Here is a 55,444-nt window from a genome sequence, read left to right on the forward strand (position 1 = left end):
GCTGGAGCCGCTGAAGTAAGGCTGCATGGTGGGCAAGGCGCGAAGCGCCGTGCCCACCTTCTTATCTTGCGCTAGATCATGGTGGGCTCCCCCGGGGCCCTTAAAGCTCATGATCGATTTGCAGGGGATGCATCATGAGCAATGACTACGAAGATTCGCTGTCGATGGACGCACTCAACGATCGCATCGCGATTCTCGAGGACAATATCCGCCAGCTCATCGAGCAGGCCGCGGCCGCCTCGGGTGAGCAGAGCGAGTCGCGGATCGCGGACCGCATCAACCAGCAGAATGAGGAGCTCGACCGTCTCCTCAAGGTGCGCGAATCCCGTCAGAAGAAATAGCGGCCCTTTCGCCGCCGATGCATACGGCCATACGCCGGCCGCCCTTGCGCACGCGCCGCCGCTGCCGTTAGCTGGACCGAAATCGCGGGGCTCATCTGAGCCCGCGCAATCGGGAGCGAACGATGGGGCCGCTGAAGGGCATCAAGGTCGTCGACATGACCACCGTGCTGATGGGTCCCTATGCGACCCAGATGCTCGGCGACTACGGCGCAGACGTCATCAAGGTGGAGTCTCTGGACGGCGACGTCACGCGCCTGATCGGCCCGATGAGGCACGCCGGCATGGGCCCGGTGTTCCTGAACACCAACCGCAGCAAACGCTCGATCTGCCTCGACCTGAAGAAGCCCGCCGGCCGCGAGGCCGTGCTGCGCTTGCTGAAAGACGCCGACGTTCTCGTCTACAACGTCCGCCCGCAGGCTATGGCGCGGCTTCAACTCGGCTATGACGTTGTTGCCAAGATCAATCCGCGTCTGGTCTATGCCGGCGTGTTCGGCTTCGGCCAGGACGGGCCGTATGCTGCAAAACCCGCCTATGACGATCTGATCCAGGGTGCCACCGCGCTGCCGGCCTTGATGGCGCAGACCGGTGACGGTGTGCCGCGCTATGTGCCGAACGCACTGGTCGATCGCATTGTAGGCTTGACTGCCGTGGGCGCGATCTGCGCCAGCCTCGTGCACCGCGACCGCTCCGGACGCGGACAGCGCGTCGACATCCCGATGTTCGAGACCATGGCCGGCTTTGTCATGGGCGACCACATGGGCGGGCTCACCTACGAGCCCCCGCTCGACAAGGGCGGTTACGCCCGCCACCTCTCGCGCGACCGCCGGCCCTATAAGACATCAGACGGCTATCTCAGCGTCATCGTCTACAACGACAAGCAGTGGGAGAACTTCTTCAAGGCGACGGGACGCGACGATCTGCGCGCCGACGCGATGTTCGCGACATTCGCCGGCCGCGCCGCCAATATCGACGTCGTCTATGCCGAACTCGCGCGCATCTTCGAGACGCGCAGCACCGCGGAATGGATCGACCTGCTGACCAGAGCGGACGTACCTGTGATGCCGATGCACGACCTCGCGTCGATGCTGCACGACGAGCATCTGGAGGCGACCAACTTCTTTCCGGTGGTGAACCACCCAACCGAAGGGCCGATCCGGAGTATGAGGGTGACGGCAACCTGGTCCGAGACCGAAGCCGAACCGGTGCGGCTTGCGCCGCAGCTCAACGAGCACGGCGCGGAAATCCTGCGTGAGATCGGCTATTCCGCCGACGAGATCGACGCCATGGTCCGCGATGGCGTCACCCGTTCGCCGCCCCGGAATGACGATGCACTGGTGCGCCCATGAGCTTCATCACCGGCGTCGGTCTCACGCCTTTCGGCAAGCACGAAGACTCGTCCTCGCTGGAGCTGATGAGCAAGGCCGCGCAGGCTGCGCTCGACGATGCCGGGCTCAAGCGTGCCGAGATCGACGGCATCCTCTGCGGCTACTCCACCGTCTCGCCGCACATCATGTTGGCGACCGTTTTTGCCGAGCATTTTGGCATCCGCCCCAGTTACGCCCATGCCGTCCAGGTCGGTGGCGCGACCGGGCTCGCGATGACCATGCTCGCCCATCATCTCGTCGAAGCGGGCGTCGCCCGCAATGTGCTCGTCGTGGCCGGCGAGAACCGCCTCACTGGACAGAGCCGCGACGCCTCGATCCAGGCGCTGGCGCAGGTCGGCCATCCCGACTACGAACTGCCGCTCGGCCCGACCATCCCCGCCTATTACGGCCTCGTCGCTAACAGATACATGCACGAATACGGCGTGACGGAAGAAGACCTCGCCGAATTCGCGGTGCTGATGCGCACCCACGCCTGCACTCATCCTGGTGCGCAATTCCAGGATCCCATCGAGGTCGCTGACGTCATGGCCTCGAAGCCGGTGGCGATGCCGCTGAAGCTGCTCGATTGCTGCCCGGTGTCCGACGGCGGTGCCGCCTTCGTCGTCAGCCGCGAGCGGACCGGAGAGGCCGGCGTGCGCATTCGCGGGTGTGCCCAGGCTCATACCCATCAGCACGTCACTGCAGCGCCCGCCCTGAGCGAACTCGGCGCCGAGATCTCCGTCGCCCGCGCCAGGGAGGCCACCGGCCTCGCGATTTCCGACGTGCGCTACGCGGCGATCTACGACAGCTTTACGATCACGCTCGCGATGCTGCTGGAAGATCTTGGCCTTGCTGGCCGGGGCGAGGCAGCCGCGCGCGTGCGCGCCGGCCATTTCAGCCGCAATGGAGCGATGCCGCTGAACACCCATGGCGGCCTGCTCAGCTACGGTCATTGCGGCGTCGGTGGCGCCATGGCGCATCTGGTGGAAACGCATCTCCTGATGACGGGGCGGGCGGCGAATCGTCAGGTGCGCGACGCCTCGATCGCGCTGCTGCACGGCGATGGCGGCGTGCTGTCGTCCCACGTCAGCATGTTCCTGGAGCGGGTGCGATGAGCGAGCGTCTAGCCGACTGGACCAAGGGCGAACAGGCCGTCATTTATCAGACCTGCACCGCATGCGGCCATGTGCAGTATATTCGTCGCGCCTTCTGCGCGGCCTGCGGCGCGTCCGATCCGCGCGAGCAGTGCGCCAGCGGCAAGGGCAGGGTCTACGCGACGTCGCTGGTCTGCCGCGCCGCCACGCCCGAGACGCGCGCGTACGTGCCCTACAACATCCTGCTGGTCGATTGCGCCGACGGTTTTCGCATGATGGCGCATGGTGAGAATGATCTCGCCATCGGCGATGAGGTCAGTGCGAGCTTCAAACTGTTCGCCGGCAAGCTGGTGCCGTTCTTCGCCAAAGACAGATAGTGAAATTTAGATGCTCCAATGTGGCCCGGATGGAGCGGAGCGAAATCCGGGTTTTCGCCTCACCGATAGACTTTCCCGGATTGCGCGCTCCATCCGGGCTACTGCGGCAACGCGAGCGGTGGGATCCGTCATTCGGGGGCGGTCCTGAGAGACCGAGCCTGGAACGGGAATTCTGGGCCTGGCCTGTGCGAGGGCCACCCCGGAATGACGAAAGCTCTCACCCGACTCTTAACTAGCGCCCGTAGAACAGGATGCTGGCGATGACGAGCATCGCCATCACCGCTAGCATATGCGCGAACGCTTCCGAGGCCGCCCCCTTGGTGGCTTCCTTCATTCCATTTTCTCCCTAGACTTGGGCGTGACTCATCGATGCGCGGTTAGCGCCCAACGGCCAACTGTTTTTACTCGGAACACCCCTTGCGAGTATCCGCCGCGATCAAGTCCCCACGCGGCGAATATCGACTGTGCCAAGGTCGTTCAGCAATGCGGCGGCATTTTGACTCGATGTTGTTGCTCCTGCGGACGCGCAAGAATACAGTTTCGTGGAAATTTCGCCGCTAACGACAAAAAGCATCAAAGGCTTAGGGAAAAACTTCAGGAAAATCATGGCCCGCATCAACTACAGCGACCCGTCCAAGGCATCCGACCGCACCCGGGAGATCCTCGACAAGAACCGCAATGCCAACATCTTCCGGATGATGTCGCATTCGCCGAGCTATTTCGAGCAGTACTGCCGGCTCGGCGGCGCCATCCGCCACAAGGGCGAGCTCGATCCGATCGTGCGCGAACTCGCGATCACCCGCACCGGCATTTTGTGCGAGGCGCCGTATGAGATCGTCGCGCACAAGCGCATCGGCAAGAATGTCGGCGTCACCGACGAGCAGAACGAGGCGCTCGAGAACTGGCAGGCCGCGAACTGTTTCAATGAAGTGGAGCGCGCCGCGCTCGCCTTCACCGACGAGATCGTCAAGCTGAACAAGCCGACGGATGCGACCTTCAAGGCGATCTCGTCGAAGCTGACGCCGGCCGCACTGGTTGAACTGCAGCTCTCGGTCGGATTCTACATCATGACGTCAAAGTTTCTGGAGACCTTCGAGATTGACCTTCAGCCGGTCACCGAAGTGGTCGGCTGATCGAGCAATTGCTGTGAGGGATGCTCATGACGATCGATGAATATGCCGCCTGGGCTGCAACGATTGCGAAAGTCGATGAGCGTCCGTCGAACGAACGGCTGTCCTATCTCGGGCTCGGCCTCGCCGGCGAGTCCGGCGAAGTCGCCGACCATATCAAGAAGCTGCTCCGCGATGACTGGCTCGACCAGGCGGGCCTCGTCGAAGAGCTCGGCGATGTCATCTATTACTGGGCCTGCCTCTGCGTGGCGACCGGCCAGCAGCCATCGGAGCTGCTCAAGACCAGTGCCGCCAAGATCAAGCGGCGGATCAGCGAGGCGGCGAGCCGCTAGGCCGCTCAGGTGGAGGTCAAGATATCCACTTTGGCGTTGGCGACGATCAGGCGCTCGGCCAGAAGCTGCGCAAGATTGCGCATGATGCGTTCGCTGGCGTGCGGGTGCTGCTTGCGGAAGCGCTCGAACGCTTTCAGAGGCGCCTCGAACGCGGTCGCAGCCATATCCGCGAACACGTCCGCGGAGCGGGTGGTCTCGATCAGGGCCATCTCGCCGAACGCCATGCCGGCGGTGAGTGTTGCGAGCCGCACTCCGTCGGGCAGGGTGACATGCACCGCGCCGCTGCGCAGGAAGAACAGGGAATCGGCTGCGGCGCCAGTGGTGAGGATTTTCGCGCCAGACTGATAGATCCGGATCGTGCAGATCGAGGCGAGGTCGGTCAGCTCTTCCGCGCTGAGGCCTGCGAGCAGCGGCTGCTCGGAAAGCTCGGTGGTCTCGTGAAAATCGATCGAGCCGCCATAGCGGTAGACGATCTGGTCTTCGGCCCATTCGATCGCGGTGTCGAGCACATAGAAGTCGCGGACGTTCTTCAGCTCCGCGGTCCACTCCCGCAGGCTGTCCCATTCTTTGGAGGCGCGCCTGACGCCTGACAGGACGACGGTCACATTCAGCGCCGCCAGCTCCTCGAACGCTTCAGCCACCAGCCGCGCCCCGGCGCGTGTGGTGGAGGTGACGCGGTGGAGATCGAAAATCACGAATTGCGGCCGCGGCCGGCCCGCAAGCCGGCGTGAGACATAGTCGACCGCCGACAGCGACAGCGTGCCGACCAGCTCGATGATCCGCACCTCCTGCTCGTGGGCTGCGAGAATATCGCGCTCCTGCGGGCGGCGCACGCGCCGCGACGGGCTCTTGCCGATGTCGTAATCGGCGATGACGGCGTTGCGTGCGTCGTCGCTGCGGTTGAGCATATGCAGATCGTAATGCGAGGACAGCGCCTCGCAGACCTTGATGCCGCGCACGCTGTTGCCGTGCTTGTCGAGCCTTGGCGAATAGCTGCCGAGCCCGAGGCGGGCGGGGAGTGCGGCGAGAATTCCGCCGCCGACGCCACTCTTGGCGGGGATGCCGATCCGGTAGATCCATTCGCCGGCATAGTCGTACATGCCCGACGACGTCATCACCGACAGCGTGCGCGAGATCGCGTAAGGCGTCAGCACCTGCTCGCCGGTAACCGGGTTGACGCCACGGTTGGCGAGCGTTGCCGCCATCACGGCGATGTCGCGCGCGGTGACCAGCACCGCGCATTGCCGGAAATAGACGTCGAGTACGGCCGCGACATTGTCCGAGATCACCGCATTGGTCTTGAGGAGATAGCCGATGGCGCGGTTGCGGTCGCCGGTCTGGCTTTCGGAAGCGTAGACGGCCTCGTCGACGGCGAGGTCGCGGCCGGCAAAACGACTGAGCGCGAGGCGAATTTGCTCGAAGGCGTCCGGACCCTTGCTGTCGTGGATCAGCCCGGTGCAGGCGATCGCGCCGGCATTGACCATCGGGTTGAATGGATGATTCTCCGAGTTGAGCCGGATCGAGTTGAAAGGATCGCCGGAGGGCTCGACGCCGATTGCGCTCTCCACCCTGTTTGCGCCGAGCAGGTCCAGCGCCAGCGCGAACACGAACGGCTTTGACATCGACTGGATGGTGAAGGGCGCCCTGGAGTCGCCGACCTCGTAGACATGACCGTCCAGGGTCGCGAGGCTGATGCCGAAACAGGCAGGATCGGCCTTGCCGAGCTCGGGAATGTAGTCGGCGACCGCGCCCGAGGTCTCTGCCGAGAATTCGTTGAGGCAATTGTCCAGAAACCGCAGCAAAGGCGGCTTCGAGCGGGTCCAGGCGGTGGCGAGAGGCGAAAGCGGTTTCATTGCCTCTCTTTGTGCAACGCAATCAGGGCACGCGCAACCCGTCCGGCACCACGGTCTGCCGCCGGACCAGCAGCAGGGCGAGCAAAACCGTGGGGATCAGGATGGCGAGGCCGAGCAGCGTCACCTGCATCTGCGACAGCGGCATGATGCCGCCGCCGGGGGTGGCCACCACGAAACCGCCGATCACCAGCAGCACGCGGATCGGCCACTCCAGCGCACCGGCGCCGCGGAGATCGCCGACGAAGGGCTGGTAGCCCTGGATGCCGCCGCAGATGAACAGCGTGCCGAACGCCGCGAGCGCCATCAAGCCGAGACCGGCGAGATAGGGGCTCGGCCCCTGCAGCACCAGCGCGGGATTGAGCACGAAGAAGAACGGGATGAAATAGATGATGCTGCCGACCCACATCGATTCCCAGCCCGTCTTCATCGCCGGCGAGCCGGCAATACCTGCCGCTGCGAATGATGCAATCGCGACCGGCGGGGTGATCGACGACAGCATGCCCCAGTAGAAAATGAACATGTGCACGGCCATCTTGTTCAGCCCGAGTTTCTCCAGCGCGGGTGCGACCAGGATGGCGAGGAAGATGTAGCAGGCCGTCGTGGTCAGGCCGAGCCCGAGAATCAGGCTAGTCAGGGCGCACATGCCGAGCAGCAGGAACGGATTGTCGCCGGCGATATGCAGCAGGTCGCTGGCGAGGCTCGACACCACGCCGGTCATCGAGAAGGCGCCGATCAGCAGGCCGCACCCGGCGAGGATGCCGACAAGCTCGACGAAGGTGCGGCCGTTGACCTCGAGGAATTTGCCGATGGTCGCGACAGTCCAGCGCGTGTCCTTCGAGAACAGCTGGTTGAGCACAAGAAGCAATGCGGTGGCGTAGAATGGCGCATGGCTCTCGCGCTTGAAGTAGAGCAGCATCACGATCAGAAGGGCGATGACGAAGACGTAGTACCAGCCATCCTTGATCGTATCCATGACCCGCGGCAGCTCCGCGCGCGGAATGCCCTTCAGCCCGTGTCGTGCGGCGTAGGAATCGACCTGCATGAACAGGCCGATATAATAGAGCGCGGCGGGAATGACGGCCGCGATCGCGACATCGGCGTAGCTGACATTGAGGAACTGCGCGATTACGAAGGCGGTCGCGCCCATCACCGGCGGCGCCAGCACCGCGCCGGTCGAGGCACAAGCCTCGATCGCGCCCGCATAGGAGGCGCGAAAGCCGCTCTTCTTCATCACCGGAATGGTCATGGTGCCGGCGGTCAGCACGTTGGAGATGATCGAGCCTGACATCATGCCGAGCAGGCCGCTGGCGAAGATGCACACCTTGGCCGCGCCGCCGCGGAACGTGCCACACAGCGCGAAGGCGAGATTGATGAAGAACTTTCCGGCGCCGGTCATCATCAACGCGGTGCCGAACACCAGGAAGCCGATCACGGTGTCGGCAAACGCCTGGATGGGAATGCCGAGCAGGCTCTCGCCCGACAGCACGTGATAGGCGGTCGCCTGCTCCAGCGTCGACTGCGTGCCGCGGAACGGCCCGAGCCAGCTGGATTCCGCGAACAGCGGATAGACGGTGAAGGGAAGCACGCTCAGTAGCAGGCTCCAGCCGCCGGTGCGGCGCAGCGCCTCCATCAACATCACCCACATCACGAGACCGGCTGCGATCACGCTGTTCGGCGCGCCGCCGAATTCCCAGCCGGCCTCGGCGGCCTTGCGGACGTTCGACATCAACAGCAGCGCGGCGGCAAAGGTCACGACGAAGCAGAGAAGGTCATACCAGGGAATGCGATCGAGCGGCGCGCGCGGGGTCCCCGGGAAGATCAGGAACGTGAACGGCAGCATCAGGGCGATCAGGAGGTAGAAGTATTCCGTGTTGAGCTGGGTGTAGCCGACGAAGAAGCGCAGCGAGAATTGCTGGTTGATGCAGAGCAGGATGGTCGCGGCGGTCGCGAGGACGAGTAGCCAGCGCCAGGCGCCACGCAAGCTTCGCACGCGCGTAACTTCCGCTTCCTGCATGTTGGCGGCGGCGCCATGCGGATCGTCGAACACGATCCGCTTGGCCTCGTCCTGGGAGGGGGTGGAGACTGAAGCAGACGACATGATCGACCCCGGGCGTGGACAATTAACGCTGTGAACTAATCCTCGAACCCGTTCGGCATGTCGGCCTTCGCAAGCGCCGCGGCACGCGCCTTCATCCAGGCGTCGAGGAACGCCTTATCATCCGCAGGCGGATTGGATTTTCCGTAGTCGGTCCACGCGGCGCCAAGCACCTCTTGCCGCTTGATCAGTCCGTTGTTGTGCGCCTCCTGTGCGTCGTTCCATTGCCCGGCCTCCTTCAAAGCCTTCACCGCGCCGGGATGCACCGGCACCACCCAGTTCTTGGTCTGGCGATCGGCCGCAAGCCCGCCGGCGCCGGGCGCGGAGTCCTTGTAGGAATCGTAGTTCACGATCATCGCCTTGGTGATCGCATAGACCTGCTCGGGGGCTTGCGAGGCGTAGGCGACGAAGATCGGATAGGGATAGTTGCCGAGCTCGATCGGCTTGTCCGGCGAGATACCGGCGCCGCAGGTCGCGGTCTGCGGGAAGAAGAACGAGCCGACCTTCTGCATCCGTGCCCAACCTTCCTTGTCCTTGGCGGGCAGCGGCGGCCAGACCAGCCCGCGCGGCGAAGTATCGGCTTCCTTGGCGGGACCGGTGATGGTGGTGCCGAAGGCCGCATCGGTGTCGTTGTTGATCAAGCCCTTCCACATCGCGCCGTAGCTTGCGAACTCGACGATCTTGACGTCCTTCTGCGTCAGGCCGGCGAAGGCGAGCACCGCGAGCGAGTTCTGGTTCAGTGCCGGCGAGCCGACGACGAAGCCGACGCGCTTTCCCTTGAGGTCCTTCAGCTCCTTCACCCCCGTATCCGCGGCCACGCCGAGCGAACCGCAATTGCAATCAACGCTCGAGAGCAGGATCTGGAGCGGCTGCGGGCCCCATTCCCTGGAGCCGAACTCGAACACGCCCTCCTGCGCGAAATATGTCCCCGATCCCATCGCCGCGGAGACCGCGCGCTTGGCGCGCAGCGGCGCCAGACGCGCGACATCGTTGCCTGCGGGGAGCACGCGCACGTCGGTCGAGTATTTGTCCTTCATCATCTTGCCGACGCCGACCGCGATGTTGAAGCCGGCGGTACCGGTGTCATAGGCGGTGAACGTCAATGTTGCCGGCAGCTTGATGTCGTCGGCGAATGCATAGCGTGTAGACACAAAAGAAAGGCCTGCCACCACGGCAGGCGCGAGCATGATCAGCCCACGACGCATGTTTCCCTCCAATGATCCTCGCGTTTGCCGCGACGATTTCTTTCTTTGTTTGAAACAGGTTTTGTTTGAGAGATCATGTCATCGCGGTCAGGCGATGGCAACGCCGTACCGCGAACGCAGCAATGAGGCTGACAGAATGTCGCGGAAAACGACGGAGAATGCAGTCAGCTTGCGACGATTGCGATCGCCTGTCCTTCGGTAACGACGTCGTCGAGCTTCACCAGAAGCGATGTGATCTCGCCGCTCACAGGCGAAAGCACCGGTATCTCCATCTTCATCGCTTCGACCACCACAATCTCATCGCCATCTGCAACGGTTCCTCCAACTTGCACGGGAGTTGCGCAGACGCGTCCGGCGATCTCCGTGACGATCTTAATTTCTGGCATGCCATCGCCTTTTTGTTGTGGTCGCAAAATGCCTGAGGTAGTTTCTTCTGCAAGCGGAATTTAATTCCGCACAGCGGAACAAGCGGTAGGGATCATGGGACGACGTTCGGAGCGGTTGAGTAGACAAGGTGCGCTCGCTGGCGAAGCCGGTGAGGGTGATGTCATCCAGGTGGTGTCGCGCGCGTTCGACGTGTTGCGGTGCTTCGAAGGCCACGAGGCCAGGCTTGGCAATCTCGAAATTTCAAATCGCTGCGGCCTGCCGCGCTCCACGGTGTCGCGGTTGACGCACACGCTGACGCGGATGGGGCAACTGGTTTATCTGCCGCGCGATCAGAAATATCGCATCGGGCCGAGCGCGGTGGCGATGAGCGCCTCGATGATGAAGGGCGCGCAGCTGCGCAGCATGATCCGCCAGCGGCTCCAGGAAGTCGCCGAGCAACTGCCGGGCACCGTCGGCTTCGTGGTCCCCGATCGCTTCCATCTGGTCTATCTCCAGTTCGCGCGTTCGGCCTCGGCACTCGGGCTGCACGAGGGCACCGGCAGCCGCATCTCGATGGCCTCGACCGCTGCAGGCGCAGCCTACACCGCGGCATTGGCGCCCGAGGTCGGCGATGCCTTCATCGCGGACATGGAGCGGGAAGCTCCCGAGGCTGCGAAAATCCTGCGGCCCCGCATCGAGGCCAACCGGCAGTCGCTGCATGAGCGCGGCTATGTCGTGGCCTGCGGCCTGTGGAGCCCGCATATCAACGGGCTCGCGGTGCCGATCTGGTCGCCGCAATACCAGACCTTCGTCGTCATCACGATCGGTCTTCTGTCGGCGATGTACGACGAAGAGCGCCTGCATGCCGAAGTCGCGCCGCTGATGCTCGCGCTCGGCCGTTCGCTCGGCAGCCTGATGGAGGGCGCGGAAGGCGACGTCTTCAACGCCCGCATCCCGCGTAAACCGGTCGCCATGGCCGTGCACAACAATAACAAGCCGATCAATTCGGAGGGAGTGAATGAACTGGAAGCCGGAACTCGACGAGCTCGCCCGGCGCGAAGCCTTCGCGCGGGAGATGGGCGGCGTTGACAAGGTCAAGCGTCAGCATGACCAGGGCCGACTGACTGTTCGGGAGCGTATCGACAGACTGACCGACAAGGGCAGCTTTCACGAGATCGGCGCCGTCTCCGGCGTCGGTGAATACGATTCCAACGGCGAGTTGCAGAAATTGACGCCGGCGAACTGCGTGTTCGGCCGCGCGCGCATCGAAGGCCGCACCGTCGTCGTGGTCGGCGACGATTTCACCGTGCGCGGCGGCTCGGCGGACGCGTCCATCTCCGCAAAACCGCTGATGGCGGAGGAGATGGCGCATGATCTCCGCCTGCCCATCGTCCGCATCATCGAAGGCTCCGGCGGCGGCGGCTCGGTCAAGACTATCGAGACCAAGGGCGCGGCGAACTTGCCGGGCGGCATCGGCGGCACACGCTGGTATCGCTTCACCACCGACAATTTGTCGCGCGTGCCCGTGGTCGCGCTCGGCCTCGGCTCGGTCGCAGGGCTCGGTGCCGCGCGTCTTGCCGCCAGCCACTATTCCATCATGACCCGGAAGTCCGCGATGTTCGTCGCAGGTCCGCCGGTGGTGAAGGCGCTGGGGCAGGACCTCTCGAAGGAAGAGCTCGGAGGCGCCGACATCCAGACCCGCGCCGGCGCGGTCGATCATGCCGTCGACACGGAGGAGGACGCCTTCGCCTGTGCGCGGCGATTCCTGTCCTATCTGCCGTCGTCGGTTTACGAGCTGCCGCCGACCTTGCCCTGCACCGACAATCCGGAGCGTACCGAAGAGACGCTGATGAGCGCGGTGCCACGCAACCGCAAGCAGGTCTACAAGATACGGCCGATCGTCGAACAGGTCGTGGACAAGGGCTCGTTCTTCGAGGTCGCCAAGAATTTCGGCAAGCCGATCATTGTCGGCCTCGCGCGGCTCGAGGGCAGGGCGGTGATGGTGCTCGCCAGCGACAGCTTTCACTATGGCGGCTCCTGGACGGCGGATGCCTGCCAGAAGGTCGTGCGCTGGGTCGACTTCGCCGAGACCTTCCATCTGCCGATCGTCTATCTCATGGACTGCCCCGGCTTCATGATCGGGCTCGATGCGGAGAAGGCGGGCACCATCCGCCATGGCGTTCGCGCTATGGCCGCGGTCAACCAGGCCACGGTGCCCTGGTGCACGGTGATCCTGCGCAACGCCTTCGGCGTCGCCGGCGTGGTGCATCAGCCCGCCGACCGCTTCTCGATCCGCTACGCCTGGCCGTCGGCCTATTGGGGCTCGCTCCCGCTCGAAGGCGGCATCGAAGCCGCCTACCGCGCGGACATCGACGCGGCCGAGGACAAGGCGGAGAAACTGAAAGAGATCGAGGACCGCCTCAACAAGCTGCGCTCGCCGTTCCGCTCCGCCGAAAAATTCTGGGTGGAGGAGATCATCGATCCCAGGAAGACGCGGTCGCTGCTGTGCGAGTTCGCGCGGCTGTCGGAGCCATTGCGAAAGCCAGGGCCGCCGGGGAATTTTTCGATCAGGCCGTAGCTTCAGCCGTCACTGCGAGCAGCTGTTGCCGATCTCAGCCTAATTGCAGTTCGGCAAAATTGATCTATCGCAACACGTCGCGTCCGATTGTCTGCAAGCGTCTCGTTTGAAACGAGGGAGAGACGTCATGACAAATGCGGGTAACGCGCTGCTTTGGACGGCCATATTTTTCTGCCTGTCGTTCGCTTCGATTTTTGTAGTCTGGTTTGCCGAGCGGTTGCGCGCGGGCTTCGTGAGGAAGCCGTAAAGCCTCCTCGGTTCGCTCCCTCGTCACCTGCTGACCGGACGGCGGATGCCAGCCGCCGGGCGGTGCCCTTGGCGTCGACGGCCTTGTGCTCGCGCTTTGCGCGGCAGCGATGACGTGACCTCAAAACAATAACGCGCTACGCTTCCCGGGCAAGAACAAGAGGAAGCGCCAATCGTGTATGACTTCATTATCGTGGGCGGCGGCTCGGCGGGGTCCGTGCTGGCCCACCGGCTCTCCGCGAGGAGCGCCAACAAGGTCCTGCTCTGCGAGGCCGGACAGGACACACCGCCCGGAGACGAGCCGGCCGAGATCAAGGACAGCTATCCGGGTACGGCCTATTTCGATCCGCGCTTCCACTGGACCGAGCTCAAGGTCACGACCCAGATCGTCAGCCACAACAATCCGGATGAAGGGCGCGCACCCCTGCGCAAATACGAGCAGGCTCGCGTGCTCGGCGGCGGCTCCTCGATCAACGGCCAGATGGCCAACCGCGGCGCGCCGACCGATTACGACGAATGGGAAGCGCGCGGCGCTGCGGGGTGGAGCTGGAATGATGTGCTGCCCTTCTTCAAGAAGGTCGAGCGCGACCTCGATTTCGACGGTCCCTACCACGGCAAGGACGGCCGCATCCCGGTCCGCCGAATCCCCAGGGAGCACTGGACGCGGCATTCGCAGGCGTTCGCGCAGGCCTTCCAGCAGGCCGGACATCAGTTCCTGCCGGACCAGAATGGCGAGTTCGTCGACGGGTTTTTCCCGGTGACGCACTCGAACCAGGCCGAGCAACGCGTCTCGGCTGCCATGGGCTATCTCGATCGCGACACGCGCAAGCGCGCCAACCTCACGATCTCCACCAACACGCAAGTCAGGGAATTGCTGTTCGAAGGCACGCGGTGCGTCGGGGTGAAGGCGGTGGTCGACGGGCGGGAGCAGGAATTCCGCGCCCGCGAGATCATTCTCTCCAGCGGCGCCATCCATTCGCCGGCGCATCTGTTGCGCGCCGGCATCGGCCCGGTCGGTCACCTCAGGGATATGGGCATTCCCGTGTTGATGGGGCTGCAGGGCGTCGGCCAACGCCTGATGGATCATCCCTCGATCTCGCTGTCGTCCTTTGTCCGCCGCGGCGCGCGGATGAACGAGCACACCAGGCGCCACATGCAGCTTGGCCTGCGTTACTCGTCCGGGCTCGAAGGCGTACCGAAAGGCGACATGTTCGTCGTGCTGCTCAGCAAATCGGCCTGGCACGCCGTCGGTGAGCAAATCGGATCGCTCCTGACATTCGTCAACAAGACCTATTCGGAGACCGGACAGGTCAAGCTTGCCTCGCGCGACCCGGCAGTCGAGCCGATCGTCGAATTCAACCTGTTGTCCGACCGGCGCGACCTTGATCGCCTGATGAGCGGTTTCCGCAAGATGGCGGCCGTGCAGATGAGCGACGTGGTCAGGGCCGTGACGGACAAGCCGTTCCCGGCCTCCTATACCGACCGTGTGCGCAAGATCGGCGTGGTCAACACCAAGAATCGGATTCTGACCAAGATCGCCGCGGCCCTGATGGACGGGCCGGCGGCGCTGCGCCACTACATGATCGACAATTTCGTGGTCGAGGGCTTCACCTTCGACGACGTCATCAACGATGACGAGGCGCTGGAAGCCTTCGTGCGCAAGGCCACGATCGGCGTGTGGCACGCCTCCTGCTCGTGCCGCATGGGCCGGACCGATGATCCGATGGCGGTGGTCGATCCAGAGGGGCGCGTCAAGGGCGTGCAGGGCCTGCGCGTCGTCGATGCCTCGATCTTCCCGGTGGTGCCGTGCGCCAACACCAATTTTCCGGTCCTGATGTCGGCGGAGAAGATCGCGGCCGCGATGATGCAGTGAGCCGGCGCGGCTTTTCGGGCTGGCGAACCGCCTTGTCGACGCTGACCGTCCAGGACCGCTAGTGATACCGCAAAAGCTGAAATGGTGGGCGAGAACGGTTCCGGGGCCGACGGTCTGGCGGACATGCGTGCTTAGGCGGAACTTGGAACCCGGCTTCGGCGTTCTTTGCCAGATTTCGCCTTACGACTGAGACGGGCCGCTGACCGCGCGTCCCATCTCGGGGCCGGAGCGCACTGTCGGCGATGGAGCTTCACGGGGGTTCAATGATCAATTCATCAAGCCGGGCGCAAACCAGCGATCCCGGAGAGTTGCCTAGGATTTCGACCGGCAGTGACGGTCTCGACGATATCCTCTACGGCGGGCTCGATCCCAATCGCATGTACCTCTACGAGGGCCGGCCCGGCTCGGGCAAGACCACGATGGCGCTGCAATTCCTTCTCGAGGGCGCCCGTTGCGGTGAACGCGTGCTCTATATCTCCTTGTCGGAGACCAAGCGTGAGCTGACGCTGGTTGCACAGCGGCACGGCTGGTCGCTGGAAGGGGTCGACATCTTCGAACTGGTGCCGCCCGAGACGACGCTCGATCCGGAGCGCGAGCTCACCGTCTTTCACCCCGCCGAAATGGAGCTGAGCGAAACCACGGGCCTGATATTCAAGGAGGTCGAACGGATCAATCCCGCGCGCGTGGTGCTGGACAGCCTGTCCGAGCTCCGCCTCCTTGCGCAGAACCCGCTGCGGTACCGGCGCCAGGTTCTGGCCCTGAAGCACTTTTTCACCAACCGCAACTGCACGGTCATCCTCCTCGACGATCTCTCGTCCTCCCAGGACGACCTGCAACTCCATTCGATCGCGCATGGCGTCGTGATGCTCGAACAGCTCGCCATTGATTATGGGGCAGAGCGCCGGCGGCTTCGCGTGATTAAGATGCGCGGCATTCGATTTCGCGGCGGTTTCCACGATTTCACGATCGAAGCGGGAGGGGTGCGGATATTCCCCCGTCTGGTGGCGGCGGAACATCACACCTCGTTTATCGGTGAATTGACGCCCAGCGGCAATGCACAACTCGACCAGCTCCTGGGAGGAGGGCTCGAGCGCGGCACCAGTGCGCTGCTCTTGGGCGCCGCCGGTGTCGGCAAGTCGTCTCTCGCGCTGACCTATGCGATCGCGGCGGCAGATCGCGGTGAGCATGCGGTGTTCTTTGCCTTCGATGAAGGTCGCGGTACAGTGGAGGCCCGGGCTCGAACGCTGGGCCTGCCGCTTGAAAGCCATCTGCAATCGGGACTCATCCGATTTAAACAGATCGATCCCGCCGAAATGTCCCCCGGCGAATTCGCCGCCAATGTGCGCAACAGCGTCGAAAAGGACAACGCCCGAATTGTTGTCATCGACAGTCTGAACGGCTACCTCAACGCAATGCCGGATGAGCGATTTCTCATCCTCCAGATGCACGAGCTCCTGAGCTATCTCGGGCAGAAAGGCGTGCTGACCGTCCTGATCCTCGCTCAGCACGGGCTGGTCGGTCCGATGGAAACGGCTCTCGATATCAGCTATTTGAGCGATGCCGTGCTCATGCTGCGCTATTTCGAGGTCGGCGGAACGGTGCGGCGCGCCCTCTCGGTCGTGAAGAAGCGCAGCGGCAATCATGAAAATTCCATCCGCGAGTTTCGTCTTGGCAGTGCCGGCATTACGGTCGGTCCTCCGCTGACCGGATTCAGCGGCATCTTTTCCGGGAATCCGCGTTACTCGGGCACGGAGATACCGGAGGGGCTGTCGGAATGAGCGCCGACCGCGATCATTGCGTCCTCGTGTTTGCTCCGATTGGCCGCGATGGACCGGCATCGGTCGAGCTTCTCCGCAGTTCGAATCTCGTGGCAATCAATTGTCGAGGTCTGCCTGAACTGGTCAACGAGATGTCGGCTGGCGTGGGCGCGGTGCTTCTCGCCGAGGAGGGCTTGTTCGGAAAGGATACCCAGCCGCTGGCACATTGGATCGAGCGGCAGCCGCCCTGGTCCGACCTGCCCTTTGTCATTCTTACCAGCCACCGGGAGCAGCCGGCGGTGGTTGCCTGGCGCCGCAGCATCGTCGATACACTCCGCAACGTTTCGCTGCTCGAGCGCCCGGTTCAGCCGATCACGCTGACGAGCGCAATTCAATCCGCAATGCGGGCCCGCCGGCGGCAATATGAGATTCGGACCTTGCTGCAGGCGCGCGAGCGGACGGCCCAGGAGCTCGAGAAGCTCGTGGTCGAGCGCACCCGTGCCCTCGAGGAGGCCAACAAGCATCTGCGGGCCGAAATGGAAGAGCGCGCCCGCGTCGAGGAGACCCTTCGTCAGGCCCAGAAGATCGAGGCCATTGGGCAATTGACCGGCGGAGTAGCTCACGATTTCAATAATCTGCTGATGGTGATCTCCGGTGGATTGGACATGCTCGACCGACAGACCGATCCTGATCGGCGGCGTCGGCTGTTGGAAGGAATGGTTCAGGCGGCGCAGCGTGGTGCGGGCCTGACCAGGCAGCTTCTGGCTTTTTCACGGCGGCAGAAGCTCCGGCCCGAGGCCGTCGACATCCCCGCGCAGATCGGCGGCATGCGCGAATTGCTCGATCGGAGCCTGAGAGGCGACGTTCACGTCGAGTTCGATTTTCCGGAGGGGCTTTGGCCGGTTGAGGTCGATCCGGGAGAGCTCGAACTGGTCATTCTCAATCTGGCGGTCAACGCCCGCGATGCGATGCCGAACGGCGGTACGATCGTTGTCCGTGGCGAGAACCTGGCCGGCCTGAACGAGAACGAGATCGCGGGCGATTACGTTCGCCTATCCGTGGTCGACAGGGGTGTTGGAATGAGCCCCGAGATCCTGGCGCGGGTCTTCGAACCGTTCTTCACGACCAAGGATGTGGGGAAAGGCTCGGGCCTGGGGCTTGCTCAGGTCCACGGATTTGCGACGCAATCACGCGGGATGGTTCGAATAAAATCGATCGTCGACGAGGGCACCAGCATCGAGCTCTATTTGCCGCGATCCAGGAATATCCCTTCGGGTGAACGGCACCTCATCGACCTGAACAGGGCTCGGCCCAAGAAGGCCAATCAGGGCCGAATCCTCCTCGTCGAAGACGACGACGAGGTCGCCGCGCTCGTCAGCGAGATGCTTGCGCAGCTCGGTTACCAGGTCACGCGCGCGGCCAGCGCTGCGGCGGCTCTCGGTGCCCTAGCGGACGGCCGCTCCGTCGATCTGGTGTTTTCCGATATCATGATGCCGGGCGGCATGAACGGTGTCGAACTCGCGCGCGAGATCAGAAGAAGGCGAAGCGACATTCCGGTCCTGCTGACGAGCGGATACGCCGAAGCCGCGGTTCACGACGCCGAGCAGGCTGGGATCCGGATCCTGTCGAAACCCTACCACATCGACGAGCTCGCCGCAGCGCTCGGCGCTGCAAAATCGGACTTTGCGATAGCCACAGGAGCGGGGTTGGCGACGACTCGGGGCTGACCAAGCGCGCAACAATCACTGCCCGGGTTTATGGCTCGAGGGGCACCCTGCGCAATTGCGCGCTCGGGCCGGTCGACGCCCGTCGCTGAGCGGCGCGTGCACATGCGATCGCATTTCGGTTGCGACGACACGCGTTCGTTCTCTGCGAATATCTATCTCCGCCGCTACGTCTGGGCTATGAGGACTGCAGAAATCGGCCCGCTAATGAAGCCACTTTTGGCCGTTCTTTTAGCCGATTTCAGCCAAACTGTTATTGGTTTCTCATTGCCGGGGCAGGGATCTTCAATTTGGAGCCCTGCAATGTTCAAGGCGGTTCTTTCTGCGTGTCTCTTGGTTGCCCTCAGCTCCGTCGCTTCCGAAGCACGGACTTATCGCATTCATCAAGTACCTGAATGCAACGTCACGATGCCCTGCGACTTCTCATATGCGCAACCGCGCCGTGAGCGGACTTCCCGGTCCCCACTGAATCCCAGGTCCTCGCTACAAGCCTATCGCGCGACGCAATTGACAGTGACCGACGCGGGCGGCGCCCCGACGACGAGCATCTCCAGCGCCCGCATCGTCGGCAGTCGTCCGGCAGGGTGTCCTTCCTCCTTCTGCGGCTGCGGCGCGGCTCTGCGCGTGTTCGGCCGTATCGTGCCGGAATTGAATCTTGCGGCCAATTGGCTGCGCTTCCCGCGGACATCACCCGCACCGGGAATGGTCGCAGCGCGACGTGGACATGTATTCGTCCTCGAGCAGCATTTGGAAGGGGACACCTGGATGGCGTACGACGCCAACTCGGGCGGACACGCGACGCGAATGCATGCGCGTTCATTGCGTGGCTATACGATCGTCAACCCGCGCGGGGGGTCCCTCGCCTGAGCGGCCAGCCGACATAATTGCGACGCATGAACATCCGCAAGGCGTCTGTTGACGGTTACGGCAGGTTCGCCTTGCTGATTTTCGATCTGCGACGGCTGGTCGCGCTTTATTTCAGGTACGTCTTCCGCAATCGAGCGGCACCCCGAACCCGGACGACCCGCCTCGTGTCGGGCGGATCGGTGACGCCGCATTTTACGGCGTCACCGGCACCATCAGATACTAAGCCATCGCCGCTTGCGGCTTCGGCTTCGGTTGTCGCGACAGCGTCAGCACGATCAGCGAGGCGAACACGCAGAGCGCGCCGGCGATGAAGAAGGCGGGCAGGTAGCTCTGATAGACCGTCCGCGAGAGACCGGCGCCGAAGGCAGCGGTGCCCGCGCCGAGCTGGTGGCCTGCAAAGATCCAGCCGAACACCAGATTGGCGCGCTCAGGTCCGAATTTCTGCGCGGTCAGGCGCACCGTGGGCGGCACAGTTGCAATCCAGTCGAGCCCGTAGAACATCGCGAAGATCGAGAGCCCATAGAACGAGAAATCGCTGAAGGGGAGGAAGATCAGCGAGAGCCCGCGCAGGCCGTAATACCAGAACAGCAAATAGCGGTTGTCGTAGCGGTCCGAAAGCCATCCCGACATGATGGTGCCGAAGAAGTCGAAGATGCCCATTGCAGCCAGCAAGCCCGCGGCCTGCACCTGCGGGATGCCGAAATCGAGGCACATCGGAATCAGATGCACCTGCACGAGGCCGTTTGTGGATGCGCCGCAGACGAAGAACGTCGCAAACAGGACCCAGAACGCGCTGCTCTTCGAGGCCTCGCGCAGCGTGCCGAGTGCGACGCCGGTGATCGAGCCATGGCTGATGGGCGGCGCTGGCAGGGGTGTGGTGCCTTCGTCGCCGAACGGGCGCAGGCCCAAATCGCTCGGACGGTCGCGCATCGCGAGCAGGACCGCGAGGGCGGAAACACCAAGTGCGATGCAGACGAAGCCGAGCGCAAGCCGCCAGCCGAAGCGTTCGGTGAGGCTTGCCAGCAGCGGCAGGAACACGAGCTGACCGGTGGCGACGCTCGCGGTCATGATGCCGACGACGAGGCCGCGCCGCGCCGCGAACCAGCGCGTCGCGATGGTAGCGCCCAGCACCAGCGCGGTCATGCCGGTGCCGATCCCGATCACGACGCCCCACAGCGCGACGAGCTGCCAGACCTCCGTCATGCCGAGCGAGAGCACCAGCGCCGAGACCACGATGAGCTGCGCGGTCAGCGTGACATTTCGCAGGCCGTAGCGGTTGAGCAGGGCCGCCGCGAACGGCGCCATCAGCCCGAACAGGATGAAGCGAATCGACAACGCCGACGAGATCTCCGCCGTGCTCCAGCCGAATTCCTTCTGAAGCGGAACAATGAAAACGCCGGGCGCGCCGACCGTGCCGGCGCTGATCAGCGCGGTGAGGAAGGTCACGCCGACCATCACCCAGCCGTAGTGGATATTGCGGCGGCCGAGTGTTGCCGCGAGCCAGTTCGAGATCATTGGGCCTCAATCTTGATGGGCAGGCGAGAGCCTGCGCAAGTTTTCAGAATGGCACGGGACGCGTCTGTCGGAAATGACGGAGTTCCCTCATTTCCGGACGTTCTCGTCAGTGCGTCAGGCGCTCTACCGCGATCGCAGTAGCTTCGCCGCCGCCGATGCAGAGCGCGGCGACGCCACGCTTGAGGTTTCGCGCCTCGAGCGCATGCAGCAGCGTCACGATCAGCCGTGCGCCGGTGGCGCCGATGGGATGGCCGAGCGCGCAGGCGCCGCCGTTGATGTTGAGCTTGTCGCGGGGAATGCCGAGATCGCGCTGGGCCGCCATCGCCACCACGGCGAAGGCTTCGTTGATCTCGAACAGATCGACATCGCCGGCATTCCAGCCGACTTTGTCCAAGAGCTTGCGGATCGCCGGGATCGGGGCCGTAGTGAACCATTGCGGCTCCTGGCTGTGGGTGGTGTGGCCTTTGATCACGGCGAGAGCCGGCAGGCCGCTGCGATCGGCGAGCGAGCGCTTCGTCAGAACCAGCGCAGCGGCGCCGTCGGCGTTGGCGGAGGAGGCCGCCGGCGTGATGGTGCCGTTGGCGCGGAACGCCGGCTTCAGCCCGGGGATCTTTGCGGGATCGACCTTGAGCGGATGTTCGTCATTGGCGACGATGCGGGGGCCGGCCTTCTCACTCAGCGTGATCGGCGCGATCTCGGCCTTGAACGCACCGCCCTCGACCGCCTTGCGTGCGCGGCTGAGCGTTTCCATCGCAAAGGCGTCCTGGTCCTTGCGGGTGAACTGATAGGCTTCTGCGGTGGCCTCGCCGAAATCGCCCATGGAGCGGCCGGTCTCGTAGGCGTCTTCGAGGCCGTCCATCATCATATGGTCGATGATGCGATCATGGCCGGCGCGATAGCCGCCACGCGCCTTGGCGAGCAGATACGGCGCGTTGCTCATGCTTTCCATGCCGCCGGAGACGACGATCTCGGCCGAGCCGGCGCAAATGATGTCGTGCGCCAGCATGGTCGCTTTCATGCCGGAGCCGCAGACCTTGTTGACAGTAGTCGCGCCGGTGGCATCGGGTAGGCCGGCGGCCCGCGCCGCCTGGCGCGCGGGGGCCTGGCCCTGGCCGGCGGGAAGGACGCAGCCCATGAAAACCTCGTCGATTTTCTCCGGCGCAAGCTTGGCACGCTCCAGTGCCGCGCCGATCACGTGCGATCCGAGCTTGTGCGCGGCCAGCGGCGAAAGCTCGCCCATGAAGCGGCCGAGCGGTGTCCGGACGGCGGAGACGATGACGACGGGATCGGCGGCTTCGGCCATGGGTGAGACTCCGTGAGATGCCAACTATGTAAGATTACGGTCATCATATGATGCGGCGCAAAAAATGCAACTGCGCGGGGCATGAGAAATTGTCGTAGGTCGGATGAGATTTGCTCGTTCGATCGGACGAGGTGGAGAGCGCCTACCGCTTCCGATTCACAAACGCGCCCATCAGCCGCGTCGGCTCGTCCGTCAGGAACGACTCGCCGAAGACTTTGACGCTCAAATTTACCGACTCGGTCAGCGGCAGCTCCTCCCATTGCCGCAGCAATGCCTTCTGCGACCGCAGCGCCTCGGGGCCGCATTCGAGCAGGGCCTTCACGAGGTGCTCGACCTCGGCATCGAGCCCACCCTCCGGCGCGACCTTGTCGACCAACCCCCAGGCCAGCGCCGTCGGCGCGTCGATGTTCTCAGCGGTCATCACCAGCCAGCGCGCGCGGGCCCACCCGATCAGGCGCGGCAGCAGCGCGGCATGGATCACCGAGGGAATGCCGACCCGCACCTCCGGCATGCCGAAATGCGCATCACGGGCGGCGATCCGGAAATCGCAGGCCGCGGCGACTTCGAGCCCGCCGCCGAGGCACCAGCCGGGCATGCGCGCGATCATAGGGGCCGGGAAGGCGCGCACGGCCTCGCAGAGGTCGCGCAGGCGGCTGATGAAGGCCTCGGCGGACTTCTGGTCGAGCTTGGCCATCTCCTTGATGTCGGCGCCGCCGATCATGCTCTTCTCGCTCTGGCCGCGCAGCACCACGACCCGGATGCTGCGGTCGGACGAGAGCTGCTGCAGGCCTTCGCGCACCGCATCGGTGACGGGCGAGCTCAAAATGTTCAGCGAGCCGGCATTGCAGATCGCGACATGAACGACGCCGCGCGCATCGCGCGTCACCCCGCAGTGGTTGTTGAGCATTTCCATGAGAGGATCTCTGAGCTTCGTAGACGTGCGAATACGCCGGTCAGGTCACACTTCCGGGCCGAAACGCATTGCTTGTCAAGCCGGCGGGGAGGGAGTTGCCAGCGCTAAGTCCGCAGCATAGTATGATGAAAATCATACAAAAGAGGCCGCGATGACCGACATCGATCAACTCGACCTGTTTTCGCCTGCGGGCCGGCGCGAGCGGGTGGTTGAATGGCAGGTGCCTGCGCCGGTTGCGAAAGTGGCGATGGGCCTGTCAGGCATGGATGCGATGCTGGGCATCCGCGACGGAAGGCTGCCGCCGCCACCCTTTGCCAAGCTGATCGGCTTCATCATGGCCGTGGTCGAGCCGGGCCGGATCGTCATGGAACTCGAGCCGCGCGAGGATCTCGAAAACACCATAGGCCTCCTGCACGGGGCCACAGCCGCCGCGCTGCTCGACACCGCCATGGGGTGTGCGATCTCGACCCGGCTGGAGCCCGGGCAGGGCTCCGTCACCCTCGATCTGAAAATGACCTTCCTGCGTCCGCTCTCGGTCCGGTCCGGGTTGATCTCCGCCGAAGGCAAGGTGATCAAGCTGGGACGCCAGGCCAGCTACGCCGAGGGATTTGTCCGCGACGGTAAGGGGGCGCTTGCGGTGCACGCAACGGCGACCTTTTCCATGATCGGCAACAATTTTACCGGGAATTAATGCGCCGTCCGGCCGATATCCGTGTTATTAGATGACCCCCGACATCCAATGAGATCCGCATGCGCTATTCCCGGGAACACAAGCAGGAAACCCACGACCGCATCGTGAAGAAGGCTTCCGTGCGGCTGCGCGAAAAGGGCGCCCACGGCATCGGTGTCGCCGACCTCATGAAGGAAGCGGGCCTGACCCATGGCGGCTTCTACGCCCATTTCGATTCCCGCGAGGCGCTGGTGATCGAGGCGTTTGGCTACGCTATGGATCGCTCGATGGAGCACTGGCGCAAGCAATCCGATCAGGTCACGCCGGAGAAGCAGCTCAGTCAGATCGTTGAGACCTATCTCTCCGCGGTGCATCGCGACAACCCCGGTCACGGCTGCTCGATCCCCGCGCTCGGCGCCGAGATCGCCCGAGAGAGCCCGAAGACGCGAAAGGCCTTTGCCGGCAAGCTCGAGGAGATGATCGAGATGATCACGGACTTCATCCCGAATCTGCCGCGCAAGGCCGCGCGCAAGCAGGCGATCGCGACGCTGGCGACCATGGCCGGCACCATGTTGCTCGCGCGCATTGCCGGCTCGAGCGAGCTGTCGGATGAGGTGCTGAAGACGGGCAAGGACAGCGCGCTGGACGGCGCGCGGCGTGAGCCGAAGGCTGCGGCGGCGAAAAAGGCGAAGCAGAGCTAGGCTTCAGAGCCCCGCAAACAACGCCCGCTCGCGCTCCACAATCTCGGAAATATAATCCGCCACCGCGCGGATGCGTGCGAGGTCCTTGCTGTCAGCGTGCATCAGCATCCAGAAGGTGCGGGTGATCGAGACCTCTTCCGCCAGCACCGCAATCAGCTGCGGATAGTCGGCCGCCATGAAGTGTGGCAGCACGGCGATACCGAAGCCGGCGAGCGTGGCGTTGAGTTGCGCGATTAGATTGGCGCTGCGCAAGCGTGCGGAGATCTTCGGCGACACCTGCGGCAGATAGTCGAGCTCGGGCGTGAACAAGAGCTCCTCGATATAGCCGACAAAGCGATGCTGCGGCAGCACCTCGCGCGAGGTGATTTTCGGGAAGCGTTCGAGATAGGCGGGCGCGGCATAAAGTCCGAGGCGGTAGTCGAGCAGTTTGCGGCCGACGATGCGGCCTTCCTTCGGCATGGTCAGGCTGATGGCGATATCGGCCTCGCGCTTGGAGAGGCTGAACAGCCGCGCGGTGGCCACCAGTTGCAGGTCGAGATCGGGATACCGGTCGGCGAACTGAGCGAGCCGGGGCGCCAGGAAGGCGGTGCCAAATCCGTCTGGCGCGCCGATCCGCACCGTGCCGGTCAGCCGCGCCACGGAGCCACCGACCTGCTCCTGGTTGGCGACGATGGTCGATTCCATCGCTTCCGCGCTGTCGGCGACGCGCTGGCCGGCCTCTGTCAGCAGGTAGCCGGTCTTGCGCCGGTCAAACAGCTTGGCCGAGAGGTGCTTCTCCAGCCGGTCGACGCGGCGGATCACGGTGGCATGGTCGACGCCGAGCTGTTTTGCCGCAGCCGAAACCGAGCCGCCCCGCACGATGGACAGCACGAAGCGGAAGTCGTCCCAGTCGATAGCGCCTTGATCCAGCATTTTCGCACATCTATGGTGCATTATCTCAGACTTGAATCCTATAAAATGCAGGTCGATAGGATTTGTCAAAGTGTTCAAGCTCGCCTCAAGGAGACCATTCCATGCGTTCAGTCGGACATTTCATTGGTGGCAAGGAGGTCAAGGGCACCTCGGGCCGCACCGCCGACGTTTTCGAGCCGATGACCGGTGACGTTCAGGCCAAGGTGGCGCTGGCGTCCAAGGCCGAGGTTCGCGCCGCCGTGGAAAACGCCCGCGCCGCGCAGCCGGAATGGGCCGCGACCAACCCGCAGCGCCGCGCTCGCGTCATGATGAAGTTCGTCGAGCTGGTGCAGCGCGACTACGACAAGCTGGCCGAACTGCTTGCCCGCGAGCATGGCAAGACCGTTCCTGACGCCAAGGGTGACATCCAGCGCGGCCTCGAGGTCGCGGAGTTCGCCTGCGGCATTCCGCATCTGATGAAGGGCGAGTACACCGAAGGCGCCGGCCCCGGCATCGACATCTATTCGATGCGCCAGGCGCTCGGCGTCGTCGCCGGCATCACGCCGTTCAATTTCCCGGCGATGATTCCGATGTGGAAGTTCGCTCCTGCGATTGCCTGCGGCAACGCCTTCATCCTGAAGCCGTCGGAGCGCGATCCCGGCGTGCCGATGATGCTTGCCGAACTGATGATCGAGGCGGGCCTGCCGCCCGGCATCCTCAATGTCGTCAACGGCGACAAGGAAGCGGTCGACGCCATCCTCGACGATCCCGACATCAAGGCCGTCGGCTTCGTCGGCTCCACCCCGATCGCGCAATACATCTACGAGCGCGCCGCCCAGACCGGCAAGCGCTGCCAATGTTTTGGCGGCGCCAAGAACCACGCCATCATCATGCCGGATGCCGACATGGACCAGGCAGTCGACGCACTGATCGGCGCCGGCTACGGTTCGGCCGGCGAACGCTGCATGGCCGTGTCAGTCGCGGTTCCGGTCGGCAAGGCCACTGCCGACCGCCTGATGGAAAAGCTGGTCCCGCGCGTCGAGAGTCTCAAGATCGGCACCTCGATCGATCCCTCCGCCGATTACGGTCCGCTGGTGACGCGTGAGGCGGTCGAGAAGGTCAAGGGCTATATCGACATCGGCATCAAGGAAGGCGCGACGCTCGCCGTCGACGGCCGCGGCTTCAAGATGCAGGGCTACGAGAACGGCTTCTATCTCGGCGGTTCGCTGTTCGACAACGTCACCAAGGACATGCGGATCTACAAGGAAGAGATTTTTGGCCCCGTGCTCTCGGTCGTGCGCGCGCACGATTACAAGGAAGCGCTGGCGCTGCCGTCGGAGCATGATTACGGCAACGGCGTTGCGATCTTCACCCGCGACGGCGACGCCGCGCGCGACTTCGCGGCCAAGGTCAACGTCGGCATGGTCGGGATCAACGTGCCGATCCCGGTGCCGATTGCGTATTACACCTTCGGCGGCTGGAAGAAGTCGGGCTTCGGCGATCTCAACCAGCACGGCCCGGATTCGGTCCGCTTCTACACCAAGACCAAGACGGTGACCTCGCGCTGGCCGTCCGGCGTCAAGGAAGGCGCGGAGTTCTCGATCCCGCTGATGAAGTAACCGTCGTTGGAGCGAAGCTAACAGATGCAGTTCGCTCTGAACGAGGATCAGATCGCGGTTCGCGACATGGCGTTGGCGTTTGCGGCGGAAAAGATCGCGCCGCACGCGCTGCGCTGGGACGAGGAGAAGCATTTTCCCGTCGAGGTGATGCGCGAGGCCGCCACGCTCGGCATGGGCGGCATCTACATCCGCGAGGATGTGGGTGGCTCCGCCATGACACGGTTCGACGCGGCGCTGATCTTCGAAGCGCTGGCGACGGGCTGTCCGACCACCTCGGCCTTCATCTCCATCCACAATATGGCGTCGTGGATGATCGATGCCTACGGCAGCGACACCCAGCGCCACAAATGGCTGCCCAAGCTCTGCACCATGGAGCTGATCGCGAGCTACTGCCTGACCGAGCCCGGCGCCGGCTCGGACGCGGCAGCGCTCCGCACCCGTGCCGTGCGCGACGGCGATCATTACGTCCTCAACGGCCAGAAGCAGTTCATCTCCGGCGCCGGCGGGACCGATCTCCTGGTCGCGATGGTGCGCACCGGCGGCGATGGCCCCGGCGGCATCTCGACGCTGGTCATCGACGGCAACACGCCGGGCGTCTCGTTCGGCGCCAACGAGCGCAAGATGGGCTGGAACGCGCAGCCGACCCGCGCCGTGATCTTCGAGAACGCCCGCGTGCCGGTCGCCAACCGGCTGAGCGAGGAGGGCGTCGGTTTCAAGATCGCGATGGCGGGCCTCGACGGCGGGCGTCTCAACATCACAGCGTGCTCACTAGGCGGCGCGCAGACCGCGCTCGACAAGGCGCGTTCCTACATGAAAGAGCGCAAGGCTTTTGGAAAACGCCTCGACGAATTCCAGGCATTGCAGTTCCGTCTCGCCGACATGGCGATCGAGCTCGAGGCCGCGCGTACGTTCCTGTGGCGCGCAGCGGCGGCGCTGGACCGCAAGGATCCCGACGCCACGATGCTCTGCGCGATGGCCAAACGCTTTGGCACCGATGCCGGCTTCGAGGTCGCCAACCAGGCGCTTCAGCTGCACGGCGGCTACGGCTATCTCAGCGAATACGGCATCGAGAAGATCGTGCGCGATTTGCGCGTGCACCAGATTCTCGAAGGCACCAACGAAATCATGCGGCTGATCGTGGCGCGCAAATTGATCGAGGGCGCCCGATGAGTGGAGCGGAGGAGGGCGATCTGGTCGCATGGGTCGAAGGCTCGGCCGGATTTATCAGGCTCAACCGCCCTAAGGCGATCAATGCCGTGACGCTGGAGATGTTTCGCGACATCGACAAGGCGCTCGACCGTTTTGAGGCCGATCCCGCCGTTGCCGTGATCGTGCTGGAAGGTGCCGGCGAGCGTGGCTTGTGTGCCGGCGGCGACATCCGTGCGCTCTGGGAAAGTTCGAAGGTCAATGGTGACCTCGGCAAGATCCTGTGGCGGGAAGAGTACATCCTCAACGCCCGGATCAAGAAATTCCCGAAACCTTATGTCGCCTTCATGGACGGCATTGTGATGGGCGGCGGCGTCGGACTCTCGGCGCATGCGAGCCATCGAATCGTGACTGACCGTACGAGGCTTGCGATGCCCGAGGTCGGGCTCGGTTTCTTTCCCGACGTCGGCGGCACTTGGCTGTTGTCACGCTCGCCGGGCGAGATCGGCACTTATTTCGGCCTGACCGGCCAGACCATGAACGGCCCCGATGCGATCCATGCCAAGTTTGCCGACGCGGTGGTACCGGCGGCCAAATGGCCCGAGTTGCGCGACGCGCTGACCAAAGTTCGCCAGGGCGTCACCGCGGCCGATGTCAGCAAGCTCATCAACGGTTTTGCGACCGGGGAGATCGCGGGGCCGGTCGCCGCAAAGGAGCCGGCGATCGACGCACTGTTCGGCTTCGACCGCATGCAAGACATTTTTGCCGCGCTCAAGCGCGACGGTTCCGAGTTCGCGCTGGCGACGTTGAAGACGCTCAACGAAAAATCGCCGCGCGGCATGGTGGTGACGCTCAAGCTGCTGCGGCTCGCGCGCACCGCGTCGAGCCTGGAAGAATGCCTGGTGCGCGAATATCGGGCTGCGCTGGAAGTCTTCCGCAGCGACGACTTTCGCGAAGGCGTGCGCGCCGCCGTGATCGACAAGGACCGCAATCCGACCTGGTCGCCGTCGCGAATCGAGGACGTCACGCCGGACATGCTTGCGCACTATCTCGCCGAGATCGGCGCCGACGAATTGAAGTTCAACTAACAACGTCTTTCAAGCGGAGGAAACCAAGATGGCCACGATCGCATTCATCGGTCTCGGCAACATGGGCGGCCCCATGGCCGCCAATCTGGTCAAGGCCGGCCACAAGGTCGTCGCTTTCGACCTCGCCGAGGCCTCCCGCAACCAGGCCAAGGCCGACGGTGCCGGCATCGCAGAGAGCGCTGCGGGCGCCGTGAAAGGTGCCGATGTGGTCGTCACCATGCTGCCGGCCGGCAAGCATGTGCTCGGCGTGTGGGGCGAGGTCGTTCCCGCGATGACCAAGGGCGCGTTGATCATCGACTCCTCCACCATAGACGTCGAGAGCGCGCGGCAGGCGCATGCGCTCGCGGCCAAGCACGGCGTGCTTTCGGTCGACGCGCCGGTGTCCGGCGGCACCGGCGGAGCCAAGGGTGCGACGCTCACCTTCATGTGCGGCGGCGAGGACAACGCGTTTGCAGCGGCAAAGCCCGTGCTGGAGGACATGGGCAAGAAGATCGTGCATTGCGGCGGTGCCGGCGCGGGCCAGGCGGCAAAAATCTGCAACAACATGATCCTCGGCATTTCCATGATCGCCGTGAGTGAGGCGTTCGCGCTGGCCGAGAAGCTCGGGCTCTCGCACCAGGCGCTGTTCGACGTCGCCTCGACCTCGTCGGGCCAGTGCTGGTCGCTGACGACCTATTGTCCGGTGCCCGGGCCGGTGCCGACCTCGCCCGCCAACAACGACTACAAGCCGGGCTTTGCCTCGGCACTGATGGTGAAGGATCTGAGACTGGCGCAGGACGCCGCCAAGGCCGCCGGCGCGGCGACGCCGCTCGGCAAGCATGCGCAGGAAATCTATCAGGCCTTTGACGCAGCCGGCCAGGGCGGGGTGGATTTTTCCGGAATTATCGAGCACGTTAGGGGGCTGGCCGGGAAAGCCTAATGACGACATTTCAGGAAGCGCGCGCGTTTCTGCTTCACAACCGCACGGACTATGAGACAGCGGTCAAGGGCTTCCGCTGGCCGGATCCGGTTCCCTTCAACTGGGCGCTCGACTGGTTCGATGCCGAGCTAGCGGCGAATGCGGACAGCAAGGATCGTCCTGCGCTCTGGATCGTCGATGCCGCGCAGGATCGGCAGACCAAGCTCTCGTTCGGGGCGTTGTCGCGCCGCTCCAACCAGGTCGCCAACTTCCTCCGCGCGCAAGGCTTGAAGCGCGGCGATCATCTCCTGCTGCTGCTCGGCAATGTCGTTCCGCTGTGGGAGACGATGCTGGCCGCGATCAAGCTCGGCGTCGTCGTGATTCCCGCGACGACGCTGCTCACCGCCGACGAGCTGCGCGACCGGCTCGATCGCGGCAAGGCAAAGGCGGTGGTGGCCGCGCAGGACCAGGTTGCGAAGTTCGCAAGTCTTGGCGCCGATAATATCGTCCGCATCGTCGTGGGCGAGGCCTCCGATGGCTGGCTTTCCTATGATGACGCCGCAAGGGCGTCGGAGAGCTTTGCAGCCGACGGCCCGACCAACGCTGACGACCCGATGCTGCTCTATTTCACCTCGGGCACCACGGCAAAGCCGAAGCTGGTGCGGCACAGCCAGCGCAGTTATCCCGTCGGCCATCTCTCGACCATGTATTGGATCGGGTTGAAGCCCGGCGACGTCCATCTCAACATCTCCTCGCCCGGTTGGGCCAAGCACGCCTGGAGCTGTTTCTTTGCGCCGTGGAATGCGGGCGCGACCGTCTTTGTGGTCAACCAGCCGCGCTTCGACGCCAAGGGGCTGCTTGCCACCATTGGCCGCTGCGGCGTCACCACGCTGTGCGCGCCGCCGACGGTGTGGCGGCTGTTCATCCAGGAGAATCTTGCGTCGTTCAAGGTGGCCTTGCGCGAGGTCTGCGGCGCCGGCGAGCCCCTCAATCCTGAAGTGATCGAGCAGGTGCAGGCCGCCTGGGGCCTCACCATCCGCGACGGGTACGGCCAGACCGAAACCACGGCGCTGGCCGGCAACTCGCCGGGGCAAAAGATCAAGGTCGGCTCGATGGGCCGGCCGCTGCCGGGCTATCGCGTGCAGGTCAGCGACGCCGATGGTCATCCGGCCAAAGAGGGCGAGGTGGCTCTAGTGCTCGGCGAAAACCGCCCCGCCGGCCTGATGCAGGGCTATCAGGGCGACGACGGTGGGCTGTCCGGCGCCGAAGGCGAGCTTTATCGCAGCGGTGACGTCGTGTTCGAGGATGACGATGGCTATCTCACTTTCGTCGGCCGCTCCGACGACGTATTCAAATCCTCCGACTATCGCATCAGCCCGTTCGAACTCGAGAGCGTGTTGCTCGAGCACCAGCTCGTCGCGGAAGCTGCCGTGGTGCCGAGCCCGGACCCGATCCGGCTCGCGATCCCCAAGGCCTATGTGCTGCTGACATCCGGTGCGGAGCGTTCGCCGGAGACGGCGCTCTCCATCTTCAGGCATCTGCACACGCGCCTTGCACCGTTCAAGCGCATCCGGCGCCTCGAGATCGTCACGGAGCTGCCGAAGACGATCTCGGGAAAGATCCGCCGCGTTCAGCTGAGACGGCTGGAGCGTGACGACGACCGCAATGATGCCCTGCGCGGCCGGGAATTCCGCGAAGAGGACTTTCCGGAGCTGCCGAAAACACGGAGTGAGACCTAAGTGAACGAAGTCTGGAAGAAGCCGCCGATTTCCTTGGACGCCTATCAGGCCATGGTTGGCAAGGAGATCGGCGTGTCGTCGTGGCACCTGGTCGATCAGCCCCGCATCGACACCTATGCCGACGTGATCGAGGATCACCAGTTCATTCACGTCGACCCGGAGCGTGCGAAGAACGAGACGGCGTTCGGCACCACCATCGCGCACGGCTTCCTGACGATGTCGCTGCTGTCGATTATGTCCTACGAGGTGATGCCCGTCATCGCGGGCACCACGATGGGGGTCAATTACGGTTTTGACAAGCTGCGTTTCATCTCGCCGGTGCGCTCGGGCAAGCGCGTTCGGGGCCGTTTCGTGCTGGCGGAAGCCAAGCTGCGCAAGCCGAATGAATTGCAGTCGCGCACCAACGTCACCGTGGAAATCGAAGGCGAGGACAAGCCCGCGCTGGTCGCGGACTGGCTCGGGTTGATCTATTTCGCCTGAGTGGGCCGTCGCTGCCGGGCTTGACCCGGCAGCCCATCGCTGCTCAAAAGTTGTCCAAATCGGTGCGCTCGAACCCTCTCCCTCGCGAGAGAGGGTGGCGAAATCGAGCGGAGCGAGATGAAGCCGGGTGAGGGGTATCTCTCCACACGCTCATCTGCCGAGACAGATCCCTCATCCGGCGCTTCGCGCCACCTTCTCCCACAAGGGGAGAAGGGAAGACAGCACAAGGAAGCACAATGGCAATCAGGTTCGACGGACGCGTCGCCATCGTCACCGGCGCGGGCAATGGTTTGGGGCGCGCGCATGCGCTGGGATTGGCAAGCCGCGGCGCGAAAGTCGTGGTCAACGATTTCGGCGGCGCGCGCGACGGCAGCGGCGGCTCGCTGTCGCCGGCGGAGACCGTTGTCGAGGAGATCCGCAAAGCGGGCGGCACCGCCATGGCCGACGGCGCCGACGTCTCGAATTTCGAGCAGGTCACCGCGATGGTCGAGCGCGCCACCAAGGAGTGGGGCAGCGTGGACCTCTTGTGTGCCAATGCCGGCATTTTGCGCGACAAGTCGTTCGGCAAGATGGAAGCGGCCGATTTCCAGAAGGTGCTCGACGTGCACCTCGTCGGCACCTTCTATTGCTGCAAGGCGGCCTGGGCCGGCATGCGCGATCGCAACTATGGCCGCATCGTCCTGACGACGTCGTCCTCCGGCCTCTACGGCAATTTCGGCCAGGCCAATTACGGAGCGGCCAAGTCCGGCATGGTCGGCCTGATGAACGTGCTGGCGGAAGAAGGCCGCAAGAGCGACATCCGCGTCAACATCATCTCGCCGACGGCAGCGACCCGCATGACGGAAGAGCTGCTGCCGCCGCAGGCGCTGCAGTTGATGAAGCCGAACGCGATCACGCCCGCGGTCGAGTACATGCTGAGCGAGGACGCGCCGACCCGCACCATCATGGGCGCCGGCGCCGGCTCGTTCGCGGTGATCAAGATCGTCGAGAGCGAAGGCATCAACCTGCCGGAGTCCGAGTGGACCCCGGATGCGGTCGCGGCGCATTTCGCCGAGATCAGCGACATGTCAAAAGCGAAGGCGCTGCAGGGAGCTTTCGAGCAGACGCAGAAATACGTGGCGCAAGCCGCTGCGCGCGCCGGGGTAAAACTCTGACAGCGGTCGCCGTCATCGGCGCCGGCCCTGCCGGTCTGATGGCGGCCGAAGTGCTCGTGCAGGGTGGTGCTCGCGTCACCGTCTACGATTCGATGCCGTCCGCTGGCCGCAAATTCCTGATGGCCGGCCGCGGCGGGCTCAATCTCACCCACAGCGAACCGCTGCCTCAGTTCATCACGCGCTACCGCGAGGCGGCGCAGAGGTTGCAGGCTGCGATCGAAGCGTTTCCGCCTGACGCGCTGCGCGCCTGGAGCGAGGCGCTGGGCGAGCCGACTTTTGTCGGCTCCAGCGGGCGTGTGTTTCCGAAGGCCTTCAAGGCCTCGCCCTTGCTGCGGGCCTGGCTGCGACGCCTCGATGCCGCCGGCGTGCACTTTGCGTTTCGCCAGCGCTGGATGGGCTGGGACGGGGACGGACGACTGGTCTTTGACCCACCCGGCGGCGGAGACGGCATCGCCGCGGACGCGATAGTGCTGGCACTCGGCGGCGCCAGCTGGCCGCGACTGGGCTCCGATGGCGGCTGGACGACGATCCTGGCCGACAAAGGCGTTGCGATCTCGCCGCTGCGGCCGGCGAACTCCGGCTTCACCGTCGCATGGTCCGAAATCTTCCGCACGCGCTTCGAGGGCCAGCCGCTCAAGGGCATCACGCTCTCCTTCGGCCCACACCGCGCCCGCGGCGAGGCCATGATCACAAGCGGCGGGATCGAGGGCGGGACGATCTATGCGTTGTCGGCCGAGCTGCGCGAGGCGATCGCAGCGAACGGCGCAGCGGTCCTGCACGTCGCGTTGCGGCCGGATGTCGATCATGGCGAACTCGTCAAGCGCCTGTCCGCCTCGCGCGGCAAGCAATCCTTCTCCAACTTCCTGCGCAAGGCTGCGCAGCTGTCGCCGGTCGCGGTCGGGCTGCTGCAGGAGGCCACCATCGGTGCTGGCCAGTCGTTGTCGGCAATATCGGCCGAGCGATTGGCGGAGCTCATCAACGCCGTGCCGGTCAAGCTCACACGCGTCGCGCCGATCGCGCGCGCGATCTCCAGCGCCGGCGGGATTTCCTTCGATGAACTCGACTCGGACTTCATGATCCGCAAACTGCCGGGCGTGTTCGCGGCCGGTGAGATGCTGGACTGGGAGGCGCCGACCGGTGGCTATTTGCTCCAGGCCTCGTTCGCGACGGGAGCTGCGGCGGGCAGGGGTGTGTTGCGACGGCTCGTCCAACTGTCGTCTTGACCATCCGCATCATGACGTCCCGGTCCGGGTTGCGAGATCCGTGAGGAGGCCGAGCACGCCGAAGCTTGCCGCCACCGCGCAGACCATCGTCCAGCCGCCAAAACTCCAGGCCAGCGATGCCGCCGCCGCGCCGATGCCACCGCCAACGAAGAACAGCGCGACGAACAGGCCGTTCATGCGACCGCGGGCCTCGGGGCGCAACAGGTTGATGGCGCGGCGGCCCAGCGTCTGATCGGTGGTGATGCCGACGTCGAGCAGGATCGTGCCGAGGCTGAGTACCAGCAGACCGGTGATCTGGGATTCAAGCACGCTCGCCCAGGCACAGAGCGCAAGCGAGCCGATGATGAGCAGATGGGCGGCAACGAACATCGGCCGCGCCCGGCCCTTGTCGCCCCAGCGTCCCGCGATCGGTGTCGCCGCGGCGCCCGCCACACCGATCAGTGCAAAAGCGGCAACTCCCTTGGCATCAAGATCGAACGGCGCCTCCGGCAGCCGTAGCGCGACCGCCGACCAGAACGCCGTGAAGGAAGCCATGACAAGCGATGCCGTCCAGGCCCGCACGCGCAGCACCGGCTCTTCGCGCAGCAGTCTTGGGAAGGACAAAAGCAATTCGGCGTAGCTCGCGCGTCCAGTCGGATGAAGAGTTGGAAGGTAACGGGCGAGTGCGCCGGCAAGCAGGGCCATCAGAGCGGCCGAGACGACGTAGTATGCACGCCAGCTCCAGAGATCTGCAATCAGGCTCGCCGCAGGTCGCGACAACAGGATGCCGATCATCAATCCGCCCATCACCTCGCCGATGGCCTGGCCGCGGCGATCCGGTGCCACCATGGATGCGACCAGCGGAACCATCATCTGGATCGCCGCGCCGCAGGCGCCGAGGATGAAGGTGGCGAGCAGCAGGAGCGAGGGCGTCGGCGCGAGCGCCGTCGCGAGAGCGGCGAGGATCGCGCAGCCGAGTGTGCGGAGGATGACAAGCCGGTTCTCGACCAGATCGACCAGAGGTACGAGCAGCAGCAGGCCGAGTGCGTAGCCCAGCAAGGTCAGCGTGCTGATCAGCCCCGCCTGCCACGCCGGCATGGACATTGACCGGCCGATCAGGCCGAGCAGGATCTGCGGCGCGAACAGATTGGTGACGACGACACCGGCGGTGATCGCGCCGAGCCAGATCAGGGGCCGCTCGGCGAGCTGGTTTCGGGACGCGGGCCTGGCGGTTTCGGAGATAGTCATGGGACCTCGCAGCTGTGGCGTGGGACCCTTTAAGCGGAGCGAGCAATATGCTACAATTCAAATAAGCCTATAAAGAATATGCGGGTTTGTTATGAATACCCATGACCTTGTCGCTTTCGTCGCCGTGGTCGAGACCGGATCGATTGTCGCAGCTTCGGCGCGTCTCAATCTCACCCAGCCTGGCGTGACCCGACGCATCCAGAATCTCGAGGAGATGTTGGGGGCGCAGCTTCTGGATCGGCTCTCGAAGCCCCTGAAGCCGACGGCAGCGGGGCATGAGGCCTACGAGCAGGGCAGGCGCCTGCTCAGGATGCTGGACGACCTCAAGTCGGGCGTTGCCAGCGACGGAATGGTCCGCGGCGAGTTCAGGCTCGGCCTGACGCCGTTTCTCTCGGAAGCGGGCTTGACCGCACCACTCGATGCGGTGCGCGCCGAATTTCCCGCGCTGGCGGTGCGGGTGGTCTCCGGTTGGTCGCCGAACCAGCTCGAGCGTGTCTGCCGCAACGAGCTCGATGCAGCCGCGATTTGTCTCCCCGACGGTGCAGTGCCGCCCGCCGATCTGGCGGCCGACGATCTCGGCGCGCAGCCCGTCGTCTTCGTCGTCGCACGCGAGATGAAGATCCCGCGCACCGTCGACCTGGAACGGCTGTCCCAACTGTCGTGGGTGATCAACCAGGACGGCTGTGGATTTCGCGATACGCTGAAGCGAAAATTCGATGCCTCGCATCTGCCGTTCAACATCGCCGTCGAGGCGCTGGACAGTGAGCTCCGCCTGTCGCTGGTGTCGCGCGGCCTCGGCGTCGGGCTGGTCACCCCGATCGCCCTGAAACGTAGCGCATTTCGCGACAGGCTCAAGCCGGTCGCCGCGCGCGACTTCAAACCCGCCGTGCGCGCTTGGGTGGTGCATCGCGCCCCCGCCGGTCGGCTGGAGCGGCCGATCAAACTCTTTCGCGACGGATTGGTCCGGGAACTCCAGGCACTGATCGGGGGCTAGCTATCTCAGCTTCCCCCGTGCCGCCACCGGCAGCGTGCCGATGATCTCCTCGCCGCGCACCATCACCACTTCGTCCATCATGTTGACGACGACGCAGACATGATTTGGCACGACCCGCACGACGTCGCCGACGTTAGGCCGGGTGTTGCTGCGGGAGAGGTCGAGGAAGCCGTGCTCCTCGGCGAAGCGTGCGATCTTCGCTTCGGGGTGCTCCAGGATGAGGCCGTGGCCGTCGAGGCCGCCGGTGTCCGTCGTCAGAGTCTTTGAGCCGGCGTCCAGAATCCCGCGCTCAGGCGCGGCGCGGCTGACCACGGTCGAATAGATGTGCAGCGCGCAGTCGTCCCAGGTGGCGACGCCGGCCGCGACCTGCATGCGGTCGTTATAGATGTAGGTGCCGAAGCGATGCTCGGTGCCGCCCTTGAGCTTGCCGAGGTTCTTCAGGTTCGGCGTGCCGCCGGTCGAGACGATTTTTGCATCCAGCCCGTGTGCGCGCACGCCGGCCAGAGCTTCGTCATAGAATTTTTGGGCGTCCGCCCAACCAGTCTCGGTCGGATACAGCATGAAGCCGGCGAATTGCAGGCCCTTGGATGCGGCAATCTTCTGCGCCAGTGCAATCGCCTCGGCGGGCGTCTCGACGCCGGCGCGCTGGCGGCCGGTATCGCATTCGACCACGACCGATAGCGGTCGACCTGAGGCTGCGGCGGCCTTGGGCAGGCCGGCGACGACGGTCGAATTGTCAGCGGCGACCGTCATGTTGGCCTTCGCCTGCAGCGCCCCTAACCGCGCCATCTTCTCTTCGCCGAGCAGGTTGTAGCTGATCAGGATATCGTCGATGCCGGCATTGACCATGATCTCGGCTTCACCGAGCTTCTGGCACGTGATGCCCTTGGCACCGGCCGCGATCTGCATCTTCGCGATGGTGGGGTTCTTGTGCGTCTTGACGTGGGGACGGTTGGCGATCCCGGCGTCGTCGCAAGCCTTCTGAATCCGCGCGATGTTGCGCTCTACCTTGTCCATGTCGATAACGGCGCAGGGCGTGCCGTATTCGCGGGCGATCTTGGCGGCAAGGGTCGTTGTCATGGAAGTCTCTGAGTTGGCGCGCATCCCGTTTGCAAAAGCGGTGCCCACTTTTGCGGAATGCACGCTAGGCCTGTTCAATCTCTTCGCGCCGCACTTCGAGCTCCAGCCATTTGTCCTCGGCCTCGGCCAGTTCCTTTTGCGCCGTCGTCAGAGCGTCGGAGGCCTGGTCGAAGCGCTTGCGATCCTTGCGAAAGAGATCGGGGTCGTCAAGGAAGCGCTGCTGCTTGGCGATCTCGGCCTGCAGCTTGGCGATGGTCTTGGGCAGCGTCTCCAGCGCGTGTTGCTCGTTGAAGGTCAAGCGTCGTCTCGCGACGCCGGACGGCACGGCTGATCGCTGCTCTCTCGTCTCTTCGACGGCCTTCGCGGTCGCGCGCTTCACGTCGGCGCCGCGCTGGGCCAGCATGTCGGTATAGCCGCCGGCATATTCGAGCCAGCGTCCGTTGCCCTCGGGCACGATCACTGACGTCACCACGCGGTCGAGAAAATCGCGATCGTGGCTGATCAGAATCACGGTGCCCTCGTAGTCGCTGAGCATCTCCTCGAGGACGTCGAGGGTCTCCAGGTCGAGGTCGTTGGTCGGCTCGTCCAGCACCAGGAGGTTGGAGGGTTTTGCCAGCGCGCGTGCCAGCATCAGCCGGCCGCGCTCACCGCCCGACAGCACCTCCAGCGGCGTGCGCATCTGTTCCTGGGCGAACAGGAAGTCCTTCATGTAACTGACGACATGCTTCGGCTTGCCGCCAACCATGACATGGTCGCCGCGGCCGCCGGTCAGCGCCTCGGCCAGCGTCGTCTTCGGATCGAGACTTTCACGATGCTGGTCGAGCGTCGCCATCTCGATGTTGGCGCCGAGCCGTATGCTGCCGCTGTCCGGTGCGCTGCCGCCGGTCAGCATCTCGATCAGCGTGGTCTTGCCGGCGCCGTTCGGGCCGACGATGCCGATGCGATCGCCGCGCTGGACGCGGATCGAGAAGCCGTCGACGATCTTTCGCTCGCCATAGGACCGGCTGATATTCTTGGCCTCGATGACGAGCTTGCCGGACTTGTCGGCCTCGGCAGCCGCGAGGTTGGCGTTGCCCGTCGCGCCGCGATGGGTGCGGCGCTGGTCGCGCAGCGCGTGGAGATTGCCGAGTCGCTTGACGTTGCGCTTGCGGCGGCCCGAGACGCCGTAACGCAGCCAGTGCTCCTCGTTGACGATCTTGCGGTCGAGCTTGTGCTGGTCGCGCTCTTCCTCCGCGAGCACCTCGTCGCGCCAAGCCTCGAAGGCACTGAAGCCGCGGTCGATCTGCCGGATCTGGCCGCGGTCGAGCCAGGCGGTGCTGCGCGAGAGATTGCCGAGGAAGCGCCGATCGTGGCTGATGATCACCAGCGCGCAGCGGCGGCTCTCCAGTTCACTCTCCAGCCATTCGATGGTCGGAAGATCCAGATGGTTGGTCGGCTCATCCAGCAGCAGGATGTCGGGCGAGGGCGCCAGCACGCGTGCCAGCGCGGCGCGGCGCGCTTCGCCGCCGGAGACATGCGCCGGATCTTCTTCGCCGCTGAGACCGAGCTGCTCGACCAGATAGCGCGCCTGATAGTGGTCGTCGCCAGCATTGAGGCCGGCCTCGACATAAGCGAGCGTGGTGGAGAAACCGGAAAAATCCGGCTCCTGCGGCAGGTAGCGAATGGTGGCGCCGGGCTGCACGAAACGGCTGCCGCCATCCGGTTCGACCAGGCCGGCGGCGATCTTGAGCAGCGTCGATTTGCCGGAACCGTTGCGGCCGATCAGGCAGACGCGCTCGCCGGTCGAAACCGACAGTTCGACGCCCGCCAGGAGCGGCGTGCCGCCAAAGGTCAGCTTGATATCGCGCAGTTGAATCAGCGGTGGCGCCATGCGGTGTCTCAGTCCTGTCTTGTTGCGGCCTGGTCGGCGCGGCGGCGCTGAATGCGGCGGATGGTCTGGTCGAGCGTCGACAGAAACGTCGAGCGGTCGCGCGGTGAATACGATTTCGGACCGCCGGTGACTTCGCCGGCCGAGCGCAAATCGGTCATCAGGTTGCGGACCGCGAGCGTCATCCCGATCGATTCCTCGGTGAACGCCTTGCCGTTGGACGCGATCACATCGGCGCCGGCCTTCACGCAGCGGCTTGCGAGCGGAATATCCGAGGTAATGACGATGTCGCCGGGCCCGGCGCGTTCCGCGATCCAGTCATCGGCTGCGTCCATGCTGGCACCAGCGGCGATCCGCTCGATGAGTGGATCCTGGGGCACGCGGATGAAATTGCCCGCGACCACGCTCACGGGCAGGCCGTGCCTGCCGGCGACGCGATAGATCTCGTCCTTCACCGGACAGGCGTCGGCGTCGACATAGATACGGGTGGTGTTTTGAGGGTTCGTCATGGTCCGTAGATGGGGCTTGCGAAGCGGTTCCGCAGCAGCCGCGTGGTACCCCATTCGGGCCGCAAAGGCGAGGGGATTGACCCCGGTTCCTCAGGGCCTACGATCGGGCCGAAACAACAAGAAATTGGGGAAAGCCAAGCCATGCCGAACCGGCTCGAAACCTATCGCGTCCAGGCCTACAACACCGCCAAGCAATCCGAAAACAAGATGCATGACGATGCACTGGCGCGCCGTTTCGGGTTTTCCGGTGGGCTGGTCCCCGGCGTCGACGTCTTCGCCTACATGATGCATGTGCCGGTGGCGCGCTGGGGCCGCGATTTCCTGTCGCGCGGGCTGATCGAGGCGCGTTTCATCAAGCCGGTCTATGACGGCGAGACCGCCGACGTCGATGCGACCGAGCACAACGGCCTGCTCACCATCGAGGTGTTCAGCCGCACCGAGCTGTGTGCCACCGGCACGGCGTCGCTGCCGGCGATTGCGACTGCGGTATCGTTGAGCGACTATGTCGAGGTCCCCGCGATTGCCGAGCGCAAACCGGTCAGCCCGGCAACATTCGAGACCGGCAAATGGCTGGGCACGACACCGCGCCGCTGGGCCGGGCAGGATGCCGCCGACTATCTCGCCGACATCCGTGAAACCGATCCGATCTTCGCGGGCGGGGGGCTCGGCCATCCCGGCCTGATTCAGCGCGTCATGAACCGCGTGCTGGTGGACAACACGATCCTCGGCCCCTGGATCCATGTCGGCAGCCGCATGCAATTGCTGTCAGCCGCGCGCGCCGGCGACGAGATCACCGCGCGGGCAAAAGTCACCGCGAACTACGAGAAGAAGGGCCACCGCTTCGTCGAGCTCGACGCGCTGGTGGTCGCCAACGGCACGACGCCGCTGGCGCACTGCCAGCACATCGCGATCTACCAGCCGCGCGAGCAGGCGGCGGCTTAGGCGGCATGTAAGGGGCGCAGCGCGTCCTCACCCTCGCTGTCATTCCCCGCGAAGGCGGGGAATCCAGTACGCCGAGGCTCCTCCGTATCCCACGACCGTCTCTGGAATACTGGATCGTCCGCTTTCGCGGACGATGACAGCGGAGTTTGTGGCGACGACGGAACGCCCTTTACGCCGCTTTCCCCTTCGCATCCTGGATCGCGCGCCACACGCGTTCCGGCGTCAGCGGCATGTCGATGTGCTTGATGCCGTATTCGGAGAGCGCGTCGATCACCGCGTTCACGACCGTCGACAGGCTGCCGGCGCAGCCGGCTTCGCCGCAGCCTTTGCTGCCGAGCGGATTGGTCGTGGCCGGCACCGGGTGGTCGCCGACCGTCATGTTCGGAACGTCCTCGGCGCGCGGCAGAGCGTAGTCCATCAGCGAGCCCGTGATCGGCTGGCCGCTCTCGTCGTAGCGGACGTGCTCCATGAGAGCTTGGCCAATGCCCTGGACGACGCCGCCATGGAGCTGGCCTGCGACCAGCAGCGGGTTGATCACCGTGCCGAAATCGTTGACCGCGCTGTAGCGCACGATCTGCACGACGCCGGTCTCAGGGTCGATCTCGACCTCGGCGACATGGCAGCCGTTCGGGAAGGCTGACGGCACCGGTTCGCTGGTGTGATCGACGTCGAGGCTGTCGGGCACGCCCTCCGGCATCTTGCCGTCGTGCAGGCGCTTGGCGAGCTCCATGATGTCGATGCTGCGGTCGGTGCCGGCGATCGTAAAACTGCCGCCTTCGAATTCGATGTCGGCTTCGGATGCCTCCAGCATGTGCGCGGCGGCGCGCTTGCCCTTTTCGATCACGAGCTTGGCGGCGCCCACGATCGCCATGCCGGTCGCGGTGATCGAGCGCGAGCCACCGGTGCCGTTGCCGGTGTGGACGATGTCGCTGTCGCCCTGCACCAGCTTGACGCTGTCGAAGGGAACGCCGAGCTGCTGGCAGAGGACCTGCGCGAATGCGGATGCGTGGCCCTGACCGTAATCGAGCGTCCCGGTGATGAGCTGCACCGAGCCATCGGGATCGAACACGATCTTGCCGAGCTCGACGCCGGGAGGTGCGGTCACCTCCAGATAGGAGCCGACGGCGATGCCACGCAGCTTGCCGGACTTCTTGCTCTCCTTCTTGCGCTTGGCAAAATTCTCGTGGTCGGAGATTTCGAGGGCCTTGTTGAAGACGGCCTGGAAGTCGCCGCTGTCATAGGTGACGCCGGAGGACGCGGCGAACGGCATCTGGTTCTGCTTGATGAAGTTGCGCTTCCGCAGGGTCAGCCGGTTGATGCCCATCTCGTCCGCGGCGCGGTCGATTAGCCGCTCCATGTAGTAGTTGGCCTCGGGCCGGCCGGCGCCGCGATAGGCGCCCATCAACGTGGTGTTGGTCAGCACCGTCTTGATGTCGACGGCCATCAGCGGCGTGCGATAGACGCTGGAAAAGTTCTTGCTGGTGTTGAGCGAGAGCGGGCTGGGCGCAACGCCGGTGATGTAGGCACCGAGATTGCCGTAGCCCGAGAGCTTGGCGGCGAGGAAATGCCCCTCGGCATCCAGCGCGAGTTCGGCGTGAATTTTCTGCGCACGGCCGTGGCTGTCGGACAAGAAGCTGGTCGAGCGTTCGTCCAGCCATTTCACCGGCCGTCCCAGCGTCTTTGCCGCGTACAGGATGCACATGTATTCGGGGTAATTGATGTTCTTCATGCCGAAGGAGCCGCCGACATTGGCGGTGAGAATGCGCACATTTTCGTTCGGCACTTTCAGGTTCTTGGCGAGATTGGCACGGTTGCCTGCCACCCCCTGCGTGGGCACCTGAAGAGTGTAGCGCTCGGTCTTCTTGTCATAGGAGGCAAGGCCAACGCGTGGCTCCATCGAGACCACGGCGACGCGGGTGTTCTCGATGTCGACCTTGGTCACGTGAGCAGCACTGGCGAAGGCCGCGTTGACCTTGTCGGTGTCGCCATAGTGGTAGTCGAGCGCGACATTGTTCGGGATGTGGTCGTAGAGCTGCGGCGCGCCGGGTTTTGCGGCTTCCTCGGGATCGGTCACCGCCGGCAGCGGCTCGATGTCGAGTTCGACCGCCTCGGCCGCGTCGCGCGCCTGGGCCAGCGTCTCCGCCACCACGAAGGCGACGGGATCGCCGACGAAGCGGACCTTGTCGGTTGCGAGCGGCTGGCGGTTGGTCTGGAGCAGGGGCGAGCCGTCACGGCTCTTCAGCGGCAGGCCGCAGGTGAAGGGGCCGTAGCCGGCCGCATCGAGGTCTTTGCCGGTCCACACCCCGAGCACGCCCGGCATTGCTCTGGCTGCATCGATGTTGATGCCGCGAATGACGCCATGGGCATGGGTCGAGCGAACGATCACGGCATGGGCCTGGCCGGGCAGGTTGAAATCGTCGGTGTAGCGGCCCTTGCCGCGCACAAGGGTATCGTCCTCCTTGCGGCGGACCGGCTGCCCGACGCCATATTTTTGCAGTGCAATAGCGTTTTCGAGCGTGGAGGATTTGGTGTGTTCTTGCATGGAATTGACCTGAAAAGCCGGCAAATGCGCGGTTTGGGGGGCGCCTGGGGTCCGGACCCCTCAAAAATAACCCACCGGCCCGCTCACGACAACGCACGAATGGGCATGGTCCCATGTGATGCGTTGTTGCGCAGGATTGGTGCGCTGCTAATGTTTCAGGCGAAAAAGCAATTCCAGATCGGCCTAACCGGCCGCGGAAAGACAGTTTGTATGAATGACCACACGCGGCTCCGCGACGGCCTTGCGCCGCACGGTGAGCTGGGGTCGATGGCGGCGGCGTTCGCCACTGAACCGGCCGTCGGCGCGCAAGCGCCGGGAACCGGCGTCTACGCGGCGCTCGACCTCGGCACCAACAATTGCAGGCTCCTGATCGCCTGTCCGACCCACGACGGCTTTCGCGTGGTCGATTCCTTCTCGCGCATCATCCGGCTCGGCGAGGGCGTCTCGGCAACCGGGTGCATCAGCGAGGCCGCGATCGAACGCGCCATCGTGGCGCTTGGCATCTGCCGCGACAAGATCAACCTGCGCAAAGCGCGGCGGCTGCGGCTGATCGCCACCGAAGCGTGCCGCGCCGCCTCGAATGCCGAAGGCTTTCGCAGCCGCGTCGCTGCCGAGACCGGGATCGAGCTCGAGGTAATCGACCGCGAGACCGAGGCGGCGCTTGCCGTGCTCGGCTGCTCGCCGCTGGTCGATCCCAGGGGGCGCGGCGCAATCCTGTTCGACATCGGCGGCGGCTCGACTGAGCTGGTACGGATCGAGCGCGACGCCGCAAATCCGGAGCCGCGCATCAAAGCCTGGATGTCGATCCCGTTCGGTGTGGTCACGCTTGCCGAGCAGTTCGGGGGCCGCGACGTGACGCCCGAGATCTACGCCGCGATGGAGCGCGAGGTCGCCCATCACATCGCGCCGTTCGCCGAACAGCATGGCGGCGATCTCACTGATATGCATCTGCTCGGCACGTCAGGCACTGTGACGACGCTCGCCGGCATCCATCTCAACCTCGCGCGCTACGACCGCCGCCGCATCGACAGCGTCTGGATGAACGATACCGACGTCACCGCGACCATTAATAAGCTGCTTGGCATGAGCTACGAGGAGCGCGCCGCGAACAGCTGCATTAGCGTTGAGCGCGCCGATCTCGTCCTGGCCGGCTGCGCCATCCTCGACGCGATCCGCCGCGCCTTTCCGCTGCCACGCCTGCGCGTCGCCGACCGGGGCTTGCGCGAAGGCATGCTGGTCGAGATGATGCGCGAAGACGGCGCGCTCAGGAGCTGGTGAGATGGTCAAGGACACCACCGGCCGTTTGCACGTCCAGGTCAAGACCCACGGCAAGCGCAAATTGTCGTCGAAGCTCTGGCTGGAGCGGCAGCTCAACGATCCCTATGTGGTGAAGGCGAAGGCGCTGGGCTATCGCTCGCGCGCCGCGTTCAAGCTGCTCGAGATCGATGACAAATACCGGCTGCTGAAGCACGGCATGGCTGTGGTCGATCTCGGCGCCGCGCCGGGCGGCTGGAGCCAGATTGCCGCCAAGCGCGTCGGCTCGGTCGACGGCAAGGGCAAGGTCATCGCGATCGACCTGCTCGAAATCCCCGAGATTGCCGGCGTCGAGTTCGCGCAGCTCGACTTCATGGACAATGACGCGCCGGACAAGCTCAAGGCCATGCTCGACGGCGGCGCCGACATTGTCATGTCCGACATGGCTGCCAACACCACCGGTCATCGCAAGACCGACCAGCTTCGCATCGTCGGCCTGATCGAGACCGCTGCCGCGTTCGCCTGCGATGTGCTGAGGCCGGGCGGGACCTTCCTGGCGAAGGCGTTCCAGAGTGGCGCCGACGCCGAACTGCTCGCCCAGCTCAAGCGCGATTTCGCCACGGTGCGTCACGTCAAGCCGGCCGCAAGCCGTGCGGATTCCTCGGAGCGCTACGTTCTCGCGACGGGATTTCGGGGGGCTCGCAACGACGAGGTGGAGCACTAGCCCAGCCGCTGATCCCGCACATCCTGCGTATCCTCGGTCGCCGCCTTGACGGCCGCCTTGGCCGCGCCCTTGCCGGCACCTTTGCGGCTCGCGATCTCCACCGCTTTGCGGCCGGAAACTTCGTGGCCGGCATCGGCGGGCATCTGCCAGAAGAACCAGCTCGACGCCGCCGAAGTCAGGGCGATCACGAGAAAGGCCGGCGCAAACACGGTGGCGTCGAGCTCGCTGACGTGGCTGAACCACATTGTCGTCTCCACGGAGGCGGCGCCGACCGCGACGCCGGCCGAGACCGCGAGCTGCTGGTTGACGCTGACGAGCGTGGTGGCGCGGCTCATCTGCGCCTGCTCGACCTCGGCATAGGCCACCGTGTTGATCGCGGTGAACTCGAGCGAACGGAAGAAGCCGCCGACCACCAGGATGATCATGATGATCAGCAGGGGCGTCGTCACGGTGAAGAGGGCACAGGCGGCCAGGAAAACCGCACTGATGATCGCGTTCACCGTCATCAGGTTGCGGAAGCCGAAGGCGCGGATGATGCGCGCGGCCAGCGCCTTCATGCCCATGGCGCCGAGCGAGGAGCCAAACGTGACGAGGCCGGACTTGAACGGCGAGAGGCCGAATCCGATCTGCATCAGCAGTGGCAGCAGGAACGGTAGCGCGCCGATGCCGAGCCGAAACATGAAGCCGCCGAGAACGGCCGCGCGCAGTGTCGGCAGCCTCAGCAGCGTAAAGTCCAGCACCGGCGACCCCGTTCGCCGCGCGTGAAGGACATACAGCGACATCGAGATCGATCCGCCGACGACCAGGGCAGCAACCGTGCTCCATGGCAGCAGATTGAGTCCGGCGACCGACAGCCCGAAGGCGATGCCGGCGAGCCCGAGGCCCGCGAGCACCATGCCGTAGAGGTCGAACGGCTCTCGTTCCTCGCTTTTGATGGGATCGATGAAGCGCAAGGCCATGAAGATGCCGAGCAGCCCGATCGGGATGTTGATCAGGAAGATCCAGTGCCATGACGCGTAGGTGGTGATGAAGCCGCCGAGCGGCGGCCCGATCACGGGGCCGATCAGGGCAGGGACCGTCACCCACGCCATCGCGTTGACCAGCGCGCTCTTGTCGACCGACCGCAGCAGCACGAGGCGCCCGACCGGCGTCATCATTGCCCCGCCCATGCCTTGGAGGATGCGCGCGAACACGAAATCGGTGACCGATGTCGAGAGCGCGCAGCCGACCGAGCCGACCATGAACACGCCGACGGCAATCGCAAACACCAGGCGCGCGCCGAACCGGTCGGCGGTCCAGCCGCTCGCCGGGATGAAGACCGCAAGCGACAGCAGATAGGAAGTGATCGCGAGCTTGAGCGTCAGTGGGCTGGTGCCGATGTCGGCCGCAATCGCGGGCAGCGACGTGGCGATCACCGTCGAGTCCATGTTCTCCATGAAGAGAGCAGTGGCTACGATCAGCGGAATGATGCGTTGCTTGTCGACCATGACGGATTGGTAATGGACATCGGGAACGAAGGGCGAGAATTGCGGCTTATCACCGCCACTGGGCCGCGACCATTGCGGATCGACGCATAGCACCTAAATCCCGCGTGACCCCAAGCGGGTGCGCCCTGCGCCGGAGATCGATGATCTGCCGTTCGCCAGTACGTGCCGCCGCGAAGGCTATCCGCCGCCGAACTTGCCCAAAAAAGCCTGTGCATGGCTGGCCGGCGGTCCGAATTGCTTTGATTCGTCGCCCGCCCGTGCTATCGACCCGCGTCAACCCCACCGATGGGCTCCGATTCTCCGGCGTTGCCGCAAGGTACGCCGAGGGCGGCGCTCATCCATAGCTATTTGCGGCAGGGCCGCGGAAGGAGTTGGCACATGGCCACGGTGCAACAAGGCATTCGCGAAGCCCTCACGTTCGACGACGTGCTGCTGAAGCCGGGCCTGTCGGACGTCATGCCGGGCGAGGTCGACATCCGCTCCCGCGTCACCCGCGCCATTCCGCTCAACATCCCGATCATGGCCTCCGCCATGGACACGGTCACCGAAGCCCGCATGGCGATCGCCATGGCGCAGGCCGGCGGCATCGGCGTCATCCATCGCAATTTCGATCCCGAAGGGCAGGCTGCCCAGGTGCGGCAGGTCAAGCGCTACGAGTCGGGCATGGTGGTGAACCCGCTCACGATCAGCCCGGACGCCACGCTGGACGACGCGCTCAAGCTGATGAGCGATCACGGCATCTCCGGCATTCCCGTCGTCACCGGTGCGGGCAAGTCCACGCCGGGCAAGCTGGTCGGCATTCTCACCAACCGCGACGTCCGCTTCGCCACCGACCGCCAGCAAAAAATCTCCGAGCTGATGACCCATGAAGGTCTCGTCACGGTGCGCGAGAATGTCAGCCAGGACGAGGCGCGGCGGATGCTGCATCAGCATCGCATCGAGAAGCTGCTTGTGGTCGACGAGCAGTATCGCTGCGTCGGCCTGGTCACCGTGAAGGACATGGAGAAGGCGGTCGCCCATCCGCTGGCCTGCAAGGACGCGCAGGGCCGCCTCCGCGTCGCCGCCGCCACCACGGTCGGCGATAGCGGCTTCGAGCGCACCGAGCGGCTGATCGATGCCGGCGTCGATCTCGTCGTGGTCGACACCGCGCACGGCCATTCCCGTCACGTGCTCCATGCGGTCAACCGCATCAAGCGCCTGTCCAATTCCGTGCAGGTCGTTGCCGGCAACGTCGCGACCTCGGAGGGTGCGCAGGCGCTGATCGATGCGGGCGCGGACTGCATCAAGGTCGGCATCGGCCCGGGCTCGATCTGCACCACTCGCATCGTCGCCGGCGTCGGCGTTCCCCAGCTCACCGCGATCATGGATGCGGTCGAGGCGGCGAAGAAGTCGGACATCCCCGTCATTGCCGACGGCGGCATCAAGTTTTCCGGAGACCTTGCCAAAGCGCTCGCTGCCGGTGCCGACATCGCGATGGTCGGCTCGCTGCTCGCCGGCACCGACGAGACGCCCGGTGAAGTGTTCTTGTGGCAGGGCCGCTCCTACAAGGCCTATCGCGGCATGGGCTCGGTCGGCGCGATGGCGCGCGGCTCGGCCGACCGCTACTTCCAGCAGGACATCAAGGACACGCTCAAGCTCGTGCCCGAAGGCATCGAGGGCCAGGTGCCCTACAAGGGCCCGGTCGGCAACGTCATGCACCAGCTCGCCGGCGGCCTGCGCGCCGCGATGGGCTATGTCGGTGCAAAGGACATGAAGGACCTGCACGACAAGGCCCAGTTCGTCCGCATCACCGGCGCGGGCCTGCGCGAAAGCCACGTCCACGACGTCACCATCACGCGCGAGGCGCCGAACTATCCGGGCGGGGGTTAGGCTCGCGGCTGCGCGTTGGAATTGCCCAAATGACGGTGTCATGCCCCGCGAAGGCGGGGCATCCAGTACGCCGCGGCCTTTCGGCTCTACCACGACCCTCTCGGATTACTGGATCGCCCGCGGGCGATGACAGCGAGAGTGTGCTTTTGTGTTGACGTGCTCCGCTCCCTCCGCTTCCGTTCGCGCCGAAGCATAATCAGGAGGAAGCCATCATGTCCCAAGGCAAACGCATCGTTCTCGCCGCGCGTCCCGTCGGGGAGCCAAAGCCGTCCGATTTCCGCATCGAGGAATTCGCGGTTCCTACGCCTGCCGCAGGCGAAGTCCTGCTGCGCACGATCTGGCTCTCGCTCGATCCCTATATGCGCGGGCGCATGAGCGACGGTCCGTCCTACGCGACGCCGGTGCCCGTCGGTGGTGTGATGGAAGCCGGTACGGTCTGCGAGGTCGCAGCCTCCAACAATCCAAACTTTGCCAAGGGTGACATCGTGCTCTCGCGCGCGGGCTGGCAGACGCACGCGATCTCCGACGGCAAGGGGCTGAACAAGATCGACCCGAAGCTCGCGCCGATCTCGACGGCCGTCGGCGTGCTGGGCATGCCCGGCATGACCGCCTACACGGGCCTGCTCGATATCGGCAAGCCGCAGCAAGGCGAGACCGTCGTCGTCGCCGGCGCCTCCGGCGCGGTCGGCTCGGCCGTGGGACAGATCGCGAAGATCAAGGGCGCACGCGCGGTTGGAATCGCCGGCGGCAAGGACAAATGCGATTACGTCGTGAAGGAGCTCGGCTTCGATGCCTGCATCGATCACCGCGATCCCGATCTGGCCGCGAAGCTGAAGGACGCCTGCCCGAAGGGCATCGACGTCTATTTCGAGAATGTCGGCGGCGCCGTGTTCGAGGCGGTGTTCCCGCTGCTCAATGCGTTTGCGCGCGTACCCGTCTGCGGCCTCATCGCCCACTACAATGACACTGAAGCGAAGCCGCCGAAATGGGCCGCCAGCATGATGCGCGCGACCCTGACCAAGCGGCTGACCTTCCGCGGCTTCATCGTCTCCGACTTCGCCTCCCGCCATGGCGACTTCCTGCGCGACATGTCCGGCTGGGTCCGCGAGGGCAAGGTCAAGTACAAGGAGTTCGTCACCGAGGGCCTGGAGAGCGCGCCCGAAGCCTTCATGGGGCTTCTCAAGGGGGCCAATTTCGGCAAGCAGCTGGTGCGGGTCGGGCCGGACAAAGCTTGATCGGCCGCTCTCGCCCCCTCGGGGGCCGGGTATGGTTAACAAAGAGTGACTGATCGGCCACACCCGCCCGTAAAAGCCGCAGGTGTGACCGTCGGTTCATTGACGGGCTCGCGAAGGCATTGAATCATTGCGCATATTTCAGGTGCGATGATGTTAGAGCTTGTTGTTTTCTGCGTAATCCTGCTGGCTGCCGGTTATTGGGCGACCATGTTTGTCATGGGCCGTCGCGACGACGTCATCCATGGCAAGTTCGTCCATACCGAGGACGTGTTCGCGCAATCCGCGATGCCCACACCCACGCCGCCATTCCCCAAGCGCCCGGTCAATGCCGCGCGGCCTGCCAATGTTCTGCCCGCCAATACCGGGGCCAAACCGGTGAACAGCGACGCGCTGCAGTCCTTGCTTGCCGCGATCCAGCAGGATCTCAAAAGCGTCGCTTGAGCAGCGATGGGCAGCGCTCATGCTCGCCGCCCATCTGGGCGAGCAGCTCCTCGATATCGATATCGACCTGGCCCGCGGCCCTGACGTGGCGAACCTCGAAGCCGTCGGGCTGGAAGCGGTACTCCACGAGCCCGACCTCCTTGATCGCGATCCGGTCCTGGCGCGCATCGTTGATCTTGAAGCCGGCCGACGGCGCCCAGACGTGGCGGGTGTGGCGCCAGGTAAAGTCGCGCCGCTGGTGCACGTGACCGCTGGCGATGAGGCGCAGGTCGACATGTGCAAACATCTCGATCAGCCGCGCGCGGGCCGGTTGCGGCACATAGCGGATCGACGTCTCCGGCGTCTCGGGGTCGTCGGGCCCGTTGAGAAATACCGGCTTGTGTACGAACAGCGCGACCGGCTTGCCGTTCGTGCGCGAAACTTCCGAAGCAAGCCAATCGAACTGCTCGGCCTCGAAGGCGAGCCCTGAGTTCATCACCAGCGAGTTGAGGCCGAGGAAGCACCAGCCCGCGGCCTCGAACGACCAATGGTCCTCGCCGATGATCTCGCGGAATTGCTGACGATGCGCTTCCGCGACCGGCGGCTTCGGCGCAGGGCCGATCGCGGTCGGATTGTCGCCAATGTCGTGATTGCCGGGGATGTAGCGGCAGGCGACGGGCAGGGCATCGTGCAGGCCCTTGGCGAATTCGACATCGTCGCGGCTGGTCGGCCCGTCGAACGAGACGTCGCCGGTGTTGACAACGAGATCGGGCCTATCGGTGTCGATATGCTCGCTGAGCGCCTGGAAGTTGGCGATCAGGCCAGGGAAGCGCCGGCCAAGATGGGCGTCGGAGATCTGTGTCAGGCGAAATTCGGACATGGATCGATCATAGGCCACGCCCGACGTCGGAACGATGACGGCGCGTCCGCGGTCAGCGATCGAACAAAGTTTAAAGCACGCGATAGCGGATTGTGTAGGCGTCCTGCGGCGCGACCGGGCTTGCCAGCGGCGAGGCGATGCGGTCGGCGAGGTGCCAAGGGCCGAACTGAGGGCCGAACTGAGGGCCGAACTGAGGGCCGAACTGAGCGCCGGACTGTTCGGAGCGATGCGGCTCGGCCGGCAGGCGGAGGCGGAATTCGAAGGTGCCCTTGCCGGGCAGGTTCACGACCAGCACGCGGTCCGCAGTGCGGTGGTTGAGCGGTACCGCGCCACGCAGCACGGAGCGGCCATCACCGAGCTCCCGCACGCCCTCGACCAGTGCCAGCGTCTGGTTGCGCTCGGTATGCAGCTCGATCTGGGTGTCGGACACCGCCGCCAAGGTCTCCTTGGGCATGCGGATCTCGAACTCGACCGCGGGTTTCGAGGGATTGAGGCCGAGATAGGCCAGCGCGGCATGGCGCATGTCGTAGGCGGCAAACGCAAACAGAGCGAGGAGGGCGAGCGCAGCGAGGCCATGCCTGAGGACATCGCGCCAGGTCCGATAGCTCATTCGGAAGTAGACCGTCATCGCCAGCGCCACCGCAAGCGCGGTCGCGATGCCTGCCAGCGCCGACATCAGGATGCCGAACTGCCCGTCGGCTGACTCGGTCAAAGTGCCGGTCAGGCTGCCGATCTGGCTGAAGAGGGTGTTCATGGCGGTATCTCGCCTTGCGCCCCGAGGGGCCAAAATCGCTTTAACTGTCGACAGTTGGTCGCCTCATCGGGAACGCCGGTTCAACTCGTTGATTGTCAGGACCAGCGGTGACCGCTAATGGACGCTAGCTGTGCCTTCCGCCGGATGGGAAAATCCCGAGAAATTTCGATGTCCATTCAAATGGTTTTGCTGCCGGTCTTCGTGCAGGTCGGTCTCACCTTCGCGCTCCTGATCGCCATGGCGCTGGGACGCCGGCGCGCGCTCGTCTCCGGCGAGACCAAGAGCCGTGACATTGCGCTCGGCGAGCCCAACTGGCCCAAGGGCGCCACACAAATCGCCAATTGCTACCGCAACCAGTTCGAATTGCCGGTGCTGTTCTACGCCCTGATCGCGCTGGCGCTCCCGTTGCGCCATGCCGATCTCTTCATCGTGCTGATGTCCTGGGTGTTCGTGGTGACGCGCTTCGTCCATGCCGGAATCTTCGTCTCCTCCAACAATCTCGGGCGCCGCTCCACGATCTGGCTCGCCGGCGTGCTCGTGCTGCTCGCGATGTGGATCTACTTCGCACTGAAGATGCTCTTGTTGATCTGACGGTTAGCCGTCGGATTTGATCTGAAAGATTCAAATGACTCCCGCTGCCCGGCTGTCCGCAGCCATCGAACTGATCGACACCATCGAGAAAGACCGCGTGCCCGCGGCCAAGGCGCTGAAAGAATGGGGCACCGCGCACCGCTTCGCCGGATCCGGCGACCGCGCCGCCATTGCCGGCCTCGTCTGGGACGTGCTGCGCCGCTATGCTTCGAGCGCCTACCTGATGGATTCGGACACCGCGCGTGCTCGGCTGATCGGCATGCTCCGCCTCGAGCGCAACATGGACGCGGCGACCATGGCCGCGCTGTTCGACGGCAGCCGCTTTGCCCCCGCGCCGTTGACCGAGGCCGAGCAGGCCGCGCTCGCCTCGCGGTCGCTTGAAGGTGCCCCGGCCGCGATCGCCGGTGACTATCCGGAATGGCTGGATCCGTATTTGGCAAAAGCGTTCGGCGACGAACGCGTCGCGGAGGCGGCCGCGATGGCGAGCCGGGCGCCGCTCGACCTGCGCGTCAACACGTTAAAATCCAATCGCGACAAGACGCTGGGGGCGCTTGCTCACCTTCATGCGAAACCGACGCGTTGGTCCGCAACCGGCCTGCGCATCGAGCTTTCGGCCGATGCGCGCAACCCCGGCATCCAGGCCGAAGAGGATTTCATCAAGGGCGCCATTGAAGTGCAGGATGAGGGGTCACAGCTTGCGGCTGCCTTGACCGCGGCAAAACCCGGCGAGCAGGTGATCGATCTCTGTGCGGGGGCCGGCGGCAAGACGCTGGCGCTCGCCGCGATGATGCAGGGCAAGGGCCGGCTGATCGCGACCGACAGCGACAAGCGGCAACTTGCGCCCATTCACGAACGCCTGTCGCGCGCCGGCGTCCACAATGCCGATGTGCGCACGCCCAAGGGCGAGGCCGATCCGCTGGCGGAGATCAGCGCGACCGCCGACCTCGTCGTGATCGACGCGCCCTGCACGGGAACCGGAACCTGGCGCCGCAATCCGGATGCCAAATGGCGCATGCGTCCGGGCGCGCTGGAGATTCGCTTGCGGGACCAGACCGCGGTGCTCGATCGCGCGGTTCCGCTGCTCAAGGCCGGCGGCCGCATCGCCTACATCACCTGCTCGGTGCTCTCAGAGGAGAACGGCGAACAGGTGAGGGCGTTCACCGCCCGCCATCCCGAGTTCGCTGTGGTGCCGCCCGAGCAGACCGCGAGCGTGCTCTGGGACAAGGCCGAGGAGTTTGCGCAAGCCGCGCTGCAATCGCCGGAAGGCTGGCTGATGACGCCGCGGCGGACGGGGACGGACGGGTTCTTCGTCTCGGTCTTGAAGAAGGCATAGCCCACCCCACGACATCGCGGATGACGCGACGCCTGTCTCACCAAACAAGAACCCCGCGAACCGGAACCCGGTCGCGGGGTTTTCTAACTCGACGTTCTGCCGGTACGTCCGTGGTCAGAACGGTGCGCGGGCTTTAGCCGACGCGGAGATTGTCAGCCGAGGACTTGCCGCTGCGACGATCGGCGACGATGTCGAACGAGACCTTCTGACCTTCGTTGAGGGTCGAGAGGCCAGCGCGCTCGACGGCGCTGATGTGCACGAACACGTCCTTGTCGCCGTCATCCGGCTGAATGAAACCAAAACCCTTTTGATTGTTGAACCACTTCACGGTGCCCATAGCCATGGGAATTTCCTTTGCTTAAGAAGTTAACACGCGGACCGGTACGCACTATTGCGCCCATAGTCCTGATCAGTCGATGTTGGAGAAATCATCTGAAGCGTGCGCGCCCGTCAGCAACGAAGCGAAGCGGCCCAGTCGTTCGGCCAAGTATCGATGATCACAATATAGCGAGATTTTGGGGCCACTTCAAGGCACCACCCGCCGCTCGGGATGTCGCCGAATTTTGCTATTTTGCGGTGCAAATTAACCCTTCCGGGGCGCCTCAATCGACGATAAACAGCGTCGCCCCCGTCGTCGTCGAGGATCGGTGCGCTGCATCGCCGAAATCCGAGACCTGGTAGCTCATCCCCGCCGTGAGCTTGAACTTGCGGCCGTCGCGCAGCTCGCTGTCGAGCTCGCCCTGCAGCACGTACAGCACGTGGCCGCGGTCGCACCAATGGTCGGCGAGATAGCCCGGCGAATATTCGACCATCCGCACCCGGAGATCGCCGATGTCGAGCGTACGCCACTTGGCTTGCCCGGTCTCGCCGGGATGGACGGTCGGCTCGACCTTGCTCCAGTCGGTGACGGTGAAAGGGGAGGTGGGGAGCTTCATGATGGTGATCCTGAGGCGGCGACGGCAGTGCCGTTACTATCGGATGCTTTCGCGGTAGTCCTCATTTTTACAGTTCTTATTGTTTTCGGCCCTTATTTTTGCCCATGCATCAGCGCGCAATCTGCCGTCACCGGCATCCTGCTTGCGATGATGACCCAGACCAGCAGCGCGGCGGCACTGATTCCCGCGCCGAGCACGCAGACGCCGGACCAGCCGGCCATCGCGTACACCATCGTCGACGCGATCGCGCCAATCGCGC

The 55,444-nt window shown here is 64.6% G+C and carries 51 protein-coding genes and 1 pseudogene (2 of these 52 cut by a window edge); 32 read left to right on the top strand and 20 right to left on the bottom strand.

The genetic code is table 11. The annotated features are described in order from the left end of the window. From ACFQX9_RS20845 to ACFQX9_RS20865, 5 genes are all read left to right on the top strand, one after another. Window positions 1-19, top strand: partial view of an acetyl-CoA acetyltransferase gene (locus ACFQX9_RS20845; protein WP_377790296.1) — the 3' portion only. The gene continues 1,151 nt to the left of window position 1, outside the view; only the last 19 of its 1,170 coding nucleotides appear in the window; its start codon lies off the left edge, out of view; the stop codon is at window positions 17-19. 115 nt (window positions 20-134) lie between these two features. Continuing rightward, window positions 135-341, top strand: coding sequence for a hypothetical protein (locus tag ACFQX9_RS20850; RefSeq protein WP_211383438.1), 207 nt, complete (start codon window positions 135-137; stop codon window positions 339-341). A 122-nt stretch (window positions 342-463) separates the two neighbouring features. Next, window positions 464-1,687 carry a CaiB/BaiF CoA transferase family protein gene (locus ACFQX9_RS20855; RefSeq protein WP_377790298.1) on the top strand — a complete coding sequence of 408 codons (1,224 nt, stop codon included), beginning with the start codon at window positions 464-466 and terminating at the stop codon, window positions 1,685-1,687. Further along, window positions 1,684-2,820, top strand: a complete 1,137-nt coding sequence (locus ACFQX9_RS20860; protein WP_377790300.1) for a thiolase family protein — start codon at window positions 1,684-1,686, stop codon at window positions 2,818-2,820. The genes ACFQX9_RS20855 and ACFQX9_RS20860 overlap by 4 nt, the downstream gene beginning before the upstream one ends. Then, window positions 2,817-3,176, top strand: coding sequence for a Zn-ribbon domain-containing OB-fold protein (locus tag ACFQX9_RS20865; protein ID WP_377790302.1), 360 nt, complete (start codon window positions 2,817-2,819; stop codon window positions 3,174-3,176). The genes ACFQX9_RS20860 and ACFQX9_RS20865 overlap by 4 nt, the downstream gene beginning before the upstream one ends. Before the next feature lie 436 nt (window positions 3,177-3,612). On the opposite strand, the gene ACFQX9_RS20870 is transcribed toward ACFQX9_RS20865, so the two are convergent. Beyond that, window positions 3,613-3,783, bottom strand: a complete 171-nt coding sequence (locus tag ACFQX9_RS20870; protein ID WP_158091581.1) for a hypothetical protein — start codon at window positions 3,781-3,783, stop codon at window positions 3,613-3,615. Here ACFQX9_RS20870 and ACFQX9_RS20875 point away from each other — a divergent pair. Next, window positions 3,782-4,309 (top strand): carboxymuconolactone decarboxylase family protein, encoded by a 528-nt coding sequence (locus ACFQX9_RS20875; RefSeq protein ID WP_377790304.1) that lies wholly within the window; start codon window positions 3,782-3,784, stop codon window positions 4,307-4,309. The genes ACFQX9_RS20870 and ACFQX9_RS20875 overlap by 2 nt on opposite strands. A gap of 26 nt (window positions 4,310-4,335) precedes the next feature. After that, window positions 4,336-4,638 carry a nucleoside triphosphate pyrophosphohydrolase family protein gene (locus ACFQX9_RS20880; protein ID WP_026233761.1) on the top strand — a complete coding sequence of 101 codons (303 nt, stop codon included), beginning with the start codon at window positions 4,336-4,338 and terminating at the stop codon, window positions 4,636-4,638. A 5-nt stretch (window positions 4,639-4,643) separates the two neighbouring features. On the opposite strand, the gene glsA is transcribed toward ACFQX9_RS20880, so the two are convergent. The 4 genes from glsA to ACFQX9_RS20900 all read right to left on the bottom strand — a co-directional run bounded on the left by glsA (window position 4,644) and on the right by ACFQX9_RS20900 (window position 10,177). Further along, window positions 4,644-6,491 (bottom strand): glutaminase A, encoded by a 1,848-nt coding sequence (gene glsA, locus ACFQX9_RS20885; RefSeq protein WP_085352808.1) that lies wholly within the window; start codon window positions 6,489-6,491, stop codon window positions 4,644-4,646. Between the two features lie 22 nt (window positions 6,492-6,513). Continuing rightward, complete coding sequence (locus tag ACFQX9_RS20890) at window positions 6,514-8,589, bottom strand: TRAP transporter permease (RefSeq protein ID WP_377790307.1); 2,076 nt, start codon at window positions 8,587-8,589, stop codon at window positions 6,514-6,516. 35 nt (window positions 8,590-8,624) lie between these two features. Next, window positions 8,625-9,791, bottom strand: coding sequence for a TAXI family TRAP transporter solute-binding subunit (locus tag ACFQX9_RS20895; protein WP_085352810.1), 1,167 nt, complete (start codon window positions 9,789-9,791; stop codon window positions 8,625-8,627). A gap of 164 nt (window positions 9,792-9,955) precedes the next feature. After that, a complete protein-coding gene (locus ACFQX9_RS20900; RefSeq protein ID WP_018459231.1) occupies window positions 9,956-10,177 on the bottom strand; it encodes an acetyl-CoA carboxylase biotin carboxyl carrier protein subunit in 222 nt (73 codons plus the stop codon). Between the two features lie 94 nt (window positions 10,178-10,271). On the opposite strand from ACFQX9_RS20900, the gene ACFQX9_RS20905 reads away from it, so the two are divergent. The 6 genes from ACFQX9_RS20905 to ACFQX9_RS20930 all read left to right on the top strand — a co-directional run bounded on the left by ACFQX9_RS20905 (window position 10,272) and on the right by ACFQX9_RS20930 (window position 19,202). Further along, window positions 10,272-11,246, top strand: a complete 975-nt coding sequence (locus ACFQX9_RS20905; RefSeq protein ID WP_085352811.1) for an IclR family transcriptional regulator — start codon at window positions 10,272-10,274, stop codon at window positions 11,244-11,246. After that, window positions 11,176-12,735, top strand: a complete 1,560-nt coding sequence (locus ACFQX9_RS20910) for an acyl-CoA carboxylase subunit beta (protein ID WP_085352812.1) — start codon at window positions 11,176-11,178, stop codon at window positions 12,733-12,735. The genes ACFQX9_RS20905 and ACFQX9_RS20910 overlap by 71 nt, the downstream gene beginning before the upstream one ends. A gap of 421 nt (window positions 12,736-13,156) precedes the next feature. Then, on the top strand, window positions 13,157-14,854 hold the full coding sequence (locus ACFQX9_RS20915; protein ID WP_247455844.1) for a GMC family oxidoreductase N-terminal domain-containing protein: 1,698 nt from the start codon (window positions 13,157-13,159) through the stop codon (window positions 14,852-14,854). 263 nt (window positions 14,855-15,117) lie between these two features. Beyond that, window positions 15,118-16,632 (top strand): ATPase domain-containing protein, encoded by a 1,515-nt coding sequence (locus tag ACFQX9_RS20920; RefSeq protein ID WP_085352814.1) that lies wholly within the window; start codon window positions 15,118-15,120, stop codon window positions 16,630-16,632. Continuing rightward, on the top strand, window positions 16,629-18,338 hold the full coding sequence (locus ACFQX9_RS20925; protein ID WP_085352815.1) for a response regulator: 1,710 nt from the start codon (window positions 16,629-16,631) through the stop codon (window positions 18,336-18,338). The genes ACFQX9_RS20920 and ACFQX9_RS20925 overlap by 4 nt, the downstream gene beginning before the upstream one ends. A gap of 102 nt (window positions 18,339-18,440) precedes the next feature. Beyond that, window positions 18,441-19,202, top strand: a complete 762-nt coding sequence (locus ACFQX9_RS20930; RefSeq protein ID WP_317244448.1) for a hypothetical protein — start codon at window positions 18,441-18,443, stop codon at window positions 19,200-19,202. Between the two features lie 219 nt (window positions 19,203-19,421). Here the strand turns inward: ACFQX9_RS20930 and ACFQX9_RS20935 are convergent, their stop codons facing one another. The 3 genes from ACFQX9_RS20935 to ACFQX9_RS20945 form a co-directional block, all read right to left on the bottom strand. Beyond that, window positions 19,422-20,717 carry an MFS transporter gene (locus ACFQX9_RS20935; RefSeq protein WP_085352817.1) on the bottom strand — a complete coding sequence of 432 codons (1,296 nt, stop codon included), beginning with the start codon at window positions 20,715-20,717 and terminating at the stop codon, window positions 19,422-19,424. 106 nt (window positions 20,718-20,823) lie between these two features. After that, window positions 20,824-22,020: an acetyl-CoA C-acyltransferase gene (locus ACFQX9_RS20940; protein WP_085352818.1), complete on the bottom strand. Its 1,197-nt coding sequence runs from the start codon at window positions 22,018-22,020 to the stop codon at window positions 20,824-20,826. Between the two features lie 142 nt (window positions 22,021-22,162). Next, entirely contained in the window at window positions 22,163-22,933 is a 771-nt protein-coding gene (locus ACFQX9_RS20945; RefSeq protein WP_018459221.1) for an enoyl-CoA hydratase, read from the bottom strand. A 151-nt stretch (window positions 22,934-23,084) separates the two neighbouring features. Between ACFQX9_RS20945 and ACFQX9_RS20950 the strand changes: the two genes are divergently transcribed. Together ACFQX9_RS20950 and ACFQX9_RS20955 are read left to right on the top strand one after the other, a co-directional pair. Next, on the top strand, window positions 23,085-23,624 hold the full coding sequence (locus ACFQX9_RS20950) for a PaaI family thioesterase (protein ID WP_085352819.1): 540 nt from the start codon (window positions 23,085-23,087) through the stop codon (window positions 23,622-23,624). A gap of 59 nt (window positions 23,625-23,683) precedes the next feature. Then, window positions 23,684-24,304, top strand: coding sequence for a TetR/AcrR family transcriptional regulator (locus ACFQX9_RS20955; protein ID WP_377790314.1), 621 nt, complete (start codon window positions 23,684-23,686; stop codon window positions 24,302-24,304). 3 nt (window positions 24,305-24,307) lie between these two features. On the opposite strand, the gene ACFQX9_RS20960 is transcribed toward ACFQX9_RS20955, so the two are convergent. Next, the gene (locus tag ACFQX9_RS20960; RefSeq protein ID WP_085352820.1) at window positions 24,308-25,216 is read right to left on the bottom strand and encodes a LysR family transcriptional regulator; all 909 of its coding nucleotides are present in this window, start codon (window positions 25,214-25,216) and stop codon (window positions 24,308-24,310) included. A 101-nt stretch (window positions 25,217-25,317) separates the two neighbouring features. Between ACFQX9_RS20960 and ACFQX9_RS20965 the strand changes: the two genes are divergently transcribed. From ACFQX9_RS20965 to ACFQX9_RS21000, 8 genes and pseudogenes are all read left to right on the top strand, one after another. Next, entirely contained in the window at window positions 25,318-26,814 is a 1,497-nt protein-coding gene (locus tag ACFQX9_RS20965) for a CoA-acylating methylmalonate-semialdehyde dehydrogenase (protein ID WP_085395918.1), read from the top strand. A 24-nt stretch (window positions 26,815-26,838) separates the two neighbouring features. Then, complete coding sequence (locus ACFQX9_RS20970; protein ID WP_018459216.1) at window positions 26,839-27,984, top strand: isobutyryl-CoA dehydrogenase; 1,146 nt, start codon at window positions 26,839-26,841, stop codon at window positions 27,982-27,984. Further along, the gene (locus tag ACFQX9_RS20975) at window positions 27,981-29,048 is read left to right on the top strand and encodes an enoyl-CoA hydratase/isomerase family protein (RefSeq protein ID WP_377790316.1); all 1,068 of its coding nucleotides are present in this window, start codon (window positions 27,981-27,983) and stop codon (window positions 29,046-29,048) included. Before ACFQX9_RS20970 ends, ACFQX9_RS20975 begins: the two co-directional genes overlap by 4 nt. Window positions 29,049-29,061: 13 nt before the next feature. Next, a pseudogene (gene mmsB, locus ACFQX9_RS20980) lies at window positions 29,062-29,967 on the top strand (3-hydroxyisobutyrate dehydrogenase); the annotation flags it as partial. Next, window positions 29,967-31,685 (top strand): AMP-binding protein, encoded by a 1,719-nt coding sequence (locus ACFQX9_RS20985; RefSeq protein WP_377790318.1) that lies wholly within the window; start codon window positions 29,967-29,969, stop codon window positions 31,683-31,685. The pseudogene mmsB and the gene ACFQX9_RS20985, both read left to right, overlap by 1 nt. Next, window positions 31,686-32,165: a MaoC family dehydratase gene (locus ACFQX9_RS20990; RefSeq protein WP_018459212.1), complete on the top strand. Its 480-nt coding sequence runs from the start codon at window positions 31,686-31,688 to the stop codon at window positions 32,163-32,165. 236 nt (window positions 32,166-32,401) lie between these two features. Beyond that, a complete protein-coding gene (locus ACFQX9_RS20995; protein ID WP_018459211.1) occupies window positions 32,402-33,319 on the top strand; it encodes an SDR family NAD(P)-dependent oxidoreductase in 918 nt (305 codons plus the stop codon). Then, on the top strand, window positions 33,316-34,542 hold the full coding sequence (locus tag ACFQX9_RS21000; RefSeq protein ID WP_083926554.1) for a TIGR03862 family flavoprotein: 1,227 nt from the start codon (window positions 33,316-33,318) through the stop codon (window positions 34,540-34,542). Before ACFQX9_RS20995 ends, ACFQX9_RS21000 begins: the two co-directional genes overlap by 4 nt. Before the next feature lie 9 nt (window positions 34,543-34,551). Here ACFQX9_RS21000 and ACFQX9_RS21005 read toward each other — a convergent pair whose 3' ends face one another. Further along, the gene (locus tag ACFQX9_RS21005) at window positions 34,552-35,769 is read right to left on the bottom strand and encodes an MFS transporter (RefSeq protein ID WP_377790320.1); all 1,218 of its coding nucleotides are present in this window, start codon (window positions 35,767-35,769) and stop codon (window positions 34,552-34,554) included. A 91-nt stretch (window positions 35,770-35,860) separates the two neighbouring features. Here ACFQX9_RS21005 and ACFQX9_RS21010 point away from each other — a divergent pair, with 91 nt between their 5' ends. Further along, complete coding sequence (locus tag ACFQX9_RS21010; protein WP_204510951.1) at window positions 35,861-36,763, top strand: LysR family transcriptional regulator; 903 nt, start codon at window positions 35,861-35,863, stop codon at window positions 36,761-36,763. Here ACFQX9_RS21010 and ACFQX9_RS21015 read toward each other — a convergent pair whose 3' ends face one another. From ACFQX9_RS21015 to ACFQX9_RS21025, 3 genes are all read right to left on the bottom strand, one after another. Then, window positions 36,764-37,843 (bottom strand): alanine racemase, encoded by a 1,080-nt coding sequence (locus ACFQX9_RS21015; protein WP_377790322.1) that lies wholly within the window; start codon window positions 37,841-37,843, stop codon window positions 36,764-36,766. A 64-nt stretch (window positions 37,844-37,907) separates the two neighbouring features. Continuing rightward, window positions 37,908-39,713, bottom strand: a complete 1,806-nt coding sequence (locus ACFQX9_RS21020) for an ABC-F family ATP-binding cassette domain-containing protein (protein WP_247391318.1) — start codon at window positions 39,711-39,713, stop codon at window positions 37,908-37,910. Between the two features lie 8 nt (window positions 39,714-39,721). Beyond that, window positions 39,722-40,219 (bottom strand): YaiI/YqxD family protein, encoded by a 498-nt coding sequence (locus ACFQX9_RS21025; protein WP_018459205.1) that lies wholly within the window; start codon window positions 40,217-40,219, stop codon window positions 39,722-39,724. Window positions 40,220-40,360: 141 nt separating this feature from the next. Between ACFQX9_RS21025 and ACFQX9_RS21030 the strand changes: the two genes are divergently transcribed. Then, on the top strand, window positions 40,361-41,161 hold the full coding sequence (locus ACFQX9_RS21030; protein ID WP_377790325.1) for a hypothetical protein: 801 nt from the start codon (window positions 40,361-40,363) through the stop codon (window positions 41,159-41,161). A 169-nt stretch (window positions 41,162-41,330) separates the two neighbouring features. On the opposite strand, the gene ACFQX9_RS21035 is transcribed toward ACFQX9_RS21030, so the two are convergent. Further along, on the bottom strand, window positions 41,331-43,703 hold the full coding sequence (locus ACFQX9_RS21035) for a xanthine dehydrogenase family protein molybdopterin-binding subunit (RefSeq protein WP_247370811.1): 2,373 nt from the start codon (window positions 43,701-43,703) through the stop codon (window positions 41,331-41,333). Window positions 43,704-43,913: 210 nt separating this feature from the next. On the opposite strand from ACFQX9_RS21035, the gene ACFQX9_RS21040 reads away from it, so the two are divergent. After that, window positions 43,914-44,981: a Ppx/GppA phosphatase family protein gene (locus ACFQX9_RS21040; protein ID WP_026233757.1), complete on the top strand. Its 1,068-nt coding sequence runs from the start codon at window positions 43,914-43,916 to the stop codon at window positions 44,979-44,981. A 1-nt stretch (window position 44,982) separates the two neighbouring features. Then, the gene (locus tag ACFQX9_RS21045; protein WP_018459201.1) at window positions 44,983-45,681 is read left to right on the top strand and encodes an RlmE family RNA methyltransferase; all 699 of its coding nucleotides are present in this window, start codon (window positions 44,983-44,985) and stop codon (window positions 45,679-45,681) included. Here the strand turns inward: ACFQX9_RS21045 and ACFQX9_RS21050 are convergent. Beyond that, window positions 45,678-47,168 (bottom strand): MFS transporter, encoded by a 1,491-nt coding sequence (locus tag ACFQX9_RS21050; RefSeq protein ID WP_085362189.1) that lies wholly within the window; start codon window positions 47,166-47,168, stop codon window positions 45,678-45,680. The genes ACFQX9_RS21045 and ACFQX9_RS21050 overlap by 4 nt on opposite strands. Window positions 47,169-47,546: 378 nt before the next feature. On the opposite strand from ACFQX9_RS21050, the gene guaB reads away from it, so the two are divergent. The 3 genes from guaB to ACFQX9_RS21065 all read left to right on the top strand — a co-directional run bounded on the left by guaB (window position 47,547) and on the right by ACFQX9_RS21065 (window position 50,713). After that, window positions 47,547-49,037 carry an IMP dehydrogenase gene (guaB, locus tag ACFQX9_RS21055; protein WP_007609139.1) on the top strand — a complete coding sequence of 497 codons (1,491 nt, stop codon included), beginning with the start codon at window positions 47,547-47,549 and terminating at the stop codon, window positions 49,035-49,037. A gap of 212 nt (window positions 49,038-49,249) precedes the next feature. Further along, entirely contained in the window at window positions 49,250-50,272 is a 1,023-nt protein-coding gene (locus tag ACFQX9_RS21060; RefSeq protein ID WP_085352852.1) for an NADP-dependent oxidoreductase, read from the top strand. Window positions 50,273-50,422: 150 nt separating this feature from the next. Further along, window positions 50,423-50,713, top strand: a complete 291-nt coding sequence (locus ACFQX9_RS21065) for a hypothetical protein (RefSeq protein ID WP_026233756.1) — start codon at window positions 50,423-50,425, stop codon at window positions 50,711-50,713. Here ACFQX9_RS21065 and ACFQX9_RS21070 read toward each other — a convergent pair. Beyond that, window positions 50,697-51,572 carry a metallophosphoesterase family protein gene (locus tag ACFQX9_RS21070; protein WP_377790327.1) on the bottom strand — a complete coding sequence of 292 codons (876 nt, stop codon included), beginning with the start codon at window positions 51,570-51,572 and terminating at the stop codon, window positions 50,697-50,699. The genes ACFQX9_RS21065 and ACFQX9_RS21070 overlap by 17 nt on opposite strands. Before the next feature lie 70 nt (window positions 51,573-51,642). Then, window positions 51,643-52,326, bottom strand: a complete 684-nt coding sequence (locus ACFQX9_RS21075) for an acriflavin resistance protein (RefSeq protein ID WP_377790329.1) — start codon at window positions 52,324-52,326, stop codon at window positions 51,643-51,645. 168 nt (window positions 52,327-52,494) lie between these two features. Between ACFQX9_RS21075 and ACFQX9_RS21080 the strand changes: the two genes are divergently transcribed. Together ACFQX9_RS21080 and ACFQX9_RS21085 are read left to right on the top strand one after the other, a co-directional pair. Further along, on the top strand, window positions 52,495-52,917 hold the full coding sequence (locus tag ACFQX9_RS21080) for an MAPEG family protein (RefSeq protein WP_026233755.1): 423 nt from the start codon (window positions 52,495-52,497) through the stop codon (window positions 52,915-52,917). A gap of 34 nt (window positions 52,918-52,951) precedes the next feature. Then, window positions 52,952-54,250, top strand: coding sequence for an RsmB/NOP family class I SAM-dependent RNA methyltransferase (locus ACFQX9_RS21085; protein ID WP_247406367.1), 1,299 nt, complete (start codon window positions 52,952-52,954; stop codon window positions 54,248-54,250). Between the two features lie 133 nt (window positions 54,251-54,383). Here ACFQX9_RS21085 and ACFQX9_RS21090 read toward each other — a convergent pair whose 3' ends face one another. The 3 genes from ACFQX9_RS21090 to ACFQX9_RS21100 form a co-directional block, all read right to left on the bottom strand. Then, a complete protein-coding gene (locus ACFQX9_RS21090) occupies window positions 54,384-54,593 on the bottom strand; it encodes a cold-shock protein (protein WP_007592195.1) in 210 nt (69 codons plus the stop codon). Window positions 54,594-54,852: 259 nt separating this feature from the next. Further along, window positions 54,853-55,185: a DHCW motif cupin fold protein gene (locus ACFQX9_RS21095; RefSeq protein WP_085362172.1), complete on the bottom strand. Its 333-nt coding sequence runs from the start codon at window positions 55,183-55,185 to the stop codon at window positions 54,853-54,855. A gap of 92 nt (window positions 55,186-55,277) precedes the next feature. Next, on the bottom strand, window positions 55,278-55,444 hold the final stretch of the coding sequence (locus ACFQX9_RS21100) for an MFS transporter (RefSeq protein WP_377790333.1). 1,105 nt of this gene lie beyond the right edge of the window; only the last 167 of its 1,272 coding nucleotides appear in the window; its start codon lies off the right edge, out of view; the stop codon is at window positions 55,278-55,280.

The sequence above is a fragment of the Bradyrhizobium sp. GCM10028915 genome (assembly GCF_042666195.1).
In the GTDB taxonomy this organism is placed as follows: domain Bacteria; phylum Pseudomonadota; class Alphaproteobacteria; order Rhizobiales; family Xanthobacteraceae; genus Bradyrhizobium; species Bradyrhizobium canariense_D.

What these genes read in the sequence shown, in the direction of transcription:
- ACFQX9_RS20850 (WP_211383438.1), top strand. Translation starts at nt 135, where the DNA reads ATGAGCAATGACTACGAAGATTCGCTGTCGATGGACGCACTCAACGAT.
- ACFQX9_RS20855 (WP_377790298.1), top strand. Translation starts at nt 464, where the DNA reads ATGGGGCCGCTGAAGGGCATCAAGGTCGTCGACATGACCACCGTGCTG.
- ACFQX9_RS20860 (WP_377790300.1), top strand. Translation starts at nt 1,684, where the DNA reads ATGAGCTTCATCACCGGCGTCGGTCTCACGCCTTTCGGCAAGCACGAA.
- ACFQX9_RS20865 (WP_377790302.1), top strand. Translation starts at nt 2,817, where the DNA reads ATGAGCGAGCGTCTAGCCGACTGGACCAAGGGCGAACAGGCCGTCATT.
- ACFQX9_RS20875 (WP_377790304.1), top strand. Translation starts at nt 3,782, where the DNA reads ATGGCCCGCATCAACTACAGCGACCCGTCCAAGGCATCCGACCGCACC.
- ACFQX9_RS20870 (WP_158091581.1), bottom strand. Translation starts at nt 3,783, where the DNA reads ATGATTTTCCTGAAGTTTTTCCCTAAGCCTTTGATGCTTTTTGTCGTT.
- ACFQX9_RS20880 (WP_026233761.1), top strand. Translation starts at nt 4,336, where the DNA reads ATGACGATCGATGAATATGCCGCCTGGGCTGCAACGATTGCGAAAGTC.
- glsA (WP_085352808.1), bottom strand. Translation starts at nt 6,491, where the DNA reads ATGAAACCGCTTTCGCCTCTCGCCACCGCCTGGACCCGCTCGAAGCCG.
- ACFQX9_RS20890 (WP_377790307.1), bottom strand. Translation starts at nt 8,589, where the DNA reads ATGTCGTCTGCTTCAGTCTCCACCCCCTCCCAGGACGAGGCCAAGCGG.
- ACFQX9_RS20895 (WP_085352810.1), bottom strand. Translation starts at nt 9,791, where the DNA reads ATGCGTCGTGGGCTGATCATGCTCGCGCCTGCCGTGGTGGCAGGCCTT.
- ACFQX9_RS20900 (WP_018459231.1), bottom strand. Translation starts at nt 10,177, where the DNA reads ATGCCAGAAATTAAGATCGTCACGGAGATCGCCGGACGCGTCTGCGCA.
- ACFQX9_RS20905 (WP_085352811.1), top strand. Translation starts at nt 10,272, where the DNA reads ATGGGACGACGTTCGGAGCGGTTGAGTAGACAAGGTGCGCTCGCTGGC.
- ACFQX9_RS20910 (WP_085352812.1), top strand. Translation starts at nt 11,176, where the DNA reads ATGAACTGGAAGCCGGAACTCGACGAGCTCGCCCGGCGCGAAGCCTTC.
- ACFQX9_RS20920 (WP_085352814.1), top strand. Translation starts at nt 15,118, where the DNA reads ATGATCAATTCATCAAGCCGGGCGCAAACCAGCGATCCCGGAGAGTTG.
- ACFQX9_RS20925 (WP_085352815.1), top strand. Translation starts at nt 16,629, where the DNA reads ATGAGCGCCGACCGCGATCATTGCGTCCTCGTGTTTGCTCCGATTGGC.
- ACFQX9_RS20930 (WP_317244448.1), top strand. Translation starts at nt 18,441, where the DNA reads ATGCGATCGCATTTCGGTTGCGACGACACGCGTTCGTTCTCTGCGAAT.
- ACFQX9_RS20935 (WP_085352817.1), bottom strand. Translation starts at nt 20,717, where the DNA reads ATGATCTCGAACTGGCTCGCGGCAACACTCGGCCGCCGCAATATCCAC.
- ACFQX9_RS20940 (WP_085352818.1), bottom strand. Translation starts at nt 22,020, where the DNA reads ATGGCCGAAGCCGCCGATCCCGTCGTCATCGTCTCCGCCGTCCGGACA.
- ACFQX9_RS20945 (WP_018459221.1), bottom strand. Translation starts at nt 22,933, where the DNA reads ATGGAAATGCTCAACAACCACTGCGGGGTGACGCGCGATGCGCGCGGC.
- ACFQX9_RS20950 (WP_085352819.1), top strand. Translation starts at nt 23,085, where the DNA reads ATGACCGACATCGATCAACTCGACCTGTTTTCGCCTGCGGGCCGGCGC.
- ACFQX9_RS20955 (WP_377790314.1), top strand. Translation starts at nt 23,684, where the DNA reads ATGCGCTATTCCCGGGAACACAAGCAGGAAACCCACGACCGCATCGTG.
- ACFQX9_RS20960 (WP_085352820.1), bottom strand. Translation starts at nt 25,216, where the DNA reads ATGCTGGATCAAGGCGCTATCGACTGGGACGACTTCCGCTTCGTGCTG.
- ACFQX9_RS20965 (WP_085395918.1), top strand. Translation starts at nt 25,318, where the DNA reads ATGCGTTCAGTCGGACATTTCATTGGTGGCAAGGAGGTCAAGGGCACC.
- ACFQX9_RS20970 (WP_018459216.1), top strand. Translation starts at nt 26,839, where the DNA reads ATGCAGTTCGCTCTGAACGAGGATCAGATCGCGGTTCGCGACATGGCG.
- ACFQX9_RS20975 (WP_377790316.1), top strand. Translation starts at nt 27,981, where the DNA reads ATGAGTGGAGCGGAGGAGGGCGATCTGGTCGCATGGGTCGAAGGCTCG.
- ACFQX9_RS20985 (WP_377790318.1), top strand. Translation starts at nt 29,967, where the DNA reads ATGACGACATTTCAGGAAGCGCGCGCGTTTCTGCTTCACAACCGCACG.
- ACFQX9_RS20995 (WP_018459211.1), top strand. Translation starts at nt 32,402, where the DNA reads ATGGCAATCAGGTTCGACGGACGCGTCGCCATCGTCACCGGCGCGGGC.
- ACFQX9_RS21005 (WP_377790320.1), bottom strand. Translation starts at nt 35,769, where the DNA reads ATGACTATCTCCGAAACCGCCAGGCCCGCGTCCCGAAACCAGCTCGCC.
- ACFQX9_RS21010 (WP_204510951.1), top strand. Translation starts at nt 35,861, where the DNA reads ATGAATACCCATGACCTTGTCGCTTTCGTCGCCGTGGTCGAGACCGGA.
- ACFQX9_RS21015 (WP_377790322.1), bottom strand. Translation starts at nt 37,843, where the DNA reads ATGACAACGACCCTTGCCGCCAAGATCGCCCGCGAATACGGCACGCCC.
- ACFQX9_RS21020 (WP_247391318.1), bottom strand. Translation starts at nt 39,713, where the DNA reads ATGGCGCCACCGCTGATTCAACTGCGCGATATCAAGCTGACCTTTGGC.
- ACFQX9_RS21025 (WP_018459205.1), bottom strand. Translation starts at nt 40,219, where the DNA reads ATGACGAACCCTCAAAACACCACCCGTATCTATGTCGACGCCGACGCC.
- ACFQX9_RS21030 (WP_377790325.1), top strand. Translation starts at nt 40,361, where the DNA reads ATGCCGAACCGGCTCGAAACCTATCGCGTCCAGGCCTACAACACCGCC.
- ACFQX9_RS21035 (WP_247370811.1), bottom strand. Translation starts at nt 43,703, where the DNA reads ATGCAAGAACACACCAAATCCTCCACGCTCGAAAACGCTATTGCACTG.
- ACFQX9_RS21040 (WP_026233757.1), top strand. Translation starts at nt 43,914, where the DNA reads ATGAATGACCACACGCGGCTCCGCGACGGCCTTGCGCCGCACGGTGAG.
- ACFQX9_RS21045 (WP_018459201.1), top strand. Translation starts at nt 44,983, where the DNA reads ATGGTCAAGGACACCACCGGCCGTTTGCACGTCCAGGTCAAGACCCAC.
- ACFQX9_RS21050 (WP_085362189.1), bottom strand. Translation starts at nt 47,168, where the DNA reads ATGGTCGACAAGCAACGCATCATTCCGCTGATCGTAGCCACTGCTCTC.
- guaB (WP_007609139.1), top strand. Translation starts at nt 47,547, where the DNA reads ATGGCCACGGTGCAACAAGGCATTCGCGAAGCCCTCACGTTCGACGAC.
- ACFQX9_RS21060 (WP_085352852.1), top strand. Translation starts at nt 49,250, where the DNA reads ATGTCCCAAGGCAAACGCATCGTTCTCGCCGCGCGTCCCGTCGGGGAG.
- ACFQX9_RS21065 (WP_026233756.1), top strand. Translation starts at nt 50,423, where the DNA reads ATGTTAGAGCTTGTTGTTTTCTGCGTAATCCTGCTGGCTGCCGGTTAT.
- ACFQX9_RS21070 (WP_377790327.1), bottom strand. Translation starts at nt 51,572, where the DNA reads ATGTCCGAATTTCGCCTGACACAGATCTCCGACGCCCATCTTGGCCGG.
- ACFQX9_RS21075 (WP_377790329.1), bottom strand. Translation starts at nt 52,326, where the DNA reads ATGAACACCCTCTTCAGCCAGATCGGCAGCCTGACCGGCACTTTGACC.
- ACFQX9_RS21080 (WP_026233755.1), top strand. Translation starts at nt 52,495, where the DNA reads ATGTCCATTCAAATGGTTTTGCTGCCGGTCTTCGTGCAGGTCGGTCTC.
- ACFQX9_RS21085 (WP_247406367.1), top strand. Translation starts at nt 52,952, where the DNA reads ATGACTCCCGCTGCCCGGCTGTCCGCAGCCATCGAACTGATCGACACC.
- ACFQX9_RS21090 (WP_007592195.1), bottom strand. Translation starts at nt 54,593, where the DNA reads ATGGCTATGGGCACCGTGAAGTGGTTCAACAATCAAAAGGGTTTTGGT.
- ACFQX9_RS21095 (WP_085362172.1), bottom strand. Translation starts at nt 55,185, where the DNA reads ATGAAGCTCCCCACCTCCCCTTTCACCGTCACCGACTGGAGCAAGGTC.